Consider the following 47,957-nt stretch of genomic DNA (forward strand, 5'->3'; position numbering starts at 1 on the left):
CGTGACCAATCTGGCGTTTCTGGGGGCGCTGGCGCGTCATTCCGGCTTCGCGGCAGGCGACGTCGATACGGGCCTGATCGGGCGAGAGATCGACGCGCTGGTTCAGGAGACCGCCACTGATGCTTCGACCTGCATTGCAGCCGCCATGACCGCGCTGGATCTGGTCGATCCCGAGGCGGAGGCTGGCTTTACGTTGTGGGCACCACTGCACAGGGCTGTGCAACTGAAGGCGGGTGACGAACAGATCGATATGGATGTTCAGGTCCTCGGCCCGGATCAGCAACTTTGGCAACTGGGCGACGAAGTAATAAAGGCGCAGCGCGTTTCTGGCCGGTGGCTGATCGCGGGGCAACCGATGCCGCAGGTCTCGGTCGCCGGTTCCCGCATCACCGTGTTTCAGGACTATGGCCGCGGTTTTGATTTGGTCGACCCGCTTGACCGCGATTCAGGTGCCGCAGGTGACACGAACGTGGTCGAAGCGCCGATGCCCGGGTTGGTCAAGGCGGTCTTTGCCGAACCAGGGCAGGTTGTGCAGGAAGGCGACCGGCTAGCCATACTCGAGGCCATGAAGATGGAGCATTCTCTGCTGGCGGCGCGTGATGGCGTGGTGGCCGAAGTTCTGGTGGGCGCGGGTGCTCAGGTCGAGGCTGGCGCGGCGCTGGTCCGGCTGGAAGAGACGTGATCTGTCCCGCCGAAGCTGATTGTGGCAGGGTCGGGTGGTCCGCAACTGAAACGAAAAGAAATTGGAAGGGGTGTAGAGATGGGCGAACGGGTCGAGATTTTCGAGGTTGGTCCGCGCGACGGTTTGCAAAGCGAGGCGCGCGATATTCCGGTGTCGGAAAAGATCGCTTTGATCGACTGTTTGTCTCGCGCGGGTTTCAACCGGATCGAGGTGGCGAGTTTCGTATCCCCGAAACGAGTGCCGCAGATGGCAGGCAGCGCCGAAGTTCTGGCCGGAATCACACGCGCGGACAACCTGCGATACGCCGCTCTGACGCCGAATATGCGCGGGTACGAGGATGCGCTGGCAGCCAAAGCGGATGAGATCGCGGTGTTTGCCTCGGCCTCGGAAGGGTTTTCGCAGGCAAACGTCAACGCCTCGATCTCTGAATCCATCGCGCGGTTTCAGCCCATTCTTGAGGCCGCGCGCCACATTGATCTGCCGGTTCGCGGTTATGTTTCATGCGTGACGGATTGCCCTTACGACGGCCCGACCGATCCTCAAAAGGTGGCCGAAGTTGCGGATGAGTTGTTCGCTTTGGGCTGCTATGAGATTTCTTTGGGCGATACGATCGGTCAGGGCACTCCGGATACGATTGCGCATATGTTGCTTGCAGTACGCGAGAGAGTGCCAGCGACGCGATTGGCGGGACACTTTCACAACACCAACGACAAGGCGCTGGACAACATTGATGTCGCGCTGTCGCTGGGCGTGCGCGTGTTCGACGCGGCGGTAGGCGGTTTGGGCGGATGCCCGTTTGCGCCCGGTGCCGCAGGTAACGTCGCGACCGAAGACGTCGCCGCACATCTTGAGCGTCTGGGGTATGACACCGGGCTGGATGCCACGGTTCTGGCAGAAGCCGCGCAGATGGCCCGTGCCATGCGTGGCGAATGAGGGCTTCGACATGTTCGACACGATCTCACTGACCACGGACGAACGCGGTGTCGCCACACTGACGCTCAACCGCCCCGAGAAACACAATGCCATGTCGGCGCGGATGATCGCAGAGCTGACGATGGCGGCGGATCGGTTGGCTGCAGACCCGAAGGTGCGCGTGGTGGTTCTGACCGGCGCGGGCAAGAGTTTTTGCGCTGGTGCTGATCTGGGGTGGATGCAGGCCCAGATGGCGGCTGATCAGCAAACAAGATTTGTCGAGGCGCGCAAGCTGGCCGAGATGTTGTCGGCGCTGAATGCGCTTCCGAAACCTCTGATCGGGGTTTTGCAGGGCAACGCCTTTGGCGGTGGGGTCGGGCTGGCCGCAGTCTGCGATGTGGCGATTGGCGTGGACACCATGAAAATGGCGCTGACCGAAACCCGGCTTGGACTTATCCCTGCGACCATCGGTCCCTATGTGATTGCGCGCATGGGTGCGGCGAGGGCACGGCGGGTGTTCATGTCGGCACGCCCGTTTGATGCGGCAGAGGCTGTCGACCTGGGTCTGCTATCGCGTGTGGTCGCTGCCGAAGCTGTTCCTGATGCGGTTGAGGCCGAGGTTCTGCCTTACCTCTCGTGCGCGCCGGGGGCCGTCGCCTCGGCCAAGGCATTGGTTCATTCTCTGGGGCCGCAAATTGACGATGATGTGATCGATAACACAATCTCGGAATTAGTCGCCCGTTGGCAGACAGCCGAGGCGCAGGAGGGGATCGCGGCATTCTTTGAAAAGCGAAAACCTGATTGGAATAATACGGTTTAGTGAAGGCGACCGATTTCGGTGCCGCACAACCGCCTAGGGCGTTGTTTGGTCTGATCAAACGCAGATTCCATCACCTGCGCGCTTGTGTTCGGTTGACCCTCTGACGCGGCGCGGATACAGAATGTCCCGTCAACACGCCAATTGACGGCGCATCCTTTTCGGGGCTTGCGCGGGAAAGGAGCTATACGTGGAAGACCTGCTGCGGGAGTACCTCCCGATTCTGGTGTTTCTGGCTGTTGCCGTGGGGCTTGGAATCGTTCTGATTCTGGCTGCTGTGGTGCTTGCGGTACGCAATCCCGACCCGGAAAAGGTCAGCGCATATGAATGTGGTTTCAATGCATTCGATGATGCGCGGATGAAGTTCGATGTCAGATTCTATCTGGTCGCGATCCTGTTCATCATCTTCGATCTGGAAATCGCATTTCTGTTTCCCTGGGCCGTCGGTTTCAAAGACATCAGCGATGTGGGCTTTTGGTCCATGATGGTATTTCTGGCCGTTCTGACCATCGGCTTTGCCTATGAATGGAAAAAAGGGGCGCTGGAATGGGAGTGATGACCGGTGCAAACACCGCTGGCGTCGATAAAGAAGTCGCCGCCAAGGCCCTGAATGCCGAATTGCAGGACAAAGGTTTCCTGCTGACCTCGACCGAAGACATCATCAACTGGGCGCGTACCGGTTCGCTGCACTGGATGACCTTTGGTTTGGCCTGCTGTGCGGTCGAGATGATGCATACTTCGATGCCACGTTATGACGCGGAGCGGTTTGGAATCGCGCCCCGCGCGTCCCCACGCCAGTCCGATGTGATGATCGTGGCCGGAACATTGACCAACAAGATGGCCCCGGCGTTGCGCAAGGTTTACGATCAGATGCCCGAGCCGCGCTATGTAATCTCGATGGGCTCCTGCGCGAATGGTGGTGGCTATTACCACTATTCCTATTCGGTGGTGCGTGGTTGTGACCGGATTGTGCCGGTGGACATTTATGTCCCGGGCTGCCCGCCAACGGCTGAGGCGCTGCTGTATGGGCTTATGCAGTTGCAACGCAAAATCCGCCGCACCGGCACCATTGTACGCTGAGGAGAGGGCAGATGAGCGACGCACTCAAGGAACTTGGCACGCATATTGAAATCAAGCGACCGGATTGTGTGCTGGCTTGGGATGTCACCCATGACGAGCTGAATGTCGATGTGGCCCCATCGAACCTGGTTGAGTTCATCGAATACCTTCGGACCGACCGCAACTGCCAGTTCTCAACTCTTGTCGACATCACCGGTGTGGACTACCCGGAACGGCCCAAGCGCTTCGATGTAGTTTATCACTTCCTGTCGATGTACCAGAACCAGCGCATCCGCCTGCGGGTGTCGATCCGCGAAGAGGACATGGTGCCGTCGATCGTCGACGTCCACCCCTCGGCCAACTGGTTCGAGCGTGAGGTGTTCGACATGTTCGGCATCCTGTTCTCGGGCCATCCGGACCTGCGGCGTATTCTGACCGACTATGGCTTTCGCGGTCATCCGCTGCGCAAGGACTTTCCGACCACCGGCTATACCGAGGTGCGCTATGACGAGGCGCAAAAGCGCGTGGTCTACGAACCCGTCTCGCTGGTGCAGGAATACCGCCAGTTCGATTTCATGAGCCCGTGGGAGGGTGCGAACTACATCCTGCCGGGGGACGAGAAGCAGGAGGCTGAGTGATGGGTGGTATCTGGTGGCTGATCCTTTCTGCGCTCACCATTATCCCGATGGTAAAAATTCTGCCATTCTTCGGGATCAACAAATACTGGTGCCTGCTGTGCCTGGTGCCGTTCGGAACCATCGCGCTGCTGTGGTGGGTCGGACTGAAGTTACAGGAATTGGAGCGCCGCTAAGATGCTGATGCTGCTGGGGGAACTGATCGCATTGGGGGCATTGGGTGTCCTGCTGGCCGGGGCTGCGGCCAAGGCAGCTGAGGCTGAGAAAGTCCGCGTCAGAGTTGATGCCAAGAAGAAGCGAGGACAGCGGTAATGGACGGCTCAAGATATGATGACGGCAGCACCGATGCCCTGAGCGGCGAACAGAAGATCCGCAACTTCAACATCAACTTCGGCCCGCAACACCCTGCTGCGCATGGCGTTTTGCGTCTTGTCCTTGAGCTGGACGGCGAGATTGTCGAACGTTGTGATCCGCATATCGGCCTGCTGCACCGTGGCACCGAAAAACTGATGGAAAGCCGGACGTATCTGCAGAACCTGCCGTATTTCGACCGTCTGGATTACGTGGCGCCAATGAACCAGGAACATGCCTGGTGTCTGGCGATCGAAAAGCTGACGGGCGTCGAGGTGCCGCGCCGAGGCTCTCTGATCCGGGTTCTGTATTCCGAGATCGGACGTGTCCTGAACCACTTGCTGAACGTGACCACTCAGGCGATGGATGTCGGCGCGCTGACGCCGCCTCTGTGGGGGTTCGAGGAACGCGAAAAGCTGATGGTGTTCTATGAGCGCGCCTGCGGTGCCCGCCTGCACGCCGCCTATTTCCGCCCCGGTGGCGTCCACCAGGACCTGCCGCCAGAACTGCTGGACGATATCGAGACATGGAGCCACGAATTCCCCGCCGTTCTGGACGATATTGACGGGCTGCTGACCGAAAACCGCATCTTCAAACAGCGCAACGCCGATATCGGTGTCGTGACCGAGGATGACATTCAGAAATACGGCTTCTCGGGCGTGATGGTGCGCGGGTCAGGTCTGGCATGGGACCTGCGTCGTGCTCAGCCCTATGAATGCTATGACGAGTTCGAGTTTCAGATCCCCGTAGGCAAGAACGGCGACTGCTATGATCGCTATCTGGTGCGCATGGAAGAGATGCGCCAGTCGCTGCTGATCATCCAGCAAGCCATCGCCAAAATACGCGACTGTCCCGGAGATGTTCTGGCACGCGGAAAGATCACCCCGCCGAAACGCTCGGACATGAAAACCTCGATGGAAAGCCTGATCCATCACTTCAAGCTATATACCGAAGGCTTCCACGTCCCCGCAGGCGAAGTTTACGCTGCTGTCGAGGCCCCCAAGGGCGAGTTCGGCGTCTATCTGGTCGCCGACGGAAGCAACAAGCCTTACAGGGCCAAACTGCGGGCACCGGGCTTCCTGCACTTGCAGGCGATGGATCATATCGCCGGGGGGCACCAACTGGCCGACGTTGCTGCCATTATCGGCACTATGGACGTGGTGTTTGGGGAGATTGATCGGTGAAAATAAGGTATCGGCACAAAAAAACCGGTGAGGAATACGAGCCTAAAAGATACCAGGGCGGCTATCGAGTTGTGTTAGAGCTCGAGTCTCTCGAGGATTTTCGGCGCTTTGCCAAGATTGCCCACGGCGCTCGACTAACGAAAATTGGCTCGCAGCAAGATAACGTTTTGTCTTTTGCCGAATTGGAGGAGATCAATTAATGCTCCGCCGTCTTCACCCCGAACAACCCGAAAGCTTTGCCTTCACCGCTGCAAACCAGCAATGGGCCGAAGCGCAGGTTACCAAGTACCCCGAGGGTCGTCAGGCCAGTGCGGTGATCCCTCTGCTTTGGCGTGCGCAAGAGCAGGAGGGATGGCTGACCCGTCCGGCGATTGAATCTGTCGCCGATATGCTGGGCATGGCCTATATCCGCGTGCTTGAGGTGGCCTCGTTCTACTTCATGTTCCAACTGCAACCGGTTGGCTCGGTGGCGCATATTCAGGTCTGCGGCACGACCTCCTGCATGATTTGCGGGGCCGAGGATCTGATTGCGGTTTGCAAGGAAAAGATCGCGGCCAGGCCGCATGAGCTATCCGCCGATGGCAAACTGAGCTGGGAAGAGGTCGAATGCCTGGGTTCCTGCGCGAATGCGCCGATGGCGCAGATCGGCAAGGACTATTACGAGGACCTGACCACCGAAAGCTTCGGTAAAATCCTCGATGATCTGATCGCGGGTAAGGTGCCGGTGCCCGGCCCCCAGAATGGACGTTACGCAGCCGAGCCGCTGAGCGGATTGTCCAGCCTGACCGAGTATGATGCGGGGAAACCGCAATACAATGCCAGTGTCGCGTTGGCGACTGATCTGGGCGATACTGTCAAGCGGATCGATGGGACCGAGGTGCCGATTCTGACCCCTTGGTTGGGCAAGGACGGAAAGCAGGCCGGTGCGAGCGCGGCAGCCAAACCTCCCAAAGCGCCTGAACCACCTAAACCGGCTGTCAAACAGGCCGAGGAGGCGAAAAAGGAACAACCCGCAGAAGACGCGCCAGAGATTTTGGAAGGTGCGCGGGATGGCAAGCCGGATGATCTGAAACTGCTAAAGGGCGTCGGGCCCAAACTGGAACAGACGCTGAATGAGCTGGGGTTCTATCACTTCGATCAGATTGCTGCCTGGACCCCGCTGCAGATAGCCTGGGTCGATGCGCGGCTGAAATTCAAGGGCCGGATCGAGCGCGACGGCTGGATCGAACAGGCGGCCAAGCTGGCTGCGGGTGAGGAAACCGAATTCTCCAAACGCGCCAGAAAAGTCGGCAAGGACAAGGACTAAGCATGCCCCCAGCGGCATCAGAGTGAGATGGACAGAGACACAGAACAAGCCATAGCCCGCAAGGGCAGACATATCGGGGTGGTCATCGCTGTGACCATGGTCGTTTGGCTGGGCATGTCGCTGTTCATCGGCCCTGCGATCGGGTTGCCGGGGCGTTATGCGCTGCTGTTTGATTTCGCTGCTTTGGCGGGGTTCATCTACGCGGGCGTGAACATTTATCAACTCTGGCGCATGCGCCAGGATAGCCAAGGGTAAGCGAACGATGCTGAAGGATCAGGACCGGATCTTTACCAACATCTACGGGATGCACGAGCGCACGTTGCGCGGTGCCCAGGCCCGAGGGCATTGGGACGGCACGGCTGGCCTGATCAAGAACGGGCGTGACTGGATCATCCAGACGATGAAAGACTCAGGTCTGCGCGGGCGCGGAGGTGCGGGTTTTCCGACCGGATTGAAATGGTCGTTCATGCCCAAGGAAAGCGACGGTCGTCCGGCTTATCTGGTTGTGAACGCAGACGAATCCGAGCCCGGCACCTGCAAGGACCGCGAGATCATGCGCCATGATCCGCACACGCTGATCGAAGGATGCCTGATCGCGTCTTTCGCGATGAATGCCCATACCTGCTACATCTACCTGCGCGGCGAGTATATTCGCGAACGCGAGGCCTTGCAGGCCGCGATTGACGAGGCTTACGACGCCGGGCTGTTGGGCAAGAACGCCGCAGGCTCGGGCTGGGATTTCGATTTGTTCCTGCATCACGGTGCCGGGGCCTATATCTGCGGTGAAGAAACGGCGCTGCTGGAAAGCCTTGAGGGCAAGAAGGGCATGCCGCGGATGAAACCTCCGTTCCCGGCGGGTGCGGGGCTCTATGGCTGCCCGACCACCGTCAACAACGTGGAATCCATTGCAGTGGTGCCGACCATCCTGCGGCGCGGGGCCGACTGGTTCGCGGGCTTTGGCCGTCAGAACAACGCGGGCACCAAGCTGTTCGCAATCTCGGGCCACGTGAACAACCCCTGCGTCGTTGAAGAGGCGATGTCGATCCCCTTTGAGCAGCTGATCGAAACCCATTGCGGCGGTATTCGCGGCGGCTGGGACAACTTGCTTGCGGTAATCCCCGGCGGCTCATCGGTTCCTTGTGTGCGCGGCGAGAACATGCGCGATGCGATTATGGATTTTGACCACCTGCGCAACGATCTGGGCTCGGGCCTTGGTACGGCGGCGGTGATCGTGATGGACAAGTCCACCGACATCATCAAGGCGATCTGGCGTCTGTCGAAATTCTATAAACACGAGAGCTGTGGACAGTGTACGCCCTGCCGCGAGGGCACCGGCTGGATGATGCGCGTTATGGATCGTTTGGTGCGCGGTGAGGCCGAGCTGGAAGAGATCGACATGCTGTTCGACGTGACCAAGCAGGTCGAAGGCCATACGATCTGCGCCCTGGGCGATGCGGCGGCCTGGCCGATCCAGGGCCTGATCCGCAACTTCCGGGAAGAGATCGAAGACCGCATCAAGGCTCAGAAATCGGGCCGTATGGGTGCGATGGCAGCGGAGTAGACGAAATGGAAGCATATGCAGACTATTCACACGCAATCGCGTCTTTGGTGATCTTCACGCTGATTGTTCTGTTCATGTCGCCGTTTTCGGCATTGGCCAAAGCGGGCAAGGGTCTGGCACCGGGCGCGACGCCCGATCAGGATTATTCGGACCGGGCCTATCGCCTGAACCGGGCCTATCTGAACGGGACCGAGACGCTGCCGGCTTTTCTGACTGTCACAATCGCTGCAATCCTGTTGGGGGTAGGACCGTTTTGGGTCAACCTGTTTGCCTCGGTGGCGCTTGTTTCTCGGGTCATAATGCTGGTGATTCACCTGCGCGGTGTTGGCAGTCCACACAGCGGCCCGCGGTCAATGTTCTATGTGGTCGCCTGGGTCTGCATGTTCATTCTCGGGCTCATGGCCCTGATCGCGGCCTTCTGATGTCGGCCCTGACGACACGACGAAATCCTGTTCCGCGCGCTGGCGCGGGAAACTGCATGGAAACAACTGACGTATGACAAGAGTTCTGCTTACAATTCTGCTGCTGATCACTGTGTCGGCCTGCGCCGTCAGGTCTTCGAGCGACCGCATACTGTTTGACGGAAAGTACTTTCGGGCGAATGCGCGTTCGGTCGACAAAAAGAAGTCGCCCGCGGATTTTACAGTTACAGTCAACGGGGTTTCGGCGTCTCTGGATGGCGCGCGCGAGGCGGGGCGGTACGAGGGGACTCGGTTCTGTGTTCAGAATTTCGGGTCGTCGCGGATCGATTGGAAAGTCGGACCTGATTCCGAGCCGCAGACTTTGCGGATCGAGAATGACAAGCTGACATTTGCTGGAAGGTGCCAGCGACCATGATTTTTCAGCGCCGAAATACCGGAGTGTTCGGGCGCGTGTTATTGCATAGCACGCCATCCGGCCTTCGTTCTGGCAAGACCAGAACGAAAGGAAAAACAATGTCTATTGTGAAAACGCTCATGTTGGTTGGCGCTGTGTCTGTTCCTGCGATTGCTGAGGCCAAGCCACCTTTGCGCGATGTCAAAGAGATCGACAATGAACTCTACTATATCGCCATTGCAAACGAGATATCGGAATACTGCCCCTCGATCAGCGGGCGGCGGTTGAAGGCGATAAGCGTGATGTGGGGGCTGAGGTCCAAAGCCAACGATCTTGGATATTCGGACAAGGAAATCCGCGCCTACGTGGAATCGGACGCTGAAAAGGACCGGATGCGCGCCAAGGGCGAGGCCTATCTGGCGCAAAACGGTGTTTCGTACAAGAAACCAGCTTCGTTCTGCGCGTTGGGACAGAAAGAGATCCAAAGAAACAGCGCCATTGGCGTGTATTTGAGGGCGAATTGACGGATGGGTTTTAGAACTCTTACTTCTGGCGCAATTATGATCGCAGGTCTGCTTGCGCTTTCGGCGTGCGAGACAACAACGGAAGCCAGCGATGAGTCTGCCGTATCGCGCGCCGAGTTCAGGAAAGAGCTTCCACCGGAACTGTACGACTTCGCCATGTCGGCGGCATTGGCAGAAGGTATTGCGGAGAAGTGCCGGTCGATCAATTTCAACAGATCGGCGGCGAACGCTCGGATGCAGGCGCTCGACAGCGATCTGAAGGCAAAAGGTTATATCGATAGCGATATTCGCCACTTGTCCGACAATTTACCGTACAACCGAGTGCAGGATGATTTCATGAAATACATCCAGCAAAACGACATCGTCGTGAACCAGCCCAGTACATTCTGTGCGGCTGGCCAACGTGAGATAGCCAACGGCACCCGGATCGGTGCATTGCTGAAAGGCTAAGGTGACCATGTCTGACCTCCGCAAGATCAATATCGACGGGCAGGAAATCGAAGTCGACGGTGCAATGACCCTGATCCAAGCCTGCGAAGAGGCCGGGGTCGAAGTGCCGCGCTTTTGCTATCACGAGCGTTTGTCGATTGCCGGGAACTGCCGGATGTGCCTGGTCGAGGTTGTGGGCGGTCCGCCGAAACCCGCAGCGTCCTGTGCGATGCAGGTCCGCGATCTGCGCCCGGGACCGGAAGGCCAGGCGCCGCAGGTCAAAACCAACTCGCCCATGGTCAAGAAGGCCCGCGAAGGAGTGATGGAATTCCTGCTGATCAACCATCCGCTGGACTGTCCGATCTGCGATCAGGGCGGCGAGTGTGATTTGCAGGATCAGGCGATGGCCTATGGCGTTTCGGGCTCACGCTTCAAGGAAGCCAAGCGCGCAGTCGACGATCTGGATCTGGGGCCGCTGGTTGGCACGGCAATGACCCGTTGCATAAGCTGTACCCGCTGCGTGCGCTTTACCACCGAGGTTGCCGGGATCACTCAGATGGGTCAAACGGGCCGTGGTGAAGATGCCGAGATCACCTCGTATCTGAACGAAACGCTGCAATCGAACCTGCAGGGCAATATCATCGATCTGTGCCCGGTTGGGGCGCTGACGTCGAAACCCTATGCCTTTACCGCACGGCCTTGGGAACTGACCAAGACCGAAAGCATCGATGTGATGGACGCCTTGGGATCAAACATCCGTGTGGATACCAAGGGGCGTGAGGTGATGCGCTTCCTGCCGCGCAATCATGACGGCGTGAATGAAGAGTGGATCAGCGACAAGACCCGGTTCGTCTGGGACGGTCTGCGCCGCCAGCGTCTCGACCGGCCTTATGTGCGCAAAAATGGCAAGCTGCGCCCGGCAACGTGGCCCGAAGCGCTGGGCAAGGTCGCTGAGGCGCTGAAAGGCGCTGAGAAACCGGCCGGGATCGTCGGTGATCTTGCCCCGGTCGAAACTGCGTTTGCACTGAAACAGATGATCGAGGGGCAGGGCGGTGTCGTCGAATGCCGCACCGATGGGGCCAAGCTGCCAGCGGGCAACCGCGGGGCCTATGCCGGCACAGCCGCGATTGAAGATATCGACACGGCAGAGCGTATCCTGCTGATCGGTACCAACCCGCGCGACGAAGCTCCGGTATTGAACGCCCGTCTCCGCAGGGCGTGGGCGCACGGGGCCGAGGTTGCTTTGGTTGGGCCTGCCGTCGATCTGACGTTCGACTATCATCACGTGGGTGACGACCGGGCCGCGTTGCAAAAGGTCGTCGACATGGGCGGCGATGACGAAATCAAGGGCAAGGCGTCGCTGGTCATCGTCGGGCAGGGAGCTTTGCAAGAGGCGGATGGTGCCGCCGTCCTCGCAGCAGCGCAAACCGTTGCCGCCAACACCGAAAGCGGGCTGATTGTTCTGCACACGGCGGCGTCGCGCGTGGGTGCGATGGATGTGGATGCCACCAACGAGGGTGGCATGGACGCGATCAACGCGGCGGACGTGATCTACAACCTCGGCGCCGATGAGGTTGAAATCGGCGAGGGCGCATTTGTCATCTATCAGGGCAGCCATGGCGACCGGGGCGCACACCGTGCCGACGTGATCCTGCCAGGCGCGGCCTATACCGAGGAAAATGGTCTGTTCGTCAACACCGAAGGCCGCCCACAACTGGCCATGCGTGCAGGTTTTGCTCCGGGTGAGGCCAAGGAAAACTGGGCTATCCTTCGGGCGCTTTCGGCGGAATTGGGCGCGACCCTGCCGTACGACTCGCTGGCCCAATTGCGCACTGCGCTTGTCGAGGCGGTGCCGCATCTGGCCCGTATTGACGAAGTGACCGAGAACGAGGTGCAACCGCTTGCGGCAGGCGCGCTGGGCCAGGCGACGTTCCGCAACGCGGTAAAGGATTTCTACCTGACCAACCCGATTGCCCGTGCCTCGCAACTGATGGCCGAGCTTTCAGCGCAGGCGAAGGCCCTGAAAACCGACAGGATTGCCGCAGAATGATCCGAACCGCTGACATATCCCCGACGACCCACGGTGTGAGGACCAATGGCTGATTTCTTTAACACCCCGGGCGGCATAGCCCTGATCATTCTGGCCCAGGTGCTTGCGGTTGTGGCCTTTGTGATGATCTCACTGCTATTCCTCGTCTATGGCGACCGCAAGATCTGGGCGGCGGTTCAGATGCGTCGCGGACCAAACGTTGTCGGCGTTTATGGCCTGCTGCAATCTGTGGCTGACGCTCTGAAATATGTGGTCAAAGAGGTGGTCATTCCCGCCGGGGCCGACCGCACGGTGTTCATACTTGCTCCGCTGACCTCATTCGTATTGGCGATGATCGCCTGGGCTGTGATCCCGTTCAACGATGGCTGGGTATTGTCGGATATCAACGTCGCGATCCTGTACGTCTTCGCCGTATCCTCGTTGGAAGTTTATGGCGTGATCATGGGCGGTTGGGCGTCGAACTCAAAGTACCCGTTCCTTGGATCGCTGCGCTCTGCCGCGCAGATGATTTCCTACGAAGTCTCGATCGGCCTGATCATCATCGGCATCATCATCTCGACCGGCTCGATGAACTTTGGCGACATCGTCCATGCGCAGGATGGGCGTTTCGGGTTCTTCAGCTGGTACTGGCTGCCGCACCTCCCGATGGTCTTCCTGTTCTTCATCTCGGCGCTGGCCGAGACCAACCGACCGCCCTTCGATCTGCCCGAAGCGGAATCGGAACTGGTCGCCGGTTATCAGGTCGAATATTCGGCCACACCCTTCCTGCTGTTCATGGCCGGTGAATATATCGCCATCTTCCTGATGTGCGCCCTGACCACGCTGCTGTTTTTTGGCGGCTGGCTGTCGCCGATCCCCGGCCTGCCGGACGGCGTGCTGTGGATGGTCGCCAAGATGGCGTTCTTCTTCTTCCTCTTCGCGATGGTCAAGGCGATCACGCCCCGCTACCGCTATGACCAGCTGATGCGTCTGGGCTGGAAAGTTTTCCTGCCGTTCTCGCTGGTCTGGGTGGTCTTTGTGGCCTTCGCGGCGAAATTCGACTGGTTCTGGGGCGCATTCGCCCGTTGGGGTGTAGGAGGCTGATATGACCCAAATCGACTACACCCGCGCCGCCAAATACTTCCTTCTGCAGGACTTTTGGGTCGGTATGAAGCTGGGGCTGAAATACTTCTTCGCCCCCAAGGCCACAGTGAACTACCCGCACGAAAAAGGCCCTCTGTCCCCACGGTTCCGAGGGGAGCACGCCCTGCGTCGCTATCCTAATGGCGAGGAGCGCTGCATCGCCTGCAAACTCTGTGAGGCGATCTGCCCGGCCCAAGCCATCACCATCGACGCTGAACCGCGTGAGGACGGCAGCCGCCGCACCACGCGCTATGACATTGACATGACCAAATGCATCTATTGCGGTTTCTGCCAAGAGGCCTGCCCGGTCGATGCCATCGTCGAAGGCCCGAACTTCGAATTCGCCACCGAAACCCGGGAAGAACTGTTCTACGACAAGGAAAAACTGCTCGACAACGGCGAACGTTGGGAAGCCGAGATCGCCCGCAATCTGGAAATGGACGCGCCGTACCGATGAGCGACAGCCCAACAAATCCCTTCGAGCTGATGATGAAGCAGGCTCAGGACATGGCCAAGGCGATGAACCCGGCGATGGAGAATTTCTCGCCCAAGGGGTTCGAGGCGCTGTGGCCGACTATGCCCAAAGAGGTCATGGAGATGATGTTCGGCAACACCGTCAACAAGGACGGGTTGGATGCCAAGACCCGCCTGCTGCTGACGCTGGCCGGGCTGACCTGTCAGGGCGCTCAGGCGGATGCGGCGGTGCGGCAGACCGTGCGCCACGCGCTGGAAGCCGGGGCCAGGAAACAAGAGATCGTGGAAACGATCGGTCAGATGTCGGTCTTTGCCGGCATCCCGGCCATGACCCGCGCGCTGGATCTGGCGCAAGAGGTCCTGGGCGAAAACGAGGATGAGGATCAATGACCGTCTTTGCCTTCTATCTGTTTGCCATCAGCGCCATCACCGGCGGGCTGTTCACGGTGATCAGCCGTCAGCCGGTGCACTCGGTGTTGTGGCTGATCCTGTCCTTCCTGTCCTCGGCGGGGCTGTTCGTGCTGCTGGGGGCCGAGTTCGTGGCGATGCTGCTGATCATCGTCTATGTCGGCGCGGTAGCGGTTCTGTTCCTGTTCGTGGTGATGATGCTGGACGTGGACTTTGCCGAGCTCAAGGCTGAGATGGCGCGCTATATGCCGCTGGCCCTGCTGATCGGTCTGGTCATCCTGATGCAGTTCGTCATGGCCTTCGGCGCATGGGACAGCGCGCAGGGGGCCGCCGCCAATCTGGCGCAACCGGTCCCGACCGACCGCCACAACACCGAGGCGCTGGGCATCATCCTTTACGATCAATATTTCCTTCTGTTCCAACTGGCAGGCCTGATCCTGCTGGTGGCCATGATCGGCGCCATTGTGCTGACATTGCGCCACCGCAAGGACATCAAGCGTCAGGACATCGTCGGCCAGCTGATGCGCGACCCGGCCAAGGCGATGGAGTTGAAGGACGTGAAACCGGGGCAAGGGTTGTGAGAACCCGAGAGTGCATATCTTTGGCTTTTGCGGCTTGCTTCGGAGTGCTCGAAGCATCGAGTGTACTGGCATGTTCAATAGAAATCGAAGATCGGCCAGCATCTGAAATCAGAGCTCAGAGTAGGCCTGTAGCGGTAGACCCACAGTGCCGTATGATAAACGGTGGCGTATATGATTATCAGACACTGGGACCCGTTGAGCTATTGGGAGATGGTCGCTTCTATCAGGAGGTAAATGATCGTCCTCATGAGGTGATGCTCGGTGACTGTAACACTCGGGAAGTGACGATCCTTCGGGGGCCAGGTACGCAAGTTGGCGAATCTAGTTGTGGGCCATCGTTTGAATATGCGTCGTTGGTTGACGAAAACGCACCATTTTCTCTCTCCGGAGGTTCAGATCTTCACGAGTTGGTCGCGATCGCGATGGAAACCGGTGCGCGTGAATTCAATCCAAAAGAACGATTCTTTGAATTTACCACCAAACTCACCAATACCCACAAAGTCGGCCCGCGAGATCGCTTTGATCTTCTTTGCGGCTGCAAAAGACACTACCCCGACTCGCCAGGAGCGAAGCTATGATCGGACTTGAACACTATCTTACGGTCGCGGCGACGCTGTTCGTCATCGGCATCTTCGGTCTCTTTCTGAACCGCAAGAACGTCATCATCCTGCTGATGAGCATCGAACTGATGCTGCTGGCGGTGAATATCAACCTTGTGGCGTTTTCCAGCTTTCTCGGCGATCTGGTCGGGCAGGTGTTTACGCTGTTCGTTCTGACCGTTGCGGCGGCCGAGGCGGCGATTGGTCTGGCCATTCTGGTCTGCTTCTTCCGCAACCGTGGCACCATCGCGGTTGAAGACGTCAATATGATGAAGGGCTAAGAGAATTATGGAAACCACCATCCTCTTTGCCCCTCTGGTGGGCGCGCTGCTCTGCGGGTTTGGCTGGCGCTTTATCGGCGAGAAAGCGGCCATGTGGACCGCCACCGGCCTTCTGTTTCTGGCCTGTCTGCTGTCGTGGATCGTGTTCCTGTCCTTCGACGGGCAAACCCAACAAATCGAGATCATGCGCTGGATCGAAAGCGGTTCGCTGTCGACAAGCTGGGCCATTCGTCTGGACCGGCTGACCGCGATCATGCTGATCGTGGTGACGACCGTCTCGGCGCTCGTGCACCTTTATTCCTTCGGCTACATGGACCACGACCCGCAATGGCGCGAGGGCGAGAGCTATAAACCGCGCTTCTTTGCCTATCTGTCTTTCTTCACCTTCGCGATGCTGATGCTGGTGACGGCGGACAATCTGGTTCAGATGTTCTTTGGCTGGGAAGGCGTGGGCGTGGCGTCTTATCTGCTGATCGGGTTCTACTATCGCAAACCTTCGGCCAACGCGGCAGCGATGAAAGCGTTTATCGTCAACCGAGTGGGTGACTTTGGCTTTGCACTTGGCATCTTTGCGCTGTTCTTCCTGACGGACAGCATCAACTTTTCCGACATCTTCGCATCGGCTCCAGCGCTGGCAGAAGAAAAGCTGCACTTCCTCTGGGGTGAGTGGGCTGCCATCGAAGTGATCTGCGTACTGCTGTTCATCGGCGCGATGGGTAAGTCGGCGCAGTTGATCCTGCACACATGGTTGCCCGATGCGATGGAAGGCCCGACACCTGTGTCGGCGCTGATCCACGCTGCGACCATGGTGACTGCAGGTGTATTCCTGGTCTGCCGCATGTCGCCGCTGATGGAGTTCGCGCCGGGTGCGACCGGGTTTATCACCTTCCTCGGCGCTTCGACTGCGTTCTTCGCGGCAACTGTGGGGCTTGTACAGACCGACATTAAACGCGTTATCGCCTATTCGACCTGTTCTCAGCTTGGATACATGTTCGTGGCGGCCGGCGTCGGTATGTACTCGGCGGCGATGTTCCACCTGCTGACACATGCGTTTTTCAAGGCGCTGTTGTTCCTGGGCGCAGGCTCGGTGATCAATGCGATGCATCACGAGCAGGAAATGACCGAATACGGTGGTCTGCGAAAGAAGATCCCCTACACGTTCTGGGCGATGATGATCGGAACGCTGGCCATTACCGGCGTTGGTATCCCGCTGACAACCTTTGGGTTTGCTGGCTTCCTGTCCAAGGATGCCATCATCGAAAGCACCTTTGCAGGCGGAACGGGCTATGCCTTCTGGATGCTGGTGATCGCGGCGATGTTCACGTCGTTCTATAGCTGGCGGCTGATCTTCCTGACCTTCTATGGCGAGCCGCGCGGGGACAAGCATACCCACGATCATGCGCATGAAAGCCCGATGACTATGCTGGTGCCGCTGGGCGTTCTATCGCTGGGCGCGGTGTTCTCGGGGATGGTGTGGTACAGCAGCTTCTTTGGTCACGCAGATAAGGTCGGCAAGTTCTACGGCATTCCAGTGGCTGAGGCGCATGCGGATGGGCACGATGCCGCCACTCATGCAGAGCATGTGGCCGATGGCACAGCAGAAGCTCATCACGGTGAGGAAGGGCACGGCGACGAAGCCCATGCCGATACAGCTCATGCAGATGATGGACACGCAGAAAAACCCGCGCATGGAGAGAAAGACGCTCATGGTGGCGACCACCACTATGTCTTTGCCGGTCAACCGGGTGAGGGCGCGCTGTATATGGCACCAGACAACCATGTGCTGGATGATGCACATGCGGCCCCGAAATGGGTCAAGGTCTCGCCATTCGTGGCGATGTTGCTTGGGTTCATCGTGGCCTATTGGTTCTACATCGTGAACACCTCGCTGCCCGCGCGGTTGGCGGCCAACCAGCGTCCGCTTTACTTGTTCTTGCTGAACAAATGGTACTTTGACGAGATCTACGACGCGATCTTCGTCAAACCCACTGTCGCGATTGGCCGGTTCCTGTGGAAACGCGGCGATGGAAATACCATCGACGGCTTCCTGAACGGGGTCGCGATGGGCGTTGTACCCTTCTTCACCCGCCTCGCTGGCAAGGCGCAGACGGGTTACATCTTTACTTACGCCTTCTGGATGGTTCTGGGGATCGCAGCCCTGGTCACCTGGATGTCGATCGGCGGAGGCGCGCACTAATGGACAATATCCTATCCATTGTCACCTTCATCCCCGCCATTTCGGCCGGTCTTATGGCCGTGTTCCTTTATGGTGAGGACGCTGCCGCACAGCGCAACGCCAAGTGGATTGCGCTGTTGGCGACAACCGTGACCTTCTTGGTGTCGATTGGCATCTATACCGGCTTTGACCCCTCGAACACTGGCTTCCAGATGGTGGAAGAGGGCCAGTGGCTGCTGGGACTGAAATACAAGATGGGCGTGGACGGCATCAGCGTGCTGTTCGTGCTGCTGACCACCTTCATCATGCCATTGACCATTCTGGCCAGCTGGAACGTCACCAGCCGCGTCAAGGAATACATGATCGCTTTCCTGCTGTTGGAAACACTCATGCTGGGCGTGTTCATGGCGCTGGATCTGGTGCTGTTCTACCTGTTCTTCGAAGCGGGCTTGATCCCGATGTTCCTGATCATCGGCATCTGGGGTGGCAAAGACCGTATCTACGCAAGCTTCAAGTTCTTCCTCTATACCTTCCTCGGCTCGGTGCTGATGCTGGTGGCCATGGTCGCGATGTATGCGGATGCGGGCACCACGGATATCGAGGCGCTGATGAGCCATCACTTTGCCTCGGACAGCTTTAGCGTGCTGGGTGTCCATATCGTCGGCGGCATGCAGACACTGATGTTCTTGGCCTTCTTCGCCTCGTTTGCGGTGAAGATGCCGATGTGGCCCGTTCACACCTGGTTGCCGGATGCGCACGTGCAGGCCCCGACCGCCGGGTCGGTCGTGCTGGCGGCGATCCTGTTGAAGATGGGTGGCTATGGCTTTTTGCGGTTCAGCCTGCCGATGTTCCCGGTGGGCTCGGCGGTGATGACGGATCTGGTTCTGTGGATGTCAGCGATTGCGGTGGTCTACACCTCACTGGTGGCGCTGGTGCAGGAGGATATGAAAAAGCTGATCGCCTATTCCTCAGTGGCGCATATGGGCTTTGTGACCATGGGGATCTTTGCGGCAAACCAGCAGGGCATCGATGGCGCGATCTTCCAGATGCTCAGCCACGGGTTCATCTCGGCCGCACTGTTCCTGTGTGTCGGCGTAATCTACGACCGGATGCATACCCGCGATATCGAGGCTTACGGAGGGCTTGTTATCCGCATGCCCGCCTACGCGCTGGTGTTCATGCTGTTCACGATGGCGAATGTCGGCCTGCCTGGCACGTCAGGATTTATCGGAGAATTCCTGACCCTGATGGGCGCATTCCAGGTCAACACATGGGTGACGGCAGTGGCCGCGACCGGGGTGATCTTCTCGGCGGGATATGCGCTTTGGCTGTATCGCCGGGTGGTGTTTGGCGATCTGATCAAGGAAAGCCTCAAATCCATCACCGATATGAGCGCACGCGAAAGGCTGGTTTTCGCGCCCTTGATCATCATGACCATTCTGCTGGGGGTCTATCCCTCGCTGGTGACGGATGTGATCGGCGACTCGACCGCCGCGTTGATTTCGAACTATGACATGGCACTGGCCGCGGCAGAGGCCGCGACCCAGACCGCCGCATCGCACTAAGGGAGCTTTGGAGACATGATCCAAGCTGATCTGACAATAATCCTGCCAGAGATCATTCTGGCGATCTACGCGATGGCGGCATTGATCGGGGCTGTCTACACAACCAAGGACGGGCTGGCACCTGTGCTTGTCTGGTCAACGGCGGGGCTGATGGCTGTGCTGGCGATCTGGATCGCGGTGAATGGCGATGGCACGAATGTGGCTTTCAACGGGATGTTCGTTGACGATGCATTTGCGCGTTTCGCAAAGGTCGCGATCCTGCTTTCCGCTGCGGCTGTCCTGATGATGAGCCAGGACTACATGGCCCGTCGCGACCTGCTGCGATTTGAGTACCCCTTGCTGGTCGCCTTGGCCGCTGTGGGCATGATGATGATGGTCAGCGCCGGTGACCTCATGTCTTTGTATATGGGACTCGAATTGCAATCGCTGTCGCTTTATGTCGTGGCCGCCCTGCGGCGGGACAGTGCTAAATCGACCGAGGCGGGTCTGAAATACTTTGTGCTGGGCGCGCTCAGTTCTGGCCTTCTGCTGTATGGCGCGTCTCTGGTCTATGGATTTACCGGCACCACTCTGTTTTCCGGTATCATCCAGACGGTCCACCATGGCGACGTCTCGTTGGGCTTGCTGTTTGGCCTGATCTTCCTGATTTCGGGGCTGGCCTTCAAGGTCTCTGCCGTGCCGTTCCACATGTGGACGCCGGATGTGTACGAAGGCTCGCCCACGCCGATTACAGCTTTCTTTGCCACGGCACCGAAAGTGGCAGCAATGGCACTGTTCGCCCGGCTGATGCATGACGCGTTCGGCGGTATCGTGAAAGACTGGCAACAGGTGATCGTGCTGCTGTCGGTACTGTCGATGCTGCTGGGCGCGGTTGCCGCGATTGGTCAGCGCGACATAAAACGTCTGATGGCGTTCTCGTCGATTGCGCATATGGGCTATGCCCTGATCGGTCTGGCGGCAGGAACCGAGTTGGGCATCAAGGCGATGCTCATGTATCTGGCGATCTACGTGACGATGAATATCGGCACCTTCGCCTTTATTCTTATGATGGAGCGGGACGGAAAACCCGTCACCGATATCGACGCGCTGCGCCGGTTTGCCAAGCGCGATCCCGGCAAGGCGCTTGCCGTGTTGATCCTGATGTTCAGCCTGGCCGGTGTGCCGCCGATGTTGGGCTTTTTCGCCAAGTTCGGCGTCTGGCAGGCTGGTATTGAGGCCGGGTTGACCGGTCTGGTGATCGTGTCTGCCATCGCTTCGGTGATCGGCGCGTTCTATTATCTGCGGATCGTGTTCTACATGTATTTCGGTGACGAGAACGAAGACCCGATCGAGACCCGGTCCTCTCCGATCTTGTGGGGGGCTTTGATGGGTTCGGCTGCGTTGATGCTGGTCGGCGTGGTCTATCAATTTGGTGTCGAGGGCGCAGCTGCGGCTGCGGCGGCAACGCTTGTTCAATAAACCGAAGGCCAAGGCTGCCAAGGGGTGCGGCCTTGCGGGCCAGGCTGTCCGCGTATGAGCAATTGGCCCGAGGGATACGGCCTGCACGTGGTGCAGGAGGTCGACAGCACCCTGAACGAAGCAGCGCGGATCGCGCCCGCGGCACAAGGTCCGGTCTGGATCATGGCGCATCACCAGACAGCGGCGCGCGGCAGGCGGGGCCGGGTCTGGGCGAACCCAAAGGGAAATCTTGCAGCAACCTTGTTGCTGCGCCCTGATGGCACCCCGGAACAGGCCGCATTGCGCAGCTTTGTCGCCGCCCTTGCGTTGTTTGACGCCTGCGTTGCGGTGACCGGCCGGGCGACGGGGCTTTCGCTGAAATGGCCAAATGACGTGCTGCTGAACGGCGGCAAACTGGCAGGGATATTGCTGGAAAGCACAGGGCAGGGGCAGGGCGTATCTCATCTGGCAATCGGTATCGGCGTAAATCTGTCCGAAGCCCCCGATGCCGCCATGGTCGAACAAGGTGCTGTCCGCCCGGTATCGCTGTTGTCCGAGACCGGTGCTTCGGTCACGCCCGAGGATTTTCTGACCGAACTTGCCGCAGCCTATGCGACGTACGAGACCCAGTTTCGCACCTATGGATTTGAACCGATCCGAACGGCATGGCTGTCTCGGGCCGCGCGTCTGGGCGAGGTCATCACCGCGCGAACCATCACCACAGAGATGTCGGGGACCTTTGAATCGGTGGACGCAGGGGGCAACCTTGTCCTAAACACCGCCAAAGGCCGCGTCAGCATACCTGCGGCGGATGTCTTTTTTGAAGGGGGCGCACATGCTTCTGGCGATTGATTGCGGGAACACCAACACGGTGTTCTCAATCTGGGATGGCGAAACCTTTCTGTGCACGCTGCGTACCTCGACCCACCATTCGCGGACAGCGGACGCTTACTTTACCTGGTACTCGACCCTGGTGAAACACTACGGGATTGAGGCCGACATCAGCGACGTCATCATCGCCTCGACGGTACCGCGCGTGGTGTTCAATCTGCGTATCTTTGCGGACCGCTTTTTTGGCTGTCGTCCTTTGGTAGTTGGCAAACCCGAATGTCTATTGCCTGTCGCGCCGCGTATCGACGAAGGCACAATTCCGGGGCCGGACCGGCTGGCCAATGCGGTCGGAGCGTTCGACCGCCACGGCGGTGATGTGGTGGTTGTCGACTTTGGAACGGCCACGAATTTCGACGTGGTTGCATCGGATGGCGCTTATGTCGGCGGGATCATTGCGCCTGGTGTGAACCTGAGCCTCGAAGCGCTGCATCAGGGTGCTGCCGCGTTGCCGCATATCGACATCACCCGCCCGGAAAAAGTGATCGGAACAAATACGGTTGGCTGTATCCAGTCCGGCGTGTATTGGGGGTATTCCGGGCTGATCGAAGGGTTGATCGCGCGCATTAAGGCCGAATACGGAATGCCGATGAGAGTAGTCGGAACCGGCGGCCTTGCGCCATTGTTCGATCAGGCGGATGTGGGCTTTGACGCCATCGAGGACGATTTGACGATGCACGGCCTGACCGTGATTCATCGCTATAACAAGGACAACGGCTCGACATGAGCAGTGAGAGATTGATCTATCTGCCGCTTGGCGGCGCAGGCGAAATTGGTATGAACGCCTATGTCTACGGCTACGGCAAGCCGGGGCAGGAACGCTTGATCCTGGTGGATCTGGGCGTGGCCTTTCCTGACATGGACACCTCGCCCGGGGTGGATCTGATCTTTGCCGACATCACCTGGCTTAAGGAACGGGCCGACCGGCTCGAGGCGATTTTCGTCACCCACGCGCATGAGGATCACGTGGGCGCAGTCGCGCATTGCTATGCGGATCTGGGCGCGCCGATTTATGCACGCGCCTTCACCGCGAACATCGCGCGCCGCAAGATGGAGGATCAGGGCCATCCGACCGAGGCGGTGCAAACCGCGTCTGCCTGGCCTGAACAGATCAAAGCGGGTCCGTTCCAGGTTGGTTTCTTGCCGGTCTCGCACTCGATTCCCGAAAGCGCGGGTTTGGTGATCGAAACACCCGCCGGACGCATCGTGCATTCCGGCGATTTCAAACTGGACGCCGATCCGGTCGTCGGTGAAGCATTCGATCCCGACCTGTGGGCCGAAGTGGCAAAACCAGGCGTCAAGGCGTTGGTCTGCGACAGTACCAATGTGTTTTCTACCCATCCCGGCCGGTCGGAATCCGAGGTCGGGCCGGAAATCACCAAACTGGTGCAAGAGGCCTCGGGCATGGTAATCGCAACCACCTTTGCCTCGAACGTGGCGCGGGTGAAAACGCTGGCCGAAGCGGGACAGCGCGCCGGGCGTTCTGTCGTCCTGTTGGGGCGGGCGATGCGACGTATGATCGAAGCCGCGACCGAGACCGGCATCCTGTCGGATTTCCCGCGCGCCATCAGTGCCGAAGAAGCCGTGGATGTCCCAAGGCAGAACCTGATGCTTATCGTGACCGGCAGCCAGGGCGAACGCCGCGCCGCCAGCGCGCAACTGGCGCGCGGCAAGTATCGCGGGCTGGAAGTCAAAGAGGGCGACCTGTTTTTGTTTTCCTCGAAAACCATTCCCGGCAACGAAAGGGGTGTGATCCGCATCATCAACCAGTTCAGCGAAAAAGGCGTGGATGTGGTTGATGATAGTTCGGGGCTCTATCATGTCTCGGGCCACGCCAACCGCCCTGATCTTGAGAAGGTGCATGCTCTGATCGATCCGCAGATGGTAATCCCGATGCACGGCGAACACCGGCATTTGCGGGAACACGCCAAACTGGCCGAGGCGGGCGGGCGCACTGGTATTCTGGCGGTAAACGGCACCATGCTGGACCTTACGGGGAACGCTCCGACCATCGTCGATTATGTCGAAACGGGCCGAACCTATCTGGACGGCACCGTAAAGATTGGCGCGTTGGACGGCGTCGTGCGCGACCGTATTCGCATGGCGCTGAACGGCCACGTGACCGTGACTGTCATTCTGGATGAAGAGGATGAGCCTCTGGGCGAACCCTGGTGCGACGCAATTGGTCTGCCGGAAACCGGTGCCTCGAACGCGGGTCTGATCGAAGTGCTCGAGGAGGACCTGAACCAGTTCCTCATGCGTGCCGACGCCAAGACCCTGCGGGACGATGACAAGCTGGAAGAGGCGCTCAGGCGGATCGTGCGTCAAACAGCCAAGGTGGAATTGGGCAAGAAACCCGAAGTAACCGTGGTTATCAGCCGAATGCGTTGACCTCGGTCAGTCCGCCTGCGGCATCGGGTATCCCTTGAGTTGCAGGAACAGGCTTTCTTCCTCGCTATTCAGGAAGAAGGGAACGCTTTCTGGCGGCGTTTGGAGCGTGGCACGCGCGGCGATTTCTGCCAGTACAACCTCGGTTATAAACGGCAGGTCGAACTTGCGCGCCTGCCGAATTTTCACCCATTGCAAATGCTGCAACTCGTCGGAGGCGTGGGTGAAATCGTCAAGGTCCCCCTGAATTTCTGCGGCATCTACCAAAAAGAAGCGGGCATCAAATCTGCGCGGCCGACCGGGTGGGGTCACCGCGCGAAAGACGAATTGAAGCGCCTCGGCCGACGGTACAAAGCCCATTTCGGCAAAGGCATCCCAATCTGCGGGCGGTGTTACGGCCCAAGCGCCGGGCTTGCCAAGAACAAGGCCGGTTTCTTCCCACAACTCGCGAATGGCGGCAGCGGCCAGAGCGTTTTCCAGCCCCGGGTCGGCCTGATCTGACAGCCTTTGAAAGCAAATTTCGGGTAAAGGTTCAGCCAACGAGACACTCGCATCCGCAGGATCGACCGCGCCGCCGGGAAATACGAATTTGTTCGGCATGAACGCGGCGGCGGCACCGCGCTGACCCATCAGGATCGACGGGTCATCAAACCGGTCACGCAGAACAATGACCGTCGCGGCATTTCGAATTGCTGTTTTGTCGACACTCATGCAGCAGACTTGCCGAAACCGTGCATCCTGCGGGCCCATTGATAGGCGACCACTGCTCCTTTGAGCCGCGGCAACAGATACAAGGACAAGGCCACGCACGCCACCGAGAAGCCAATTGCCATGGTCCAGGGATCCGGACGCCAATGCACGTAGGATACGTGCAGGGCCGGAGCCAGCAGGTGCCCCACAATCAGAATTGTCAAATACGCGGGACCGTCATCCGCGCGGTGATGAAACAGTTCCTGCCCGCAATGTCCGCATGTATCATTCACTTTTAGGTAGCTGTGCAACAGCTTGCCTTCGCCGCAGTTGGGGCATTTGCCGCGAAACCCACGGATCAGCGCCGGCTTCGTGGGGCGGTCTTCCTCAACAGGCGTGGCGATGGTTTGATCGGTCATGATGTTACTCGCGCGTTCCGGTGCCCGTGATATTGCGCATTAAACGCCATTTGTAAAAGGGGGTGCGTCGCTTTGCGGCGGCTACCGATGACGAACAGTTCCGGGCAACAAACGGATCTCGATCAAAAAAAGTCGACGGATGCGCGACGGAATTCCACTTGTGTCGCGTTTTAACAAGTATCAGCAGCGGCGCAGGGCCGCGCGTAAAAGGGAAATCTGATATGAAATCTACAGGCTTTATTTCCGCGATTGTTCTCGCCGCCGTGGCCGTCACCGGCACGACTGCTTTGGCCAAGGGGCCGAAAGACCGGCAGCCCCCAACGTTCCAGGAATTGGATGCCGACGGTGACGGACAGGTCACGCAGGCCGAGATCGAAGCGCATCGCACACAGCGTTTCACCGATGCAGACGCGGATGGTGACGGGCAGTTGAGCCTTGAAGAAATGCAGGCTGCGGCGCAGAGCAAAGCCAACGAGCGGGTCCAGAAAATGTTTGAGCGGCAGGATGCCAACAGTGACGGATTCCTCAGCGCAGACGAGTTGCCGAAACCGCGCCGTGGCGCGAAGATGTTCGAGCGGATCGACGCAGACGGAAACGGTTCGATCTCGGAACAGGAATATGCCGATGCAAAGGAAAAGATGGGCCGGAAGCACAAGCGCAAGGGCGATCGGGGCTCTGACAGCAACTGATGCGGGATGGAAGACCTGACCGCGCATCCAGAACAGGCGCATGGCGGTTCAACCGCCATGCCCGAGCTCAGCGACGACATGTTGCTGGCCCGGTTCGCCAATGGTGATGCGATGGCTGCGCGCGCGCTGACCGACCGGCTTGGACCGCGCAGTTTTTCGGTCGCGATGCGGATGCTGGGAAACCGGGCCGAGGCCGAGGATGTGACACAGGACGCAATGATGCGGTTGTGGCAGATGGCGCCGGATTGGGTTCCCGGTCAGGCGCAGGTGTCGACCTGGCTGTATCGGGTGACGCTGAACCTCTGTTTGGATCTGCGGCGTCGCAAGCGGCCGGAGCCGATGGAAAACATGCCTGAAATTCAGGACGGTACCGCCAGCGTGACCGAACGATTGCAGGATGTAGCACGCAAAGATGCGCTTCAATCGGCATTGGATCTTTTGCCGGACCGGCAGCGCGAGGCCGTGATCTTGCGGCATATCGAAGAGCTCTCGAATCCCGAAATCGCCGGGATCATGGACATCTCGGTGGAAGCGGTCGAAAGTCTGACGGCGCGGGGAAAACGGGCTCTGAGCAAGATACTTGCTGGGCGACGGGACGAGTTGGGGTATGAAAATGGCTGAACATGACGAATTGGAAGCCCTGTTCGCGCAGGCCCGGCAAAACCGCCCGGCGCTGCCTGACGATCTTGCCGTTCGGATCGAAACCGATGCCGAGGCTGTTCGGTTGGGCCGCACCGCAGCGCCCCGGCACCGTTCATGGTGGGGCATATTGGACGGGCTTGGAGGTTGGCGCGCACTTAGCGGCCTGGTTGCGGCCAGCGCCGCTGGGGTCTGGATCGGAATTGCGGCGCCGGGCTTTCTGCCTGATCCGGCCACCTATATTTTCCCGCAGGACACCACTTTGCTGATGGCGGATCTCAATCTGGACGCCGATTATCTGGAGGATACGGAATGAGCGACAACGCCGGATCAAAGCGCAGATGGATGCCGATCCTGTTGGTGGTTTCGCTGGCCGTCAACCTTCTGGTTGCCGGTGTGATCCTGGGCACGGCTTTGCGGTTTAGGGGCGGCGATCACACCCGCGTGCCGCCGGGCTTCGGTGCTGCACTGTACCACGCGCTGCCCAAGGAAGACCGCAAGGCGCTGAGGGGGGAACTGTCAGGTTTGCGTAGCAAGGGCGCATCGGGGCGCATTCAGAACTTCAGCGCGCTCAGCGAGGCACTGAAGGCGGTTCCCTTCGATCCCGAAGCTGTGCAGGTTCTGTTGGATCAGCAGGCCCGTGCAACATCTGATATGCAGGGTGCGCTGCATCAGAACTGGTTGATTTATGTCACGGGGCTGACAGACGAAGAGCGTCAGGTCTACGCTGAGCGTTTGGAGGAAGTTGTTCAGCGCGGGCCGCACGGCAAGCGAAAAAACAAACGGGACTGAGTGCGGATCACGCCGCGCTTTTACGCAGGCGCACCTGATTGCGTCCCGCCTGCTTCGCGGCATAAAGCGCCCTGTCTGCGGATTTAAGCAACTCTCCGGTCGAGTGTGCATGTCTGGTCTGATCGACCTCGAATGGCACGTACATCACCAGGCCAATGCTGATCGTGACAGGGATCATCGAATTGGTTCCCGGCACGCAGAACGGCTGCGAGCAGATGCGGTCGCAGATCGTATCTGCGACGCCTAAGGCGCGTTTCTGAATAGTGTCCGGAAGGCAGATCATGAACTCTTCGCCACCGAAACGCGCGACAAAACCGGCGCTGCCGAGGGTCTGTCGCAAGCGTCTTGCGGCTTCGGTCAGCACAGCGTCGCCACCGTCATGGCCGAACTGATCGTTGATCGACTTGAAGTGGTCGAGATCTGCCAACATGACCGCAAATCCGCACCCTGTGCGCAGGGACTTGCGGACAACCTGGTCCAGAGCCCGCATGGCAAAACGACGGTTGTGCAGTCCGGTCAACGGGTCTGTCAGAGACTCTGCGAGGCCGTTGCGCAACGTGGCGCGCAACCGGTCATCACGCCGTTTGCGCGCGATCTGGCTTTTCAATCGCAGGGCGATCTCATCCGGGTCAAAGCCGCCCTGGCAAACCGCATCCACGCCCCAGTCAAGCGCTTCGGCCGCCTGTTCCGAGTTCCCGTCGGGCAGCACGCCGATCAAAACGGTGTGTCGAGTTGCCACGCGCGAACGCAAATCGGCCAGCATGTTGCGGCAGGTGGCCCCCGGCCAGATTTCGACGACGATTGCGTCCGGCACCGGCGATGACAGGACCCCTCGGAGGTTCGGCAAGTCGTGACTGGACAGAGGTTGCGACACGCGACCCGCCAGCGCCTGGTTCCAGATCGCACCGGTTCGGGCATCGTGAGTCAGTATTGCGATACGGCTTGCAGACGGTGGCGCGATAAGTGCGGCGGCGGGTTCGGCGAATCCGATCGATTGGGCATCGCCACCAACGCGCAACTCCTGCCGCTCGACCCGAGCGCGCAGCAGGCTGCGGACATGAGCCAATAGCAAAGTGTCTTTGAACGGGTATGCCAGCACATCGTCCAGCCCGTCGGCCAGCGCTTGCATGCGCGCAGCCTTGTCGTTTTGCTGAGTGATTGCGACCACCGGCACGTCCGCGAGTGTCGGGTCGCTGCTCAAAAGCGCTTTGACATCCGCTGCGGTGCCATCCGGCAAATTCTGCGCGGTCAGCACCAGATCGGGGCGCGACCGCCGCAACAAGGCCGCGAGACCCTGCAGTTTCTCACCCTGCACAACCTGATACCAGGCCGCCGTCAACTGCACCTTAAGCATGATGCGATTGGTTGAGACCCCGTCGAGGACAAGTATGGTGCCTTGCACGGACATTGACGTTCACCGTTAGATTGCATGCGTTGCCAAAGTGTTTATGACTCTGGTTAACAAACCCTTTCCAAGCCCCGGCAGGAGGCGATTTTATGCCACTCAACGCCAACTCCGCTGAAACTCTGGCCCTGAACGCCCTGAGCTGGCTGGTGGGAAATGACGAGTTGCTGCCTGTGTTTCTTGGCGCGACCGGAGCTTCGGCACAGGACCTGCGCGACCGGGCAGGTGAGGCCGAATTCCTGACTTCGGTCCTGGATTTTCTGCTGATGGATGACGCTTGGGTCATCGAATTCTGTGATGCCAATTCCGTCGCGAACGATCTTCCGGCCCAGGCCCGGTCGGTATTGTCCGGCGAATCGGAAATGCACTGGACCTGATAGGAGCCCACATTCATGCCAATTGACGCGCTACTGTTCGACAAGGATGGCACCCTGTTTGATTTCGCCGCAACCTGGGGGGCCTTTGGGCGGGCCACTCTGCTGCGCCTGTCCGAAGGGGATGATCAGAAAGCCGCAGAACTGGGCAAGGCGATCGGATTTGACATCGTCGGGGACCGGTATGAGCCCGATAGCATCGTTATTGCCGGGACCGTGGGCGAGGTCGCTGACGCTCTGCTGCCGCATATCTCGGACTATTCGTATTCCGAGTTGGTCGATCTGCTCAATGCGGAATCGGCAAAGGCCGAGCAGGTGCAGGCCGTACCGCTTGAGGCGTTTCTGACGGGGTTGCGAAAGGCAGGGTTGAAGCTGGGCGTTGCCACCAATGACGGCGAAGCACCCGCCAAACGGCATCTCGAGTCGGTTGGTATCCGCGCGCATTTCGACTTTGTCGCTGGTTACGACAGCGGACATGGGTACAAACCCGGGCCAGGTCAGATGCTGGCATTTGCAAGTCAAGTCGGGATCGATCCGTCGCGCATTGCGATGGTCGGTGACAGCTGTCACGACCTTGAAGCCGGGCGCGCAGCCGGAATGATGACGATCGGTGTTCTGACCGGCATCGCCGAAGCTGAAGCGCTGGAGCCATTGGCGGATGTTGTGCTGCCCGACATCGGGCACATTCCGGGCTGGTTATCCGGGCGATAGCCCGAACCGGAAGGAAATCGCCGCTTCGTGTGACAAAACCGACAAGACCTGTCGCGGACAGAGCGGCTCGTCACCCGACTTCGGGGCTTGCTTGAAGCAGGCAGGACCCGGAGGAGACCATGGAAGACACAGCCAAACCCCGACGTCGCAGCGGCGGACGTGCCGGTGCCGCAGCCCGGCGCGGGCAAGCGGTTATCGACCAGATGCCCTGGAATCCGCCGATCAATATCGATCGCCCGACCGAGCCTTTGGGCCCGGATGGCATAGAAGCCATTCATGACGGCGCGATGCGCATTCTCGAAGAGATCGGGATCGAGTTCTACAACGAAGAAGCCATCGGAATCCTGCGCGAAGCGGGATGCACCATCTCGGGTGACAATGTCCGCATGGGACGGGATTTTGTGATGGAAATGGTGGCCAAAGCGCCGTCAAGCTTCACAATCACCCCGCGAAACCCGGAAAGGCAGATCACGATTGGTGGCAAGACCATGCTGTTTGGCAATGTGTCGTCACCACCGAACTACTGGGATATGGAAATTGGCCAGAAGGTGCCAGGCAATCGGAGGATGTGTCAGGACCTGCTGAAGCTGACTCAGTATTTCAATTGCATCCATTTTGCTGGCGGATACCCGGTCGAACCAGTGGATATCCATGCCAGCGTGCGCCATCTGGATGTGCTCTATGACAAGCTGACCCTGACCGACAAGGCGATGCATGCCTATTCGCTGGGCAAAGCACGCGTCGAAGACGTAATGGAAATGGTGCGTATCGCAGGCGGTCTGACCGATGAAGAGTTCGAAGCGTCTCCGCGCATGTACACCAACATCAACTCGACCTCGCCGCTTAAGCACGACCATCCGATGATCGATGGCTGCCTGCGCCTGGCGCGGCGCGGCCAGGCGATCGTTGTCACCCCGTTCACTCTGGCCGGCGCGATGGCGCCGGTAACGATGGCCGGGGCCGTGGCGCAATCGCTGGCCGAGGCGCTGTGCGCGATCGCTTTGTTCCAATATGTGCGACCAGGAATTCCCTGCGTGATCGGAACCTTCACCTCGAATGTCGACATGAAATCCGGCGCGCCGGCGTTTGGGACACCCGAATATATGCGCTCGACCCAGATGACAGGCCAGATGGCCCGTTTTTACGGTCTCCCGATGCGTTCCTCTGGCGTTTGCGCGGCGAATGTGCCCGACGGCCAATCGATCTGGGAGACTTCGAATTCCCTTTGGGCAGCCGTTCAATCAGGCACAAACATGGTTTATCACGCGGCTGGCTGGCTTGAGGGCGGTCTGATCGCAAGCCCCGAGAAATTTGTGATGGACTGCGAAATCCTGCAACAGATTCAAAGGTATATGCAGCCCGAACTTTCTGCGACTGGGCCTGATGAAATAGCACTCGACGCGATCCGTGACGTTGGAAATGACGGCCACTTCTTTGGCATTCAGCATACACAGGACCGCTATGCCACGGCCTTTTATCAACCTTTCCTGAGCGATTGGAAAAACTATGAAGCCTGGGAGGTTGCGGGCGGTATCTGGACCGCAGAACGCGCCCACCGGATGTTCAAGGAAATCGTGAACAACTTTGAAGCCCCCCCGATGGACGTCGCCATCCGCGAGGAGCTTGCAGCGTTCGTCGAACGTCGCAAGTCAGAAGGGGGCGCACCGACCGACTTCTGATTGCGCGCCTCTGTATCACATTGAAACCACATCGAATTGCAGGAATTCGCGGTTCGATTTTGTGACTTTGTTAAGATTTCTGCGCTTTGGTCTCAGGGCAAGCGAACCCAGAGGTTTACGATGCACGGTCTGATCAACAAGGCGATTCAATCTTTCGTCTGCGCCACCTATGGCTGGCCGTGCTGGCAACGCGCGACCGAGGCCGCGGGACTGGGATTTACCGAGTTTGAGCCCATGCTGGTCTATGACGCCGATCTGTCGATTCAGGTGCTGGACGCGCTATGTGCCGATCTGAGCCGCCCGCGCGCCGACTTTCTCGAGGATTTGGGAACATATCTTGTCTCGCACCCCAATACCGAGGACCTGCGCCGGTTGCTGAGATTCGGCGGCGTTTCTTACGTGGATTTTTTGCACTCGCTGGATGATCTGCCCGACCGCGTCAGGCTGGCTGTTTCCGACCTGGATTTGCCGGATTTGGAGCTGCGCGAGGAATCGCCAGCAGAGTTCAGACTGCTCTGCTTTCCAGGCCTGCCGGGATTTGCCAGCGTCATGACCGGCGTTTTGCGGGCGATGGCCGATGATTACGGCGCTTTGGTCATGCTGACCCATGATGGGCGCCAGGGTGAGGTCGAGGTGATCTCGATCATACTGGTTGAAAGCGCGTTTGCCGAAGGGCGGCAGTTCGATCTGGGGGCGCGCAAGCTATGACCGATCACCGTCATCTGGCCAATCTGCTGGAAACCCTGTGCCCCATGTTTGTTCTGGTCGACAGGACAGGCGAAATCCAACGGGTTGGGCCTACACTGCAGAAGCTTCGGCCCGCGCAGCCGATGGTTGGGGCGAAATTTTTGGAAATGTTCGAGCTGATCCGCCCCCGCTCCGTCACGACAGTTGCGGCCCTGATGGCGTCCGCTGGCGGGCGGATGCAACTGAGATTCCGAGACGAACCACGCACCGGTCTCAAGGGATTGATCGCGCCACTGCCCGAGGATGCAGGCGCTGTCATCAACCTGTCATTCGGAATTTCGATTCTCGACGCGGTGCGCGACTATGCCCTGACCAGCGCCGATTTTTCGGGGACCGATCTGGCAATTGAACTGTTGTATCTGGTCGAGGCGAAATCGGCTGCGATGGAAGCATCGCGCTCGCTGAATCTGCGCTTGCAGGGCGCAATGCTGGCGGCCGAAGAGCAAGCCTATACCGACACTTTGACCGGTTTGAAAAACCGTCGCGCGATGGATCACATTCTCGGCCATCTTGTCCGCTCGAAATCAAAATTCGCGCTGATGCATCTGGATTTGGATTTCTTCAAATCGGTCAATGATCGTCTTGGGCACGCTGCGGGTGATTATGTGCTGCAGCAGGCCGCGCGTATCATGCTTGAGGAAACACGCAGTGACGACACCGTCGCCCGGATTGGCGGGGACGAGTTCGTTTTTGTATTCAAAGGTCTGACAAGCCCTCAAACCCTGAGCGGGATTGCCGACCGGCTTATTGATCGGCTGAGCGAGCCGATGATGTTCGAAGGGCAGCGCTGCGAAATTTCTGCAAGCATCGGCACGGCGCTATCTACACAATTCCGAAACAACGACTGGGCCGAGGTTCTGAACGCCGCTGACCAAGCCTTGTATGACGCAAAAAAGAACGGGCGGGCGCGCCATTTCTTCTATGCAGGGCTCGCTACGGAGTCGCAGTCGCCAGACGTTCAGCCTTCGACTTGACCGAAGTGATCAATGCCGGTCGAGAGGTGGGAACACACTGGCCAGCAAAGCCAGTCAACCGACGAGTTCCTGGCGGAGTTTATGGGCAATGTGGTGCTGGATAGCGGGCAGTTCTCCGACTACAGGTGTGACGATGCCCTGAAATCCCGCCTGGCCCAGCGATTCTGGCACGTCATCCAACACATGCCCTCCGGTGCAGGCAAAAAACGGCAGGCAGATCGCAGACTGACCTGTGCCCGATGCGGCCTCGGCGATGCTTGGGGGCTGTTCGACAAAACCCAGACGGATGGAGTTGAACGATAGCAAGCCCTTGAGGCACGAAGCGAATTCTGAGGCGACTTTGGCAGGGTTTGGACTGCGTCCCGATCCGTGGGCGGCGATAACCAGATCGACCTCGGACGCGATCCAGCTTTGATCTGCCAGGGTATCCAGCAGTGCATCCGAAACCAGACGCGGTAAGTCAGGATCGATGCCAAGGGGATCGAGAATGCGAATCTCTCGGCTTCCGATCCGTTTTGGCAAAGCGCCGGTCACGAACCAGCCCTTGGCCATGAATAACGGATAAACGGCGCTGCCTGCTGGCAAAGCGTCCAGGCAGGTTTCCAGCGATCCGGGTGCCGCGAGTGTTGCCGAACGTACCGAGATACCTTGTGTCAGCGCATCTATACCTGCGGCGAAGGCGGCAAGAGACGCTTCCGCCGGGGCAGGGTCCGAGGGTTGGCCATGGGCAACGATGACAGCGTGCGGCATATTCGTCTCCAAGCGGTTTGTGACGTGCAAGATGTCCCGGCCACGATCCGAGTCAATCACTTTGACCGGCTACCTAGCCTAAAAGTGTCAACCACATCCATACGGTTACGATGGACACACCAGTTCCGATCAAGACCGAGGATGCAGCCACCCGTTTGGCGTGGCCGTAGAGGTTGGCAAAGATATAGGCGTTGAAACCGGGGGCCATGGCAGCGGTGACCACTCCGGATCTGAACAGATCCTGTGGTAGCGACAGCGTGGTTCCGAACAGCCAGACTAGGCTTGGGTGTAGCAACAGCGAGACGCCGCAGACAAAGGCGATGGCCCTCAGATCGCCCTCGGGACGGTACTTCACCAGAACGCCGCCCAAGGCGAAAAGAGCGCCCGGCAGGGCGGCGCGCGTGATCAGGTTCAGCGCCTCCTCGGCAACGGTTGGGATGCCGACGCCTGACAGGTTCACGGCAAAACCCATCGCGATGCCCAGGATCAATGCGTTTTTGAACATGGCTGACAAGACCGATCGCACCATGCGCGCACCACCATGACCGCGATTGCGGATCACTTCCATCACCGTGATGCCGACGCCGTAGCAGAACGGTGAATGTAAAGCGATGATCGCGTAATTTCCTGTCAGATTGTCGGGGCCATAAGCGCGTTCGGTTATCGGCAGGCCAAGCAGGACCGAGTTCGAAAACAGGCAGCAAAAACCGATCGCCACGCTGTCTTCCCAGCCGCGCCCAAAGATGTACCGTGCGCCGCAGGTGCCTGCTGTAAAGCACAGACCAGCCGCCGCGTAGAAACTGACCAGCAAGCGGGGGTCAAAACTACTGTCGATGTCAAGATTGGCGATGGCCAGAAACAGAAGGCAAGGAATTGCAAACCCTTGCGTAAATTTCATCAGCCCGTCGACATGGGACTCGCGAAAATAACCAAACCGCGTCGCGGCATAACCCGAGCCGATCACTAAAAAGACCGGCAGGATGACGTTGATCAGACTCTGAAGCATCTCGGGACCGGTGCCCTTTGGTCCAGGGTCATGCGGGCGACCGGATCACCATCCCGTCATAGGCGGGGGTGATATGGTCCGGGGTTTCGGCGTCGACTGTGGCATAGTCCAGGTCGATATGCATGTTGGTCAGCACCGCGCGCTTTGGTTGCAATTCTTCGATCCAGCCCAGCGTTTTCTCGAGATGGGCATGCGTTGGGTGCGGCGAGCGGCGCAGAGCGTCGATGATCAGGTAATCCAACCCTGCCAGCTCGGACCGGGTGTCGTCATGAAACTCAGCGACATCGGGCAGATAGGCCAGATCGTTGATCCGAAACCCTAGCGCATCAATTGATCCGTGATTTACGCTGAACGGATGGAAGGGAATGGCCCCGCCGGGCCCATCCACTTCGAATGGCCCGTCGATTGTCTTAAGATCGAGGATCGGAGGATACGGAGAGCCTTCGGGCTGCACGAACGCATAGCCGAACCGCCCCAGAAGGTCGTTCTGCGTGGCCCCATCGGCCCAGACCGGCACGCGTGTTTTCATGTTGAACACGATCATGCGCAGATCGTCGATGCCGTTCGTGTGGTCCGCGTGCGCGTGAGTATAGACAACACCATCCAGACGCCCGGTACCGGTGCCCAGCAGCTGGCTGCGCATATCCGGGGAAGTGTCGATCAGAACGGTTGTCGTGCCGCCCGGCCCGTCACGTTCAACCAGCAATGAACAGCGGCGGCGGATATTCCGGGGGTTCTGTGGGTCGCAATCGCCCCAATGACCGCCCAGCCGGGGGACCCCGCCGGACGACCCGCAGCCCAGAATGGTGAACCGGAACTCGCTCATGCGGCGGCCTTGTATTGCGCGGCTTTGGAAAACAGGCGATCGAAATTGGCCTGCGTCCGCGCGGCGAAATCGGCGTAGGGCAGGCCAAAAACCTCGGCACCTTTCTGGGCCGTAAAGGCGGTATACGCGGGTTCGTTTCGTTTGCCGCGATAGGGTGGCGGGGCCAGGTATGGCGCGTCGGTTTCGACCAGAATGCGGTCGACGGGGGCCGCGGCGAAGATGTCGCGCAATTCCTGGCTTTTGGGAAAGGCAGCGATACCAGACATCGAGAGGTAAAAGCCCAGCTCCAGTGCTGCCTTGGCCAGCTCAGCCGAGGACGAAAAGCAATGCATCACGCAGGAATAGGGCGCGTTTTGGTATTCTTTCGTCAGAATGCGTGCCATGTCGTCATCGGCAGCGCGCGCGTGGATGATCAACGGCAGCCCGGTGCGCTGGGCGGCCTCGATGTGAATGCGCAGCGACTGCTTCTGCAGGGCTGCCGACTCGGCCGTATAGTGATAATCCAGCCCCGATTCGCCGATTCCCACGAACTTGGGATGTTGTGATAACGCGACCAATTCATCGACGCTGGCCATCGGTTCTTCGGCCGCGCTCATGGGATGGGTGCCGGCGGCATAGAATATCGGGGCGTGAGCCTCGGCTATGGCACGGACGATGGGTTCGTTGCGCAGACGCGTGCAGATCGTCACCATCCGGGTAACACCCGCTTCGGCGGCACGGGTGATGATGTCGTCCAACTGCCCGTCGAAATCGGGAAAATCCAGATGGCAATGGCTGTCGGTGATCTGGGGGGTATCGCTCATCTGCTCTGACCGGCGGTTTCCTGTATCTTGAACACCGTATCTAGGACCAGAGCGGCAGGGTCAAGGTTCACCGCCTGACCATGACGTGCACGTGCCGTGATCACCGCAGCGACCTCGGCCCATTTTTGCGCCTGTTGTGGCGAGGCCGACAGGCGGGCCAGTGTCTGTGCCTCATTCGGAGCAGCTTCGGGTACGGGCGGCGCGCCAGTGGCACCGGTAAGCGCAAGGCGAGACAGCGCGATGTCGATCAGGGTCAGCAACAACTCGAACCGGTCCGCCGCGCCGCGCTGGGCAGCGGCCTCGGCAAGGGCAAGGGCGCGCTGGCGGTCAAGGCGGGGAAGGGTCCCTAAAATCGCGATCAATTCGGCATAAATGTCCAGCCCGTTCAGATTGATCAGGCGCACCGCATCGCCCACCGAACCCGCGGCAAGGGCTGCGAGGTGATCCGGTTGTGCGGGCAGCTCGGCCCCGGTTTGCAACAGCGCCGCCTGCATGTCCTGTTCGCCCAGCGGAGACAGCCGCAACGTACGGCAGCGGGATTTGATCGTCGGCAATAGGCGAGAGGGCTGATGCGAAACCAGCAGCAGCGTCGTACGCGCTGGCGGTTCCTCGAGCATCTTCAGAAGCGCGTTGGCGGCGCTGACATTCATCTCGTCCGCCGCATCCACGATGACGACGCGCTGTCCGCCATCGGCGGCGCTCATGCCAAAGAACCGTCCCAGCTTACGGATGTCGTCGACCACGATCTCTCCGCGCAGCCGACCCTGATCATTGGCCGACCGCGTAATCGCAGCCAGACCGGGTTCGGCACCCGCCAGAATGCGGTGAGACACCGGGTGCTCGGGGTCGATATCAAGCGAGTCAGGTGGAGGCGGCGCGCCGAATAGCCCGCCGTCATCTTGTGGCGGCGTCGCCAGCAGAAATCGGGCGATACGCCAGGCAAGCGTGGCCTTACCGCAGCCGCGCGGACCGGTCAGCAGCCAACCGTGGTGCAACCGTTCCGAATTGTAGGCGGTCAGAAACGCCTGCTCGGCCGCATCTTGACCAAAAAGCCGGACGGTTTCGCGCGGATGCGGCGCACCGGGCGCCTGATCAGGGGCTGGAATGTCGTCGCTCATCGCCTATCGATCACAGAGTCTTCGATACGATTTCTGTCACATCGCGGGCGACGCTGTCTATGTCCCGATTGCCATTGACGACCCGGAACCGGCTTGGGAATTCTTCGGCCAGCGCCAAGAAACCCGCGCGCATGCGACGTTGCAGCTCGGGGCCGAAATCCTCAAAGCGTTCTTCAGCGCCTTGCCGCCCTTTTGCACGTGACAGGCCGGTATCAGGGTCCATGTCGATCAGCAGCGTCAAGTCGGGCTCGCGCCCGATCATCAGGCTGTGCAACTGATCCACCAGACCACGCAGATCGCCGCGCGACAATCCCTGATACATGCGTGTGCTGTCTGCAAAGCGGTCGCAGATCACGATTTTTCCAGCGGCCAACGCAGGGTTGATTGTGCGTTCCAGATGATCCCGGCGTGCGGCTGTGAACAGCAAAATCTCGGTCTCTGCCGACCAGCGGTCGGGATCACCTTGCAGGACCAGATTGCGGATTTCCTCGGCCCCATCCGACCCCCCGGGCTCGCGGGTCAATACGACCTCATGACCGGTCGCGCGCAGATGCTCCGCCAGCATACGTGCCTGCGTCGACTTGCCCGATCCATCAATGCCTTCAAAGGTCAAAAACACCCCGCGCTGCGTCACAATTGCCCCAGCGGAGTGTTGATGACGTCTTTCAAAACGATGCCGCCAACCGTCAGCATCCGAACCACAAATCCACCTTGCGGGACGTCCTTGACCGCAACCAGAGGGCGTCTGATCTCGGGCAGCCCTTCTGGCTTGATCACCAGCTCCGCCAGTTTCTGGCCTTTGGCGACAGGCGCATTGATCGGGCCGTCATAGACGATTTCGGCCTCGACATCGGCATCGCCCAGCACTGGGAACAGCAATGTCATGTCCTGCTCGGGGACAAGGCCAACCGTAGGTTCGGCCCCCATCCACAACTTGGCTTCGGCTATCGGTTCGTCGGCGTTGGCAACTGTCCTCTCGACAAAATTTCGAAACGACCAGTTAACCACGGCCTCAGCCTCCTCTGCGCGGCGGGCCGTGCTGTCGAGGCCAGAGAGGACAAAGACCACGCGCCGGTCGCCTTGCTTGGCCGAGCCGACAAGGCCATACCCGGCCTCTTGCGTGTGGCCGGTTTTCAAACCGTCCGCACCAATGTCCAGTTTTAGCAGCGGGTTGCGATTGCGCGCGTTTGATGGCGCCCGCCCGTCGAACTCGAACACTTCTTCGGCGAAGAGCGGGTAGTATTCGGGGAAGTCCGTAATCAGCCGGTCCGCCAGAACTGCCAGATCGTGCACTGACATCATGTGCCCGGCAGCGGGCCAGCCGTTTGAGTTGGCAAAGTTCGAGTTGTCCATGCCCATTTTCTTGCCGCGTTGTGTCATGAAGCGGGCAAACCCGGCTTCGGTTCCATCGGGGCTGAGCGCCTCGGCGATCACAACGCAGGCATCATTGCCGGACAGCACGATGATCCCCCGCAGAAGATCCTCGACCCGGACACGATCCTGTGTGTTGAGGAACATGGTCGAACCGCCATAGCTCATCGCGTGTTCGGAAACCGGCAATGTCTCATCCAGCGTCAGACGCCCGTCGCGCAACGCTTCGAAGGCGACATATAGCGTCATGAGTTTTGACATCGATGCCGGTGGCAGCGGCAGATCGGCCTCTTTCGACAACAAAACCGTGCCGGTTTTCTGATCCATCACATAAGCCGCACGGGCGGTCGTATCAAAGGCTTGGGCGGGCAGGGCCAGCACGGCCAGCCCAATGGCCAGAGTGGTCGAACGTAACGCGGACAGCATCTTGCGCCTCCTGTTTCTTGTCAGTTCTTAGCCGTGAAGGCGTCGGAAAAGCCCAGATCCTTTACGTCGGACAGGATCGCCCGGCGTTCAGCCCGGGTATTGGCAGGACCGACCAGAACGCGCCAAACGGTGTTGTCTTCGGTCTTGAGCTCATTGACCTGAGCGTTCATGCCGTTGCGCCGGATCTTGTCCGCGGCACTCTTGGCATTTGACTCGACCCCGAACGTACCAACCTGGACAAACGGTTTCGACAGAGCGGATGTCGCTGCGGCGGCTGTTGCAGTAGCTGTCGCTGCGGTCGGTTCGCTGGCTTCAATCGCAGCAGCCGCGCCTTCGATCGGGTCAAGCGGCGTTTCCGTGATTGCATTGGGGTCTTTCTTTTGCCACCACTTGCGTTTTGCAGGCTTTTCGGCGGGCGCTGTGACCTCGGGATCGGCCAACGCGGCGGTTTGCGGTGCCTCAGAGGTGGCCTGATCTGCCACAACCGCGCCCGTTGCAGCTGCGACTCCGGCTGCCGCTGCGACCTCGGCGGTTTCTTCGGCTGGCTTTTTCTGCCACCATTTCCGCTTTGCCGGTTTTTCTGCGGGTGCCTCCGCGTCCACTTCGGGTTCAGGCTCTGCGGTGGCTGCAGTCTGCTCGGGTACGGGGGTGTCCTCGGCGTCGTCTGATGCGGCACCCGCTGCGACACCGGCGGCTGCCGTGACGGCGGCGGTTTCAGCTACTGGTTTCTTTTGCCACCACTTGCGTTTGGCGGGTTTTGGTTCTGCCTCTTCGGTTGTCTCCGCATCAGCAATTTCGGTCTCGGCGTCCTCGGGCTGGGTCTCTTCCGGTGGCGGGGCAACCTGAATCTCTTCGCGCCGCAGGGCAACCACCTGCAACCTGCTAGGAGAACCTGCCAGCATTCCCAGCTTGGCTGCTGCCGACGATGAGACCTGCAGCGCCGGGCCCGGCAAATTGGCGTCCCGACGGAACAGCGCGCCGGTGACGGATTTGTTGTTGGACGTGTTCTTGATCAAAACCCGCTCGGGTTGACCAACGTCGGGATGTGCCACCCAGATGCCACCAAGCGAGGGGCGCCCATCCCACAAACCGGCCTCGGTTACCTCGAACACATCCGGGGCTTCGATGTCCCGCTGCGACCCCGAGGTCAATTCAGGGAACAGTTCAACAGGCCCGTCCTTGTCTGAGGTTTCTGCCGCTTCATCCGGTGCCGCAGTACCCGCAAGTTTCAACCCTTCCTCGCAGCCGACCAGTGCTGTCATGGCCACGGCCAAAACCGCCAGCCGCGGTGGCCCAAAGCGTTTACCCGTCGCTCGCTCCATCATTTCATCCCTTGCCTGACAAGGCCGTTCCGGCCGCGCCCCACCGCGAATTGGCTGGTTCTTGTGCCAGTCTCATGCGGTCACTCACGGCAATCATAGCGCGAGCGCCACCCCAAGGAAAGCCATCTGCGCCGGGTTCGGCAAGATTTCCCGCATTATGGCTTGCCTCTGGCCGCAACTGCCCTTAGACCCTGCCAGCACGCGGGGAGGTGGCAGAGTGGTCGAATGCGGCGGTCTTGAAAACCGTTGAACGTGAGAGCGTTCCCAGGGTTCGAATCCCTGTCTCCCCGCCACTCATACCTGTCTCACTTCAGTTGTACTTTCTGACCCGGAATTGTTCCGCAATTCCCGCGAGTTGGCGCATGCGCTTTCAATCAGAGACGGAGCAAACCGTACACTCTGAGTAGAATTCAGGCATCAGTCTCAGTGCCACATTTTGTCGGGGTCGCTTTGAGCTGGATTTCCCTGATACCCGGCAATTTACAGGGAATTTCTGCAAAACAAGTCTGGAACCCGAGATTTCAGATGTCACAACTCTATTTTTTCCAATGGCTTAGATTGCAAATTCCCTAAAAACTGGAATAGGGAATTTTCTCGCGGGAGCAGGGAATTGTGCCGACGGATCAGGGAGATTGAACCCTGCATCGGGGACGCAGGATCTGGAGCTATCAAAAGCCGAACATGCGTTCCTGTTCAGCCCAGTCAAGTGGGTGGGTCACGCTGACCAGACGCTTGAGTGTGAGTTCGGGCGGCTGGGTGCCGTCGAGAATCGCGGCCTGAATCTTCGGTGAGAGAAACGCGAGCTGGGCGCGGGTGCGGATGAAGGCGCCGGGGACGCTTTCGCGGCGCGCGATCTCCATCAGTTGAACTCCGGCTTTCAGATCGCGCGCCCAGCCATGGGCGCGGATCAGCATGGACCGGAGGTGGGGATCAGGTTGGGGTGCCATATCTCCGGCGATGACCTTGGCCTCGACGCCGCGGCGGCGCAGACCGAAAGATGCGGTTATGTGTGTAAGATCCGGGTGCAGATGGTCCGCAGCTATGCCAACTGCGTTTGCCAGACACTCGGGATTCAGTTCGAGGTCGATCTGACCTGGTGCAATTTTGCCTTTGGCCAGAAGAGCAGCGCCGACCTGACCGCCTTGGCGTTGAAGCCGGATTACTAAATCCGCAACTGAAGTCTGAACTGCCTCCGCTGACCCGGCCTCCGGCTGCGCCAGTACCTGATGCGTGATTGCGGCGTCTTGCAGATGTCTGACGATGACATCAATGACAGCGTTTTCCAGCGCAGGGCCGGGCAGTCGCCAGCCGGAGGTATCCTTGCCGCCCGAGATCAGTCTGTTGGAGATATAGTAGCGCAACCGTCGGCCTTTGCGGGTGGTGTGGGTTGGGGTCAACCGATCACCAGTTTTGTCCCGCAGCAGACCGGTGAGCCAGGCCCCGGGGTCAGTGGAATGTTGGCGCGTATCGGAGCCGCCGCGTGCACGGCAACGATTAGAGGCCTGCCGCATCTTCTCTTGCAACCGGTCCCAGATGTCTTGGTCGATGATCGCCGGATGTTGTCCGTCCCAGATCTTATCCTTGTGGCGGATTTTTCCGAGATAGACCGGGTTGCGCAGCAGGTAATAGATTTGACCCCGTGACAGCGGACAATCCCCTTTCACTCTGCCATCCGCGCGAACAACCCGCTTCGACCGCAGGTCGTCTGCCATTGCCCGTTCTTCTACTTTGCGCAGGCAACCCAGCTCGTCATAAAGCCCAAAGAGATGCCGGACCGTTCTGGCCTCCTCCTCATTCACCACCAGCGTTCTTGCCTTCGGATCGGGGTGGCGGTCATAGCCGAGAGGCAGGTTGCCACCCATCCAAAGCCCCTTTTTCTTAGACGCTGCAATCTTGTCGCGAATACGTTCGGCGGTGACTTCCCGTTCAAACTGAGCAAAGGACAACAGCACATTCAGGGTCAACCGACCCATGGATGAGGAGGTATTGAAGGCCTGCGTAACCGAGACAAAGGAACAACCCGCCTGTTCCAGCCGGTCGACGAGCTTGGAGAAGTCGGCGAGCGATCGGGTCAGCCGGTCAATCTTGTAGACCACGACCATGTCGATGCGCCCGGCATCAATCTCTTCAAGCAAGCGTTGCAGGGCGGGGCGTTCGAGTGTGCCGCCGGACAGTCCGCCATCATCGTAGCGCTCTGGCAATAGGGTCCAACCTTCGTGTCGCTGGCTGGCGACATAGGCCGCGCAGGCTTCATATTGCGCATCCAGTGAATTGAAGTCCTGGTCCAGTCCATCCTCTGAGGACTTGCGCGTGTAGATGGCGCATCGGATTTTGCGGCGCGGGCTCATTTGGTCGCCTTGCCGGTGAGCCCAAAGAAACGCGGCCCTGACCAATGCGCGCCGGTAATCTCTCGGGCGATGGCGGAGAGCGAACGATGGGACCGACCGTTCCAAGTGAAGCCGTCCCCTGTCACGTCGACAACATGGGTCACGCCATTCCACTCGCGCAAAAGGCGCCCGCCGGGTTTAAGGACAGGGCAGGAAGGCCGCTGCTTCATCTCTGAGCCCTTTCCAAGTGTGGCTTTGACCTGCCGGGGCAGCCCGCCATGACGGCGGGACTGCATCTCAAAGGCAATGAAACGGCGCAGGAAGGGTTGGCTGAGCATGGCGGGTGCGGGTTGATCAAACAGTTGCTGCCAAAGCGTGACCAGATCTGATCGACCAATGGCGGCAAGATCGGCGACGTCGCTTGTCTTCGTCATGACTCGCCGTCCTTATTTGCTGTGAGGTGATACGTGGAAGATCCATGTGGCTTGTCGGATTCGCGCCGTTCGATTGTGACGCCTTTTTTCCGCAGACCGCTGATTGCTGCTCGGACCGAATGAGGTTGCCACCCCGTTGCTTTGCAGAGCGCCTCAAGGCTGGTGCCACTCGGGCGACGCAACAAAGCTTGCACCTTGTCAATTTTGGTTTGCTTTGGCTTGGACATGAACTGTCTCCTCTGATCTTGGGTCAGCGAGATGCCGAACCCCGGTACCGAGGAGCGCCCGAATGGCTCGGGCGTGGGATCAGTGATGCGTGGTTCACAGCAACAGTCCAGCTCTTTCTGGAGCAATCCCAAGAGGAGTGTGTATTGCAGGGCGTTGCTGCCGTACCCCCGATTATTCGTCAACAATCTTAATTGGTTACTTTTTGTTTGGGGGTTGCAATTGCAAAATCCCGTGCATAGATTCTAGCCAGCCCTGCAAGGGACAAGGTCCCACGGGGAGGTGAATACATCTCCCAGGCAGCATTCGGCGCCGCATTTTTTGAAGCGGATAAGACCGAGAGCATTCGAAGGGGCAACGAACCGGATCGATTGGTCCGGAGAGTTGCTAGTCGTGCTCTCTCCGAATTCCCAACACGATCCTTTCTTGTCGACGCTAACGAGCGTCAAACGAAAGGAGGCGGCTATGTCTGCCAAAAAAACACACAGCGACGCCAAGGCGTCCAACACGCCGATCTGGATGGCGGACAAAGTCGTCCAATCTCAGATCAGCCAGATCAAGCCCTACGCCAACAACAACCGCGTGCACGCGGCCAAGAATATCGACAGGCTCAAAGCGTCGGTGGCCAAGTTTGGCTTTGTCACCCCGATCCTGTTGGATGGTTCGGGCACAATCATCGCGGGCCATGGCCGCTATGAGGCCGCCAAGGCCCTGGGGTTGATGTCCGTTCCGACTGTTGTCGCGGGTCACCTGTCAGATGCAGAAGTCCGTGCTCTGCGCATTGCGGATAACAAGCTGGCGGAATTGTCGGACTGGAACGAAGCGGCCCTCCAGATTGAGTTTGCCGAATTGATGGATCTCAGCCTTGATGGCGAGTTGGACTACGATCTCGAAATCACCGGGTTCGAAACGCCGGAGATTGACATCATCATCGATGGCGCGGACGAGGCCGCAAAGACTGAAGCGGAATCTGTTGAGACGCCGAACCCTGCAGTACCGGCAATTACGCAGCCGGGCGATCTTTGGGTTCTTGGAGATCACCGCATCTTCTGCGGGGATTCCTTGCAAGCCCAGAGCTACGACACCTTGTTGAAAGGCGAGAGCCCGCAGATGGTGTTCACCGATCCTCCTTATAACGTATCTGTCAATGGGCATGTCCGTTGCGGCACCGGCGGCGATCATCGCGAGTTTGCTATGGCGTCGGGGGAAATGTCGGACAGCGAGTTCCGTGGCTTTCTTTCAGAGGTGATCAGTCGGTTGTTTGACTGTCTGCCGGATGGGGGCATTGCGATGATCTGCATGGACTGGCGTCACATTGAAGAGCTGATTGTGGCGGGCAAGGCAGGAGGCTTTGATCTCATCAATCTCTGCGTCTGGAACAAGACGAACGGCGGGATGGGCAGTCTTTACCGCTCCAAGCACGAGCTGGTTTGTATCTTCAAGAAGCCGGGGGCTTCGCATACCAACAATGTCGAATTGGGCAAACATGGACGCAACCGCGCCAACGTCTGGGACTATGCCGGTGTGAACAGCTTTGGGGCAGGGCGTGAGGCGGATCTCGCTGATCATCCGACGGTGAAGCCTACAGCCCTGGTTGCAGATGCCATCATGGATGTGAGCCACCGCGGCGATGTTGTTTTGGACGCCTTTGGAGGGTCCGGTGCAACCTTGCTGGCAGCAGAGAAAACAGGACGCCGGGCGCGGCTGATTGAGCTCGACCCGGCCTATGTCGATGTCGCCATCCGCCGCTGGCAGGAGATGACCGGTGAGAACGCCGTGCATTCTGTGACAGGCCAGACGTTCGATGAGTGTTTTGCTGCCAGCGACACCACCTCGAAGCAGGAGGCGGATCATGTCTGACGATACGAAAGAAGAGTATGAGGTGGGCTACGGCAAACCGCCCAAAGCGACCCAATTCAAGAAAGGCCGATCCGGCAATCCGAAGGGACGGCCGAAAGATTCGAAGAATGTTGGGTCGATGCTTGAGGAGGTCTTCTTTCGGAAAATCCCGATCACCGAGAACGGATCACGCCGCGAAGTCACGATGCTGGAAGCAATCCTGCGCCAGCTGGTGAATGGGGCAGTTAAAGGCGAGATGCGTTCGATTGACCGGGTTCTGAAACTGTTGCCCGCTGTTCAGGAGGCGCGCGCCGCAGAGTTGGCGGGTGGTGAAGGTGCAACTGCGGTCGACCCCGGTTCAGACCTGGTCGCCCTGGAAGTGCTGGCGGATATGTTTGGCAGCGATCCGGATCAGCTTTTTGCAAGCATCCAGGGAGGTATCGACGATGAATGCCCTGAATTCTGATGATCGCAAAAGGCTGGCAGAGGCTGCGATGCGTGAAAACCTCTACGCATTCCTTGCGGGCAGTTTTGGTATCTTGTGTCCGGGCGAAAAGCTTGCCCGGGCTCCCTACCTGGAGGCCATGTGTTACGCCCTTCAACGCGTGGCCTCCGGTGAGTGCCAACGGTTGATGATCTCGATTGCCCCGCGCCATCTGAAATCGATCTGTGGATCCGTCTTGCTGCCAGCCTTTGAGCTTGGACGCGATCCGACAAAGAAAGTGGTTGTTGTCAGTTACGGCAAAGATCTGGCGCGTGAACATGCCGAACAGTTCCGACGGCTGGTGACCAGTCCGTTTTATCAGCGCCTGTTTCCGAAGATGAAGGTCGATCCCAAACACAACCGGTTCGAACATATGAAAACCACTAAAGGCGGCGGGCGCAAATCTGTTTCTCTTGGCGGTGGTATCACCGGCTTCGGTGCAAACCTCATTGTCATCGACGACCTGGGTAAACCCTCTGAAATGCGCCACGATACGTACCGGCAGGAGTTGCGTGATTTTTTCGACCAGACCCTGTTCTCGCGGCTGAACGACAAGCGCACGGATCGTATTGTTTCGATCCAGCAGCGATTGCACCCGGATGACTTCTCCGCCTACCTTTTGGAAAAGGACACATTTGACCATCTGTGCCTGCCGTCGATCGCGGAGATCCCGGAAGAGATTCCGCTCTACAACAACCGTGTGCTGAAGCGTCGGCCAGGAGATTTGTTGAACCCAGAGCGGGAACCGCAGGAGGTTCTTGATCGGATCAAGGCCGACATAGGCAATTTTGCCTTCCAGGCACAGTATCAACAAAACCCAACGGACGGAGAAAACGAGTTTCTCTCAATGTCCGATTTGCATCTGGTGGAAACCTTGCCGGAAGAAAGCGTGTTTGTCCGGCGGGTCCAGAGCTGGGATACAGCGGCGAAAGACAGTCCGCGTTCTGACTTTACGGTGGGGCTGACCTTTGGGTGGCATGCGTATGAAGAGAGATGGTATTTGCTCGACGTCTTTCGGGCTCGAACGAACTATACGCAGGTGCGGAATGCTGTTCTTCGATTGCGCAAACAGTGGCGCGTGGACCGGGTCCTGATCGAGTCCTCGGCGATGGGTATCCACCTTCTGGATGAATTGAAACGCACCGCAGCAGGTGTTTACATGCCCGTCAACGTGGTCACGAGCAAACTGGACCGCTTCATCCCGCAGACCGACTGGATTAAATCTGGCAAGTTAGTCATCCCCACCGACAAGCCCTGGTTTGATGAGTTCCGCAGGGAGCTGTTGGCGTTTCCGGATGCACTTAAAGATGACCAGGTGGATGCGCTGACCCAGTTCGCTGAATACATGCGTCGAAGCCAAGGGACATATCTCGATACAGATCCTTACACAGGCCGCCGCCAAGGCAACTATCGACCCGAACGACCAAGAAGGGAAGATCGCATGCGGTTCTGACATAACGCGAGAGCGCTTTCCGGCGACCTGGGAGTGGGTATCACGACTTCGACCTCCAAAGTCTGCGATGAAGCGCAAAGCTGCCGTTAGTGCCAACTGCGGCGAAGGTCCGCGCTGAGCCGATTCCGTTGAAAAACAATGTTTTGCTGACGCAGAAAGTGGTCATCCGAACAGAGTGCGAGCGCCTTTTTATCAGACTTTTCGCGTTT

The 47,957-nt window shown here is 59.1% G+C and carries 55 protein-coding genes and 1 tRNA gene (1 of these 56 only partly in view); 41 read left to right on the plus strand and 15 right to left on the minus strand.

Annotation, left to right across the window (positions count from 1 at the left end; all coding sequences use genetic code 11):
- The 21 genes from ACR0JA_RS09430 to ACR0JA_RS09530 all read left to right on the plus strand — a co-directional run.
- Positions 1–682: the 3' end of an acetyl/propionyl/methylcrotonyl-CoA carboxylase subunit alpha gene (locus tag ACR0JA_RS09430; RefSeq protein WP_480573220.1), read on the plus strand. Its footprint begins 1,250 nt before the window's first position; the window shows 682 of its 1,932 coding nt (coding positions 1,251–1,932); its start codon lies off the left edge, out of view; its stop codon occupies positions 680–682.
- A 78-nt stretch (positions 683–760) separates the two neighbouring features.
- A complete protein-coding gene (locus tag ACR0JA_RS09435; protein ID WP_480573223.1) occupies positions 761–1,615 on the plus strand; it encodes a hydroxymethylglutaryl-CoA lyase in 855 nt (284 codons plus the stop codon).
- A 10-nt stretch (positions 1,616–1,625) separates the two neighbouring features.
- Complete coding sequence (locus ACR0JA_RS09440) at positions 1,626–2,414, plus strand: crotonase/enoyl-CoA hydratase family protein (protein WP_480573226.1); 789 nt, start codon at positions 1,626–1,628, stop codon at positions 2,412–2,414.
- 187 nt (positions 2,415–2,601) lie between these two features.
- The gene (locus tag ACR0JA_RS09445; RefSeq protein ID WP_010442778.1) at positions 2,602–2,967 is read left to right on the plus strand and encodes an NADH-quinone oxidoreductase subunit A; all 366 of its coding nucleotides are present in this window, start codon (positions 2,602–2,604) and stop codon (positions 2,965–2,967) included.
- Positions 2,958–3,491, plus strand: coding sequence for a NuoB/complex I 20 kDa subunit family protein (locus ACR0JA_RS09450; protein WP_480573229.1), 534 nt, complete (start codon positions 2,958–2,960; stop codon positions 3,489–3,491). Before ACR0JA_RS09445 ends, ACR0JA_RS09450 begins: the two co-directional genes overlap by 10 nt.
- Before the next feature lie 11 nt (positions 3,492–3,502).
- Positions 3,503–4,108, plus strand: coding sequence for an NADH-quinone oxidoreductase subunit C (locus ACR0JA_RS09455; RefSeq protein WP_480573232.1), 606 nt, complete (start codon positions 3,503–3,505; stop codon positions 4,106–4,108).
- Complete coding sequence (locus ACR0JA_RS09460) at positions 4,108–4,281, plus strand: hypothetical protein (RefSeq protein WP_010442775.1); 174 nt, start codon at positions 4,108–4,110, stop codon at positions 4,279–4,281. The genes ACR0JA_RS09455 and ACR0JA_RS09460 overlap by 1 nt, the downstream gene beginning before the upstream one ends.
- 1 nt (position 4,282) lies before the next feature.
- Positions 4,283–4,417, plus strand: coding sequence for a hypothetical protein (locus ACR0JA_RS09465; protein ID WP_480573235.1), 135 nt, complete (start codon positions 4,283–4,285; stop codon positions 4,415–4,417).
- Positions 4,417–5,640, plus strand: coding sequence for an NADH-quinone oxidoreductase subunit D (locus ACR0JA_RS09470; protein ID WP_480573238.1), 1,224 nt, complete (start codon positions 4,417–4,419; stop codon positions 5,638–5,640). The genes ACR0JA_RS09465 and ACR0JA_RS09470 overlap by 1 nt, the downstream gene beginning before the upstream one ends.
- Positions 5,641–5,839: 199 nt before the next feature.
- Positions 5,840–6,946, plus strand: a complete 1,107-nt coding sequence (gene nuoE / locus ACR0JA_RS09475; RefSeq protein ID WP_480573241.1) for an NADH-quinone oxidoreductase subunit NuoE — start codon at positions 5,840–5,842, stop codon at positions 6,944–6,946.
- 27 nt (positions 6,947–6,973) lie between these two features.
- Positions 6,974–7,201, plus strand: a complete 228-nt coding sequence (locus ACR0JA_RS09480) for a DUF5337 domain-containing protein (RefSeq protein ID WP_480573244.1) — start codon at positions 6,974–6,976, stop codon at positions 7,199–7,201.
- A gap of 7 nt (positions 7,202–7,208) precedes the next feature.
- Positions 7,209–8,507 (plus strand): NADH-quinone oxidoreductase subunit NuoF, encoded by a 1,299-nt coding sequence (gene nuoF / locus ACR0JA_RS09485; protein WP_480573247.1) that lies wholly within the window; start codon positions 7,209–7,211, stop codon positions 8,505–8,507.
- Between the two features lie 5 nt (positions 8,508–8,512).
- Positions 8,513–8,929: an MAPEG family protein gene (locus tag ACR0JA_RS09490; RefSeq protein ID WP_480573250.1), complete on the plus strand. Its 417-nt coding sequence runs from the start codon at positions 8,513–8,515 to the stop codon at positions 8,927–8,929.
- A gap of 73 nt (positions 8,930–9,002) precedes the next feature.
- Positions 9,003–9,344, plus strand: coding sequence for a hypothetical protein (locus tag ACR0JA_RS09495; RefSeq protein ID WP_480573253.1), 342 nt, complete (start codon positions 9,003–9,005; stop codon positions 9,342–9,344).
- Positions 9,345–9,442: 98 nt separating this feature from the next.
- Positions 9,443–9,847 (plus strand): DUF5333 domain-containing protein, encoded by a 405-nt coding sequence (locus ACR0JA_RS09500; protein WP_480573255.1) that lies wholly within the window; start codon positions 9,443–9,445, stop codon positions 9,845–9,847.
- Positions 9,848–9,883: 36 nt separating this feature from the next.
- Positions 9,884–10,297: a DUF5333 family protein gene (locus ACR0JA_RS09505; RefSeq protein ID WP_480573258.1), complete on the plus strand. Its 414-nt coding sequence runs from the start codon at positions 9,884–9,886 to the stop codon at positions 10,295–10,297.
- Positions 10,298–10,304: 7 nt separating this feature from the next.
- On the plus strand, positions 10,305–12,326 hold the full coding sequence (gene nuoG / locus ACR0JA_RS09510; RefSeq protein WP_480573261.1) for an NADH-quinone oxidoreductase subunit NuoG: 2,022 nt from the start codon (positions 10,305–10,307) through the stop codon (positions 12,324–12,326).
- 45 nt (positions 12,327–12,371) lie between these two features.
- A complete protein-coding gene (gene nuoH, locus ACR0JA_RS09515) occupies positions 12,372–13,409 on the plus strand; it encodes an NADH-quinone oxidoreductase subunit NuoH (RefSeq protein ID WP_480573264.1) in 1,038 nt (345 codons plus the stop codon).
- 1 nt (position 13,410) lies between these two features.
- Complete coding sequence (gene nuoI / locus ACR0JA_RS09520) at positions 13,411–13,905, plus strand: NADH-quinone oxidoreductase subunit NuoI (protein ID WP_039524264.1); 495 nt, start codon at positions 13,411–13,413, stop codon at positions 13,903–13,905.
- A complete protein-coding gene (locus ACR0JA_RS09525; protein ID WP_480573267.1) occupies positions 13,902–14,312 on the plus strand; it encodes a carboxymuconolactone decarboxylase family protein in 411 nt (136 codons plus the stop codon). Before nuoI ends, ACR0JA_RS09525 begins: the two co-directional genes overlap by 4 nt.
- On the plus strand, positions 14,309–14,911 hold the full coding sequence (locus ACR0JA_RS09530) for an NADH-quinone oxidoreductase subunit J (protein WP_480573269.1): 603 nt from the start codon (positions 14,309–14,311) through the stop codon (positions 14,909–14,911). The genes ACR0JA_RS09525 and ACR0JA_RS09530 overlap by 4 nt, the downstream gene beginning before the upstream one ends.
- Before the next feature lie 392 nt (positions 14,912–15,303).
- Here the strand turns inward: ACR0JA_RS09530 and ACR0JA_RS09535 are convergent, their stop codons facing one another.
- Positions 15,304–15,459 carry a hypothetical protein gene (locus tag ACR0JA_RS09535; RefSeq protein ID WP_480573271.1) on the minus strand — a complete coding sequence of 52 codons (156 nt, stop codon included), beginning with the start codon at positions 15,457–15,459 and terminating at the stop codon, positions 15,304–15,306.
- 26 nt (positions 15,460–15,485) lie between these two features.
- Here ACR0JA_RS09535 and nuoK point away from each other — a divergent pair, with 26 nt between their 5' ends.
- From nuoK to ACR0JA_RS09570, 7 genes are read left to right on the plus strand one after another with little or no spacing between them, the layout of a single operon-like run.
- Entirely contained in the window at positions 15,486–15,791 is a 306-nt protein-coding gene (gene nuoK / locus ACR0JA_RS09540) for an NADH-quinone oxidoreductase subunit NuoK (protein ID WP_005984024.1), read from the plus strand.
- A gap of 7 nt (positions 15,792–15,798) precedes the next feature.
- Entirely contained in the window at positions 15,799–17,988 is a 2,190-nt protein-coding gene (nuoL, locus tag ACR0JA_RS09545; RefSeq protein ID WP_480573274.1) for an NADH-quinone oxidoreductase subunit L, read from the plus strand.
- On the plus strand, positions 17,988–19,532 hold the full coding sequence (locus ACR0JA_RS09550) for an NADH-quinone oxidoreductase subunit M (RefSeq protein ID WP_480573277.1): 1,545 nt from the start codon (positions 17,988–17,990) through the stop codon (positions 19,530–19,532). The genes nuoL and ACR0JA_RS09550 overlap by 1 nt, the downstream gene beginning before the upstream one ends.
- Positions 19,533–19,547: 15 nt before the next feature.
- Positions 19,548–20,990, plus strand: a complete 1,443-nt coding sequence (gene nuoN / locus ACR0JA_RS09555) for an NADH-quinone oxidoreductase subunit NuoN (protein WP_480573279.1) — start codon at positions 19,548–19,550, stop codon at positions 20,988–20,990.
- Between the two features lie 54 nt (positions 20,991–21,044).
- Positions 21,045–21,821, plus strand: a complete 777-nt coding sequence (locus ACR0JA_RS09560) for a biotin--[acetyl-CoA-carboxylase] ligase (protein ID WP_480573282.1) — start codon at positions 21,045–21,047, stop codon at positions 21,819–21,821.
- The gene (locus ACR0JA_RS09565; RefSeq protein WP_480573285.1) at positions 21,805–22,584 is read left to right on the plus strand and encodes a type III pantothenate kinase; all 780 of its coding nucleotides are present in this window, start codon (positions 21,805–21,807) and stop codon (positions 22,582–22,584) included. Before ACR0JA_RS09560 ends, ACR0JA_RS09565 begins: the two co-directional genes overlap by 17 nt.
- On the plus strand, positions 22,581–24,248 hold the full coding sequence (locus ACR0JA_RS09570) for a ribonuclease J (RefSeq protein WP_480573288.1): 1,668 nt from the start codon (positions 22,581–22,583) through the stop codon (positions 24,246–24,248). Before ACR0JA_RS09565 ends, ACR0JA_RS09570 begins: the two co-directional genes overlap by 4 nt.
- A 6-nt stretch (positions 24,249–24,254) precedes the next feature.
- Here ACR0JA_RS09570 and ACR0JA_RS09575 read toward each other — a convergent pair whose 3' ends face one another.
- Both ACR0JA_RS09575 and ACR0JA_RS09580 read right to left on the minus strand, forming a co-directional pair.
- Complete coding sequence (locus ACR0JA_RS09575) at positions 24,255–24,956, minus strand: NUDIX hydrolase (RefSeq protein WP_480573290.1); 702 nt, start codon at positions 24,954–24,956, stop codon at positions 24,255–24,257.
- On the minus strand, positions 24,953–25,354 hold the full coding sequence (locus ACR0JA_RS09580; protein ID WP_480573293.1) for a DUF983 domain-containing protein: 402 nt from the start codon (positions 25,352–25,354) through the stop codon (positions 24,953–24,955). Before ACR0JA_RS09580 ends, ACR0JA_RS09575 begins: the two co-directional genes overlap by 4 nt.
- Before the next feature lie 221 nt (positions 25,355–25,575).
- Between ACR0JA_RS09580 and ACR0JA_RS09585 the strand changes: the two genes are divergently transcribed.
- The 4 genes from ACR0JA_RS09585 to ACR0JA_RS09600 are packed head-to-tail and all read left to right on the plus strand — an operon-like array spanning position 25,576 to position 27,474.
- On the plus strand, positions 25,576–26,043 hold the full coding sequence (locus ACR0JA_RS09585; RefSeq protein WP_480573296.1) for an EF-hand domain-containing protein: 468 nt from the start codon (positions 25,576–25,578) through the stop codon (positions 26,041–26,043).
- 6 nt (positions 26,044–26,049) lie between these two features.
- Complete coding sequence (locus ACR0JA_RS09590; protein WP_480573299.1) at positions 26,050–26,664, plus strand: RNA polymerase sigma factor; 615 nt, start codon at positions 26,050–26,052, stop codon at positions 26,662–26,664.
- The gene (locus tag ACR0JA_RS09595) at positions 26,657–26,998 is read left to right on the plus strand and encodes a hypothetical protein (RefSeq protein ID WP_480573302.1); all 342 of its coding nucleotides are present in this window, start codon (positions 26,657–26,659) and stop codon (positions 26,996–26,998) included. The genes ACR0JA_RS09590 and ACR0JA_RS09595 overlap by 8 nt, the downstream gene beginning before the upstream one ends.
- Positions 26,995–27,474, plus strand: coding sequence for a periplasmic heavy metal sensor (locus tag ACR0JA_RS09600; RefSeq protein ID WP_480573305.1), 480 nt, complete (start codon positions 26,995–26,997; stop codon positions 27,472–27,474). The genes ACR0JA_RS09595 and ACR0JA_RS09600 overlap by 4 nt, the downstream gene beginning before the upstream one ends.
- 7 nt (positions 27,475–27,481) lie before the next feature.
- Here ACR0JA_RS09600 and ACR0JA_RS09605 read toward each other — a convergent pair whose 3' ends face one another.
- Complete coding sequence (locus tag ACR0JA_RS09605; RefSeq protein WP_480573308.1) at positions 27,482–28,882, minus strand: diguanylate cyclase; 1,401 nt, start codon at positions 28,880–28,882, stop codon at positions 27,482–27,484.
- Between the two features lie 89 nt (positions 28,883–28,971).
- Between ACR0JA_RS09605 and ACR0JA_RS09610 the strand changes: the two genes are divergently transcribed.
- The 5 genes from ACR0JA_RS09610 (at position 28,972) to ACR0JA_RS09630 (ending at position 33,364) form a co-directional block, all read left to right on the plus strand.
- Positions 28,972–29,256, plus strand: coding sequence for a DUF3572 domain-containing protein (locus tag ACR0JA_RS09610; RefSeq protein WP_480573311.1), 285 nt, complete (start codon positions 28,972–28,974; stop codon positions 29,254–29,256).
- 15 nt (positions 29,257–29,271) lie between these two features.
- Positions 29,272–29,964: an HAD family hydrolase gene (locus ACR0JA_RS09615; protein ID WP_480573314.1), complete on the plus strand. Its 693-nt coding sequence runs from the start codon at positions 29,272–29,274 to the stop codon at positions 29,962–29,964.
- 119 nt (positions 29,965–30,083) lie between these two features.
- A complete protein-coding gene (locus tag ACR0JA_RS09620) occupies positions 30,084–31,643 on the plus strand; it encodes a trimethylamine methyltransferase family protein (RefSeq protein ID WP_480573317.1) in 1,560 nt (519 codons plus the stop codon).
- A gap of 120 nt (positions 31,644–31,763) precedes the next feature.
- Complete coding sequence (locus ACR0JA_RS09625) at positions 31,764–32,351, plus strand: heme NO-binding domain-containing protein (protein WP_480573321.1); 588 nt, start codon at positions 31,764–31,766, stop codon at positions 32,349–32,351.
- Positions 32,348–33,364 (plus strand): GGDEF domain-containing protein, encoded by a 1,017-nt coding sequence (locus tag ACR0JA_RS09630; protein ID WP_480573324.1) that lies wholly within the window; start codon positions 32,348–32,350, stop codon positions 33,362–33,364. The genes ACR0JA_RS09625 and ACR0JA_RS09630 overlap by 4 nt, the downstream gene beginning before the upstream one ends.
- A gap of 54 nt (positions 33,365–33,418) precedes the next feature.
- Here ACR0JA_RS09630 and ACR0JA_RS09635 read toward each other — a convergent pair whose 3' ends face one another.
- The 8 genes from ACR0JA_RS09635 to ACR0JA_RS09670 all read right to left on the minus strand — a co-directional run bounded on the left by ACR0JA_RS09635 (position 33,419) and on the right by ACR0JA_RS09670 (position 40,986).
- Positions 33,419–34,114, minus strand: a complete 696-nt coding sequence (locus ACR0JA_RS09635) for a CbiX/SirB N-terminal domain-containing protein (protein ID WP_480573327.1) — start codon at positions 34,112–34,114, stop codon at positions 33,419–33,421.
- A gap of 73 nt (positions 34,115–34,187) precedes the next feature.
- On the minus strand, positions 34,188–35,120 hold the full coding sequence (locus ACR0JA_RS09640; RefSeq protein WP_480573330.1) for an AEC family transporter: 933 nt from the start codon (positions 35,118–35,120) through the stop codon (positions 34,188–34,190).
- A 28-nt stretch (positions 35,121–35,148) separates the two neighbouring features.
- Positions 35,149–35,946 carry an MBL fold metallo-hydrolase gene (locus ACR0JA_RS09645; protein ID WP_480573333.1) on the minus strand — a complete coding sequence of 266 codons (798 nt, stop codon included), beginning with the start codon at positions 35,944–35,946 and terminating at the stop codon, positions 35,149–35,151.
- A complete protein-coding gene (locus ACR0JA_RS09650) occupies positions 35,943–36,749 on the minus strand; it encodes a TatD family hydrolase (RefSeq protein ID WP_480573336.1) in 807 nt (268 codons plus the stop codon). Before ACR0JA_RS09650 ends, ACR0JA_RS09645 begins: the two co-directional genes overlap by 4 nt.
- Entirely contained in the window at positions 36,746–37,867 is a 1,122-nt protein-coding gene (locus ACR0JA_RS09655) for a DNA polymerase III subunit delta' (RefSeq protein ID WP_480573339.1), read from the minus strand. Before ACR0JA_RS09655 ends, ACR0JA_RS09650 begins: the two co-directional genes overlap by 4 nt.
- Positions 37,868–37,877: 10 nt before the next feature.
- Positions 37,878–38,501: a dTMP kinase gene (tmk, locus tag ACR0JA_RS09660; protein ID WP_480573342.1), complete on the minus strand. Its 624-nt coding sequence runs from the start codon at positions 38,499–38,501 to the stop codon at positions 37,878–37,880.
- Positions 38,498–39,664, minus strand: a complete 1,167-nt coding sequence (locus ACR0JA_RS09665; protein WP_480573345.1) for a D-alanyl-D-alanine carboxypeptidase family protein — start codon at positions 39,662–39,664, stop codon at positions 38,498–38,500. The genes tmk and ACR0JA_RS09665 overlap by 4 nt, the downstream gene beginning before the upstream one ends.
- Positions 39,665–39,684: 20 nt before the next feature.
- Complete coding sequence (locus ACR0JA_RS09670) at positions 39,685–40,986, minus strand: SPOR domain-containing protein (protein ID WP_480573348.1); 1,302 nt, start codon at positions 40,984–40,986, stop codon at positions 39,685–39,687.
- Positions 40,987–41,189: 203 nt separating this feature from the next.
- Here ACR0JA_RS09670 and ACR0JA_RS09675 point away from each other — a divergent pair.
- Positions 41,190–41,279, plus strand: a tRNA-Ser gene (locus tag ACR0JA_RS09675).
- A 375-nt stretch (positions 41,280–41,654) separates the two neighbouring features.
- Here the strand turns inward: ACR0JA_RS09675 and ACR0JA_RS09680 are convergent.
- The 3 genes from ACR0JA_RS09680 to ACR0JA_RS09690 are packed head-to-tail and all read right to left on the minus strand — an operon-like array spanning position 41,655 to position 43,974.
- The gene (locus ACR0JA_RS09680) at positions 41,655–43,334 is read right to left on the minus strand and encodes a recombinase family protein (protein ID WP_480573351.1); all 1,680 of its coding nucleotides are present in this window, start codon (positions 43,332–43,334) and stop codon (positions 41,655–41,657) included.
- Positions 43,331–43,747: a DUF2924 domain-containing protein gene (locus tag ACR0JA_RS09685; RefSeq protein WP_480573354.1), complete on the minus strand. Its 417-nt coding sequence runs from the start codon at positions 43,745–43,747 to the stop codon at positions 43,331–43,333. Before ACR0JA_RS09685 ends, ACR0JA_RS09680 begins: the two co-directional genes overlap by 4 nt.
- A complete protein-coding gene (locus tag ACR0JA_RS09690; protein ID WP_480573357.1) occupies positions 43,744–43,974 on the minus strand; it encodes a DUF3489 domain-containing protein in 231 nt (76 codons plus the stop codon). Before ACR0JA_RS09690 ends, ACR0JA_RS09685 begins: the two co-directional genes overlap by 4 nt.
- A gap of 463 nt (positions 43,975–44,437) precedes the next feature.
- Here ACR0JA_RS09690 and ACR0JA_RS09695 point away from each other — a divergent pair, with 463 nt between their 5' ends.
- Genes ACR0JA_RS09695 through terL form a run of 3 tightly spaced genes read left to right on the plus strand, consistent with a single transcriptional unit; the run spans position 44,438 to position 47,748 of the window.
- Positions 44,438–45,832, plus strand: a complete 1,395-nt coding sequence (locus tag ACR0JA_RS09695) for a site-specific DNA-methyltransferase (RefSeq protein WP_480573360.1) — start codon at positions 44,438–44,440, stop codon at positions 45,830–45,832.
- Entirely contained in the window at positions 45,825–46,277 is a 453-nt protein-coding gene (locus ACR0JA_RS09700; protein ID WP_480573363.1) for a DUF5681 domain-containing protein, read from the plus strand. Before ACR0JA_RS09695 ends, ACR0JA_RS09700 begins: the two co-directional genes overlap by 8 nt.
- Complete coding sequence (terL, locus tag ACR0JA_RS09705; protein WP_480573366.1) at positions 46,258–47,748, plus strand: phage terminase large subunit; 1,491 nt, start codon at positions 46,258–46,260, stop codon at positions 47,746–47,748. Before ACR0JA_RS09700 ends, terL begins: the two co-directional genes overlap by 20 nt.
- Positions 47,749–47,957: the final 209 nt, after the last annotated feature.

This window comes from Ruegeria sp. AM4 (assembly GCF_056540665.1).

Coding starts and splice junctions, on each gene's coding strand:
- ACR0JA_RS09435 (WP_480573223.1), top strand. CDS start 761: ATGGGCGAACGGGTCGAGATTTTCGAGGTTGGTCCGCGCGACGGTTTG.
- ACR0JA_RS09440 (WP_480573226.1), top strand. CDS start 1,626: ATGTTCGACACGATCTCACTGACCACGGACGAACGCGGTGTCGCCACA.
- ACR0JA_RS09450 (WP_480573229.1), top strand. CDS start 2,958: ATGGGAGTGATGACCGGTGCAAACACCGCTGGCGTCGATAAAGAAGTC.
- ACR0JA_RS09455 (WP_480573232.1), top strand. CDS start 3,503: ATGAGCGACGCACTCAAGGAACTTGGCACGCATATTGAAATCAAGCGA.
- ACR0JA_RS09460 (WP_010442775.1), top strand. CDS start 4,108: ATGGGTGGTATCTGGTGGCTGATCCTTTCTGCGCTCACCATTATCCCG.
- ACR0JA_RS09465 (WP_480573235.1), top strand. CDS start 4,283: ATGCTGATGCTGCTGGGGGAACTGATCGCATTGGGGGCATTGGGTGTC.
- ACR0JA_RS09470 (WP_480573238.1), top strand. CDS start 4,417: ATGGACGGCTCAAGATATGATGACGGCAGCACCGATGCCCTGAGCGGC.
- nuoE (WP_480573241.1), top strand. CDS start 5,840: ATGCTCCGCCGTCTTCACCCCGAACAACCCGAAAGCTTTGCCTTCACC.
- ACR0JA_RS09480 (WP_480573244.1), top strand. CDS start 6,974: ATGGACAGAGACACAGAACAAGCCATAGCCCGCAAGGGCAGACATATC.
- nuoF (WP_480573247.1), top strand. CDS start 7,209: ATGCTGAAGGATCAGGACCGGATCTTTACCAACATCTACGGGATGCAC.
- ACR0JA_RS09490 (WP_480573250.1), top strand. CDS start 8,513: ATGGAAGCATATGCAGACTATTCACACGCAATCGCGTCTTTGGTGATC.
- ACR0JA_RS09495 (WP_480573253.1), top strand. CDS start 9,003: ATGACAAGAGTTCTGCTTACAATTCTGCTGCTGATCACTGTGTCGGCC.
- ACR0JA_RS09500 (WP_480573255.1), top strand. CDS start 9,443: ATGTCTATTGTGAAAACGCTCATGTTGGTTGGCGCTGTGTCTGTTCCT.
- ACR0JA_RS09505 (WP_480573258.1), top strand. CDS start 9,884: ATGATCGCAGGTCTGCTTGCGCTTTCGGCGTGCGAGACAACAACGGAA.
- nuoG (WP_480573261.1), top strand. CDS start 10,305: ATGTCTGACCTCCGCAAGATCAATATCGACGGGCAGGAAATCGAAGTC.
- nuoH (WP_480573264.1), top strand. CDS start 12,372: ATGGCTGATTTCTTTAACACCCCGGGCGGCATAGCCCTGATCATTCTG.
- nuoI (WP_039524264.1), top strand. CDS start 13,411: ATGACCCAAATCGACTACACCCGCGCCGCCAAATACTTCCTTCTGCAG.
- ACR0JA_RS09525 (WP_480573267.1), top strand. CDS start 13,902: ATGAGCGACAGCCCAACAAATCCCTTCGAGCTGATGATGAAGCAGGCT.
- ACR0JA_RS09530 (WP_480573269.1), top strand. CDS start 14,309: ATGACCGTCTTTGCCTTCTATCTGTTTGCCATCAGCGCCATCACCGGC.
- nuoK (WP_005984024.1), top strand. CDS start 15,486: ATGATCGGACTTGAACACTATCTTACGGTCGCGGCGACGCTGTTCGTC.
- nuoL (WP_480573274.1), top strand. CDS start 15,799: ATGGAAACCACCATCCTCTTTGCCCCTCTGGTGGGCGCGCTGCTCTGC.
- ACR0JA_RS09550 (WP_480573277.1), top strand. CDS start 17,988: ATGGACAATATCCTATCCATTGTCACCTTCATCCCCGCCATTTCGGCC.
- nuoN (WP_480573279.1), top strand. CDS start 19,548: ATGATCCAAGCTGATCTGACAATAATCCTGCCAGAGATCATTCTGGCG.
- ACR0JA_RS09560 (WP_480573282.1), top strand. CDS start 21,045: ATGAGCAATTGGCCCGAGGGATACGGCCTGCACGTGGTGCAGGAGGTC.
- ACR0JA_RS09565 (WP_480573285.1), top strand. CDS start 21,805: ATGCTTCTGGCGATTGATTGCGGGAACACCAACACGGTGTTCTCAATC.
- ACR0JA_RS09570 (WP_480573288.1), top strand. CDS start 22,581: ATGAGCAGTGAGAGATTGATCTATCTGCCGCTTGGCGGCGCAGGCGAA.
- ACR0JA_RS09575 (WP_480573290.1), bottom strand. CDS start 24,956: ATGAGTGTCGACAAAACAGCAATTCGAAATGCCGCGACGGTCATTGTT.
- ACR0JA_RS09580 (WP_480573293.1), bottom strand. CDS start 25,354: ATGACCGATCAAACCATCGCCACGCCTGTTGAGGAAGACCGCCCCACG.
- ACR0JA_RS09585 (WP_480573296.1), top strand. CDS start 25,576: ATGAAATCTACAGGCTTTATTTCCGCGATTGTTCTCGCCGCCGTGGCC.
- ACR0JA_RS09590 (WP_480573299.1), top strand. CDS start 26,050: ATGGAAGACCTGACCGCGCATCCAGAACAGGCGCATGGCGGTTCAACC.
- ACR0JA_RS09595 (WP_480573302.1), top strand. CDS start 26,657: ATGGCTGAACATGACGAATTGGAAGCCCTGTTCGCGCAGGCCCGGCAA.
- ACR0JA_RS09600 (WP_480573305.1), top strand. CDS start 26,995: ATGAGCGACAACGCCGGATCAAAGCGCAGATGGATGCCGATCCTGTTG.
- ACR0JA_RS09605 (WP_480573308.1), bottom strand. CDS start 28,882: ATGTCCGTGCAAGGCACCATACTTGTCCTCGACGGGGTCTCAACCAAT.
- ACR0JA_RS09610 (WP_480573311.1), top strand. CDS start 28,972: ATGCCACTCAACGCCAACTCCGCTGAAACTCTGGCCCTGAACGCCCTG.
- ACR0JA_RS09615 (WP_480573314.1), top strand. CDS start 29,272: ATGCCAATTGACGCGCTACTGTTCGACAAGGATGGCACCCTGTTTGAT.
- ACR0JA_RS09620 (WP_480573317.1), top strand. CDS start 30,084: ATGGAAGACACAGCCAAACCCCGACGTCGCAGCGGCGGACGTGCCGGT.
- ACR0JA_RS09625 (WP_480573321.1), top strand. CDS start 31,764: ATGCACGGTCTGATCAACAAGGCGATTCAATCTTTCGTCTGCGCCACC.
- ACR0JA_RS09630 (WP_480573324.1), top strand. CDS start 32,348: ATGACCGATCACCGTCATCTGGCCAATCTGCTGGAAACCCTGTGCCCC.
- ACR0JA_RS09635 (WP_480573327.1), bottom strand. CDS start 34,114: ATGCCGCACGCTGTCATCGTTGCCCATGGCCAACCCTCGGACCCTGCC.
- ACR0JA_RS09640 (WP_480573330.1), bottom strand. CDS start 35,120: ATGCTTCAGAGTCTGATCAACGTCATCCTGCCGGTCTTTTTAGTGATC.
- ACR0JA_RS09645 (WP_480573333.1), bottom strand. CDS start 35,946: ATGAGCGAGTTCCGGTTCACCATTCTGGGCTGCGGGTCGTCCGGCGGG.
- ACR0JA_RS09650 (WP_480573336.1), bottom strand. CDS start 36,749: ATGAGCGATACCCCCCAGATCACCGACAGCCATTGCCATCTGGATTTT.
- ACR0JA_RS09655 (WP_480573339.1), bottom strand. CDS start 37,867: ATGAGCGACGACATTCCAGCCCCTGATCAGGCGCCCGGTGCGCCGCAT.
- ACR0JA_RS09665 (WP_480573345.1), bottom strand. CDS start 39,664: ATGCTGTCCGCGTTACGTTCGACCACTCTGGCCATTGGGCTGGCCGTG.
- ACR0JA_RS09670 (WP_480573348.1), bottom strand. CDS start 40,986: ATGGAGCGAGCGACGGGTAAACGCTTTGGGCCACCGCGGCTGGCGGTT.
- ACR0JA_RS09680 (WP_480573351.1), bottom strand. CDS start 43,334: ATGAGCCCGCGCCGCAAAATCCGATGCGCCATCTACACGCGCAAGTCC.
- ACR0JA_RS09685 (WP_480573354.1), bottom strand. CDS start 43,747: ATGACGAAGACAAGCGACGTCGCCGATCTTGCCGCCATTGGTCGATCA.
- ACR0JA_RS09690 (WP_480573357.1), bottom strand. CDS start 43,974: ATGTCCAAGCCAAAGCAAACCAAAATTGACAAGGTGCAAGCTTTGTTG.
- ACR0JA_RS09695 (WP_480573360.1), top strand. CDS start 44,438: ATGTCTGCCAAAAAAACACACAGCGACGCCAAGGCGTCCAACACGCCG.
- ACR0JA_RS09700 (WP_480573363.1), top strand. CDS start 45,825: ATGTCTGACGATACGAAAGAAGAGTATGAGGTGGGCTACGGCAAACCG.
- terL (WP_480573366.1), top strand. CDS start 46,258: ATGAATGCCCTGAATTCTGATGATCGCAAAAGGCTGGCAGAGGCTGCG.